54 protein-coding genes (2 of these 54 only partly in view) are annotated in these 55,408 nt (G+C 69.9%); 34 read left to right on the top strand and 20 right to left on the bottom strand.

Translation table 11 applies throughout. The features are described 5' to 3' along the window. Positions 1-217, top strand: partial view of a DUF4388 domain-containing protein gene (locus BLU09_RS23445; RefSeq protein ID WP_186817914.1) — the 3' portion only. The gene continues 1,121 nt to the left of window position 1, outside the view; 217 of the gene's 1,338 nt are visible here — the last part of the coding sequence; its start codon lies off the left edge, out of view; the stop codon is at positions 215-217. Further along, positions 214-1,248: a tRNA pseudouridine(13) synthase TruD gene (gene truD / locus BLU09_RS23440; protein ID WP_090491733.1), complete on the top strand. Its 1,035-nt coding sequence runs from the start codon at positions 214-216 to the stop codon at positions 1,246-1,248. The genes BLU09_RS23445 and truD overlap by 4 nt, the downstream gene beginning before the upstream one ends. A gap of 92 nt (positions 1,249-1,340) precedes the next feature. On the opposite strand, the gene BLU09_RS23435 is transcribed toward truD, so the two are convergent. Both BLU09_RS23435 and BLU09_RS23430 read right to left on the bottom strand, forming a co-directional pair. Next, positions 1,341-2,750, bottom strand: a complete 1,410-nt coding sequence (locus BLU09_RS23435) for an OmpA family protein (protein ID WP_167371142.1) — start codon at positions 2,748-2,750, stop codon at positions 1,341-1,343. A 17-nt stretch (positions 2,751-2,767) separates the two neighbouring features. Next, complete coding sequence (locus tag BLU09_RS23430) at positions 2,768-3,085, bottom strand: DUF4398 domain-containing protein (RefSeq protein WP_011555164.1); 318 nt, start codon at positions 3,083-3,085, stop codon at positions 2,768-2,770. Positions 3,086-3,162: 77 nt separating this feature from the next. Here BLU09_RS23430 and BLU09_RS23425 point away from each other — a divergent pair, with 77 nt between their 5' ends. Together BLU09_RS23425 and BLU09_RS23420 are read left to right on the top strand one after the other, a co-directional pair. Then, the gene (locus BLU09_RS23425) at positions 3,163-4,218 is read left to right on the top strand and encodes a HEAT repeat domain-containing protein (RefSeq protein ID WP_090491730.1); all 1,056 of its coding nucleotides are present in this window, start codon (positions 3,163-3,165) and stop codon (positions 4,216-4,218) included. Further along, complete coding sequence (locus BLU09_RS23420; protein WP_090491729.1) at positions 4,215-5,180, top strand: N-acetylmuramoyl-L-alanine amidase-like domain-containing protein; 966 nt, start codon at positions 4,215-4,217, stop codon at positions 5,178-5,180. Before BLU09_RS23425 ends, BLU09_RS23420 begins: the two co-directional genes overlap by 4 nt. A 6-nt stretch (positions 5,181-5,186) precedes the next feature. Here the strand turns inward: BLU09_RS23420 and BLU09_RS23415 are convergent, their stop codons facing one another. Then, entirely contained in the window at positions 5,187-5,669 is a 483-nt protein-coding gene (locus tag BLU09_RS23415) for a putative signal transducing protein (RefSeq protein ID WP_090491728.1), read from the bottom strand. An 83-nt stretch (positions 5,670-5,752) separates the two neighbouring features. Beyond that, positions 5,753-6,115: a response regulator gene (locus BLU09_RS23410; RefSeq protein ID WP_026114334.1), complete on the bottom strand. Its 363-nt coding sequence runs from the start codon at positions 6,113-6,115 to the stop codon at positions 5,753-5,755. A 169-nt stretch (positions 6,116-6,284) separates the two neighbouring features. Here BLU09_RS23410 and hpf point away from each other — a divergent pair, with 169 nt between their 5' ends. The 4 genes from hpf to BLU09_RS23390 all read left to right on the top strand — a co-directional run bounded on the left by hpf (position 6,285) and on the right by BLU09_RS23390 (position 10,232). Beyond that, positions 6,285-6,644: a ribosome hibernation-promoting factor, HPF/YfiA family gene (gene hpf, locus BLU09_RS23405; RefSeq protein ID WP_090491726.1), complete on the top strand. Its 360-nt coding sequence runs from the start codon at positions 6,285-6,287 to the stop codon at positions 6,642-6,644. Between the two features lie 144 nt (positions 6,645-6,788). Then, positions 6,789-8,885, top strand: a complete 2,097-nt coding sequence (locus BLU09_RS23400) for an MXAN_5187 family protein (RefSeq protein WP_090491725.1) — start codon at positions 6,789-6,791, stop codon at positions 8,883-8,885. Positions 8,886-9,022: 137 nt separating this feature from the next. After that, the gene (locus tag BLU09_RS23395) at positions 9,023-9,355 is read left to right on the top strand and encodes an SMR family transporter (protein WP_011555157.1); all 333 of its coding nucleotides are present in this window, start codon (positions 9,023-9,025) and stop codon (positions 9,353-9,355) included. A gap of 52 nt (positions 9,356-9,407) precedes the next feature. After that, positions 9,408-10,232, top strand: a complete 825-nt coding sequence (locus BLU09_RS23390) for a class I SAM-dependent methyltransferase (RefSeq protein ID WP_090491724.1) — start codon at positions 9,408-9,410, stop codon at positions 10,230-10,232. Between the two features lies 1 nt (position 10,233). Here the strand turns inward: BLU09_RS23390 and BLU09_RS23385 are convergent, their stop codons facing one another. From BLU09_RS23385 to BLU09_RS23360, 5 genes are all read right to left on the bottom strand, one after another. Then, positions 10,234-11,883, bottom strand: coding sequence for an ATP-binding protein (locus tag BLU09_RS23385; protein ID WP_090491723.1), 1,650 nt, complete (start codon positions 11,881-11,883; stop codon positions 10,234-10,236). A gap of 10 nt (positions 11,884-11,893) precedes the next feature. Continuing rightward, entirely contained in the window at positions 11,894-13,264 is a 1,371-nt protein-coding gene (locus BLU09_RS23380) for an ABC transporter substrate-binding protein (protein ID WP_090491721.1), read from the bottom strand. Beyond that, positions 13,261-14,619, bottom strand: a complete 1,359-nt coding sequence (locus BLU09_RS23375) for an FG-GAP repeat domain-containing protein (protein ID WP_090491720.1) — start codon at positions 14,617-14,619, stop codon at positions 13,261-13,263. Before BLU09_RS23375 ends, BLU09_RS23380 begins: the two co-directional genes overlap by 4 nt. Beyond that, the gene (locus BLU09_RS23370) at positions 14,616-17,243 is read right to left on the bottom strand and encodes a penicillin-binding protein 1A (RefSeq protein ID WP_244171963.1); all 2,628 of its coding nucleotides are present in this window, start codon (positions 17,241-17,243) and stop codon (positions 14,616-14,618) included. Before BLU09_RS23370 ends, BLU09_RS23375 begins: the two co-directional genes overlap by 4 nt. Before the next feature lie 96 nt (positions 17,244-17,339). Beyond that, on the bottom strand, positions 17,340-18,440 hold the full coding sequence (locus BLU09_RS23360) for a tetratricopeptide repeat protein (RefSeq protein ID WP_090491718.1): 1,101 nt from the start codon (positions 18,438-18,440) through the stop codon (positions 17,340-17,342). Positions 18,441-18,637: 197 nt separating this feature from the next. Between BLU09_RS23360 and xth the strand changes: the two genes are divergently transcribed. From xth to BLU09_RS23325, 7 genes are all read left to right on the top strand, one after another. Beyond that, positions 18,638-19,408 carry an exodeoxyribonuclease III gene (xth, locus tag BLU09_RS23355; protein ID WP_090491717.1) on the top strand — a complete coding sequence of 257 codons (771 nt, stop codon included), beginning with the start codon at positions 18,638-18,640 and terminating at the stop codon, positions 19,406-19,408. A gap of 99 nt (positions 19,409-19,507) precedes the next feature. Further along, positions 19,508-19,708, top strand: coding sequence for a hypothetical protein (locus BLU09_RS23350; protein WP_011555148.1), 201 nt, complete (start codon positions 19,508-19,510; stop codon positions 19,706-19,708). An 81-nt stretch (positions 19,709-19,789) separates the two neighbouring features. Then, positions 19,790-22,207 (top strand): serine/threonine-protein kinase, encoded by a 2,418-nt coding sequence (locus BLU09_RS23345; protein ID WP_090491716.1) that lies wholly within the window; start codon positions 19,790-19,792, stop codon positions 22,205-22,207. Positions 22,208-22,970: 763 nt separating this feature from the next. Beyond that, a complete protein-coding gene (locus BLU09_RS23340) occupies positions 22,971-24,719 on the top strand; it encodes a hypothetical protein (RefSeq protein WP_244171962.1) in 1,749 nt (582 codons plus the stop codon). Positions 24,720-24,800: 81 nt separating this feature from the next. Further along, positions 24,801-26,498 carry an MBL fold metallo-hydrolase gene (locus BLU09_RS23335; RefSeq protein WP_090491714.1) on the top strand — a complete coding sequence of 566 codons (1,698 nt, stop codon included), beginning with the start codon at positions 24,801-24,803 and terminating at the stop codon, positions 26,496-26,498. Beyond that, the gene (locus BLU09_RS23330) at positions 26,498-27,919 is read left to right on the top strand and encodes an aKG-HExxH-type peptide beta-hydroxylase (RefSeq protein ID WP_090491713.1); all 1,422 of its coding nucleotides are present in this window, start codon (positions 26,498-26,500) and stop codon (positions 27,917-27,919) included. The genes BLU09_RS23335 and BLU09_RS23330 overlap by 1 nt, the downstream gene beginning before the upstream one ends. Further along, positions 27,916-29,421, top strand: coding sequence for a radical SAM protein (locus tag BLU09_RS23325; protein WP_090491712.1), 1,506 nt, complete (start codon positions 27,916-27,918; stop codon positions 29,419-29,421). The genes BLU09_RS23330 and BLU09_RS23325 overlap by 4 nt, the downstream gene beginning before the upstream one ends. 31 nt (positions 29,422-29,452) lie before the next feature. Here BLU09_RS23325 and BLU09_RS23320 read toward each other — a convergent pair whose 3' ends face one another. From BLU09_RS23320 to BLU09_RS23305, 4 genes are all read right to left on the bottom strand, one after another. Further along, the gene (locus BLU09_RS23320) at positions 29,453-30,253 is read right to left on the bottom strand and encodes a glycosyltransferase family 9 protein (protein WP_244171961.1); all 801 of its coding nucleotides are present in this window, start codon (positions 30,251-30,253) and stop codon (positions 29,453-29,455) included. 251 nt (positions 30,254-30,504) lie between these two features. Beyond that, entirely contained in the window at positions 30,505-30,702 is a 198-nt protein-coding gene (locus tag BLU09_RS23315; RefSeq protein ID WP_244171960.1) for a hypothetical protein, read from the bottom strand. A gap of 200 nt (positions 30,703-30,902) precedes the next feature. Further along, positions 30,903-31,103 (bottom strand): hypothetical protein, encoded by a 201-nt coding sequence (locus BLU09_RS23310; RefSeq protein WP_216609124.1) that lies wholly within the window; start codon positions 31,101-31,103, stop codon positions 30,903-30,905. Between the two features lie 375 nt (positions 31,104-31,478). Further along, positions 31,479-31,670, bottom strand: a complete 192-nt coding sequence (locus tag BLU09_RS23305) for a hypothetical protein (RefSeq protein ID WP_216612286.1) — start codon at positions 31,668-31,670, stop codon at positions 31,479-31,481. Between the two features lie 275 nt (positions 31,671-31,945). Between BLU09_RS23305 and BLU09_RS23300 the strand changes: the two genes are divergently transcribed. Then, entirely contained in the window at positions 31,946-34,369 is a 2,424-nt protein-coding gene (locus tag BLU09_RS23300) for an ABC transporter permease (RefSeq protein ID WP_090491708.1), read from the top strand. A gap of 4 nt (positions 34,370-34,373) precedes the next feature. Here the strand turns inward: BLU09_RS23300 and BLU09_RS23295 are convergent, their stop codons facing one another. Both BLU09_RS23295 and BLU09_RS23290 read right to left on the bottom strand, forming a co-directional pair. Continuing rightward, complete coding sequence (locus tag BLU09_RS23295; RefSeq protein ID WP_090491707.1) at positions 34,374-36,131, bottom strand: ABC transporter ATP-binding protein; 1,758 nt, start codon at positions 36,129-36,131, stop codon at positions 34,374-34,376. Positions 36,132-36,238: 107 nt separating this feature from the next. Next, positions 36,239-37,459, bottom strand: coding sequence for a M20/M25/M40 family metallo-hydrolase (locus BLU09_RS23290; protein WP_090491706.1), 1,221 nt, complete (start codon positions 37,457-37,459; stop codon positions 36,239-36,241). 280 nt (positions 37,460-37,739) lie between these two features. Between BLU09_RS23290 and BLU09_RS23285 the strand changes: the two genes are divergently transcribed. Continuing rightward, entirely contained in the window at positions 37,740-39,362 is a 1,623-nt protein-coding gene (locus BLU09_RS23285) for a GMC family oxidoreductase (RefSeq protein WP_090491705.1), read from the top strand. Positions 39,363-39,364: 2 nt separating this feature from the next. Here BLU09_RS23285 and BLU09_RS23280 read toward each other — a convergent pair whose 3' ends face one another. Continuing rightward, complete coding sequence (locus BLU09_RS23280; protein WP_090491704.1) at positions 39,365-39,880, bottom strand: OmpA family protein; 516 nt, start codon at positions 39,878-39,880, stop codon at positions 39,365-39,367. A 246-nt stretch (positions 39,881-40,126) separates the two neighbouring features. Between BLU09_RS23280 and dgt the strand changes: the two genes are divergently transcribed. Then, positions 40,127-41,545, top strand: a complete 1,419-nt coding sequence (gene dgt / locus BLU09_RS23275) for a dGTP triphosphohydrolase (RefSeq protein ID WP_090491703.1) — start codon at positions 40,127-40,129, stop codon at positions 41,543-41,545. Positions 41,546-41,560: 15 nt separating this feature from the next. On the opposite strand, the gene BLU09_RS39480 is transcribed toward dgt, so the two are convergent. Both BLU09_RS39480 and BLU09_RS23265 read right to left on the bottom strand, forming a co-directional pair. Beyond that, complete coding sequence (locus BLU09_RS39480; protein ID WP_244171958.1) at positions 41,561-42,301, bottom strand: hypothetical protein; 741 nt, start codon at positions 42,299-42,301, stop codon at positions 41,561-41,563. 52 nt (positions 42,302-42,353) lie between these two features. After that, entirely contained in the window at positions 42,354-42,536 is a 183-nt protein-coding gene (locus BLU09_RS23265) for a hypothetical protein (RefSeq protein WP_090491820.1), read from the bottom strand. Positions 42,537-42,632: 96 nt separating this feature from the next. On the opposite strand from BLU09_RS23265, the gene BLU09_RS23260 reads away from it, so the two are divergent. Continuing rightward, a complete protein-coding gene (locus BLU09_RS23260; RefSeq protein WP_090491701.1) occupies positions 42,633-43,307 on the top strand; it encodes an SOS response-associated peptidase in 675 nt (224 codons plus the stop codon). Between the two features lie 10 nt (positions 43,308-43,317). Here BLU09_RS23260 and BLU09_RS23255 read toward each other — a convergent pair whose 3' ends face one another. Both BLU09_RS23255 and BLU09_RS23250 read right to left on the bottom strand, forming a co-directional pair. After that, positions 43,318-43,707, bottom strand: a complete 390-nt coding sequence (locus BLU09_RS23255) for a DoxX family protein (RefSeq protein ID WP_011555131.1) — start codon at positions 43,705-43,707, stop codon at positions 43,318-43,320. 58 nt (positions 43,708-43,765) lie between these two features. After that, on the bottom strand, positions 43,766-45,280 hold the full coding sequence (locus BLU09_RS23250; protein ID WP_090491700.1) for an Hsp70 family protein: 1,515 nt from the start codon (positions 45,278-45,280) through the stop codon (positions 43,766-43,768). Positions 45,281-45,540: 260 nt separating this feature from the next. Here BLU09_RS23250 and BLU09_RS23245 point away from each other — a divergent pair, with 260 nt between their 5' ends. From BLU09_RS23245 to BLU09_RS39055, 15 genes are all read left to right on the top strand, one after another. Continuing rightward, a complete protein-coding gene (locus BLU09_RS23245; RefSeq protein WP_244171957.1) occupies positions 45,541-46,281 on the top strand; it encodes an AzlC family ABC transporter permease in 741 nt (246 codons plus the stop codon). Then, positions 46,278-46,586, top strand: coding sequence for an AzlD domain-containing protein (locus BLU09_RS23240; protein ID WP_090491698.1), 309 nt, complete (start codon positions 46,278-46,280; stop codon positions 46,584-46,586). The genes BLU09_RS23245 and BLU09_RS23240 overlap by 4 nt, the downstream gene beginning before the upstream one ends. Positions 46,587-46,739: 153 nt before the next feature. Beyond that, positions 46,740-47,528, top strand: coding sequence for a pesticin C-terminus-like muramidase (locus BLU09_RS23235; protein ID WP_244171956.1), 789 nt, complete (start codon positions 46,740-46,742; stop codon positions 47,526-47,528). Between the two features lie 544 nt (positions 47,529-48,072). Next, positions 48,073-48,345, top strand: coding sequence for a hypothetical protein (locus BLU09_RS38330; RefSeq protein WP_143043183.1), 273 nt, complete (start codon positions 48,073-48,075; stop codon positions 48,343-48,345). Next, positions 48,342-49,031: a PP2C family protein-serine/threonine phosphatase gene (locus BLU09_RS23230; RefSeq protein ID WP_090491696.1), complete on the top strand. Its 690-nt coding sequence runs from the start codon at positions 48,342-48,344 to the stop codon at positions 49,029-49,031. Before BLU09_RS38330 ends, BLU09_RS23230 begins: the two co-directional genes overlap by 4 nt. Further along, entirely contained in the window at positions 49,028-49,300 is a 273-nt protein-coding gene (locus BLU09_RS23225) for a hypothetical protein (RefSeq protein ID WP_090491695.1), read from the top strand. Before BLU09_RS23230 ends, BLU09_RS23225 begins: the two co-directional genes overlap by 4 nt. After that, positions 49,297-49,548: a hypothetical protein gene (locus BLU09_RS23220; RefSeq protein ID WP_090491694.1), complete on the top strand. Its 252-nt coding sequence runs from the start codon at positions 49,297-49,299 to the stop codon at positions 49,546-49,548. The genes BLU09_RS23225 and BLU09_RS23220 overlap by 4 nt, the downstream gene beginning before the upstream one ends. Beyond that, on the top strand, positions 49,545-51,164 hold the full coding sequence (gene dbpB / locus BLU09_RS23215; RefSeq protein ID WP_244171955.1) for a DGQHR domain-containing protein DpdB: 1,620 nt from the start codon (positions 49,545-49,547) through the stop codon (positions 51,162-51,164). Before BLU09_RS23220 ends, dbpB begins: the two co-directional genes overlap by 4 nt. Further along, positions 51,161-51,511 (top strand): LexA family protein, encoded by a 351-nt coding sequence (locus tag BLU09_RS23210; RefSeq protein WP_090491693.1) that lies wholly within the window; start codon positions 51,161-51,163, stop codon positions 51,509-51,511. Before dbpB ends, BLU09_RS23210 begins: the two co-directional genes overlap by 4 nt. Beyond that, positions 51,508-51,774: a hypothetical protein gene (locus tag BLU09_RS23205; protein WP_090491692.1), complete on the top strand. Its 267-nt coding sequence runs from the start codon at positions 51,508-51,510 to the stop codon at positions 51,772-51,774. Before BLU09_RS23210 ends, BLU09_RS23205 begins: the two co-directional genes overlap by 4 nt. Further along, the gene (locus tag BLU09_RS23200) at positions 51,771-52,205 is read left to right on the top strand and encodes an ASCH domain-containing protein (RefSeq protein WP_090491691.1); all 435 of its coding nucleotides are present in this window, start codon (positions 51,771-51,773) and stop codon (positions 52,203-52,205) included. The genes BLU09_RS23205 and BLU09_RS23200 overlap by 4 nt, the downstream gene beginning before the upstream one ends. Beyond that, positions 52,202-52,711: a DUF1643 domain-containing protein gene (locus tag BLU09_RS23195; protein ID WP_090491818.1), complete on the top strand. Its 510-nt coding sequence runs from the start codon at positions 52,202-52,204 to the stop codon at positions 52,709-52,711. The genes BLU09_RS23200 and BLU09_RS23195 overlap by 4 nt, the downstream gene beginning before the upstream one ends. Continuing rightward, the gene (locus BLU09_RS38875; protein WP_167371141.1) at positions 52,708-52,881 is read left to right on the top strand and encodes a hypothetical protein; all 174 of its coding nucleotides are present in this window, start codon (positions 52,708-52,710) and stop codon (positions 52,879-52,881) included. Before BLU09_RS23195 ends, BLU09_RS38875 begins: the two co-directional genes overlap by 4 nt. Next, positions 52,878-54,839, top strand: coding sequence for a DNA cytosine methyltransferase (locus BLU09_RS23190; protein WP_090491690.1), 1,962 nt, complete (start codon positions 52,878-52,880; stop codon positions 54,837-54,839). The genes BLU09_RS38875 and BLU09_RS23190 overlap by 4 nt, the downstream gene beginning before the upstream one ends. Further along, positions 54,836-55,408, top strand: the start of a protein-coding gene (locus BLU09_RS39055; protein WP_090491689.1) for a DNA adenine methylase. The gene runs 645 nt beyond the window's last position; 573 of the gene's 1,218 nt are visible here — the first part of the coding sequence; it begins with the start codon at positions 54,836-54,838; its stop codon lies off the right edge, out of view. Before BLU09_RS23190 ends, BLU09_RS39055 begins: the two co-directional genes overlap by 4 nt.

The raw sequence follows: 55,408 nt of genomic DNA, 5'->3' as shown, positions 1-55,408 counted from the left end.
CGCTCCGGACGGCAGCCTCCCGGAGAACAAGCTCATCGAGAGCTTCGAGCGCCACCGCGCGCAGCTGGGCAGTGAGCCCCTGGCGACCTTCCGGCAGGCGCTCAGCGACATGATGTTCTTCCTGCTCTTCCAGGCCGGTGAGTTGCTGGAGTCACGCGCGGACGAGGACCTGGCCCGCCGCGTGAAGGAACTGCTGTCCACGCTCGAGGTATCGTGACGGATTCTGGTTGGCCGCGCCTGACGGCGGAGGTGCCCGGCTGTGGGGGCGCCTTCAAGCTGGTTCCCGAGGACTTCGAGGTCGAGGAGGTTCCCGCCTACCTGCCTTCCGGCGAGGGCGAGCACCTCTACCTCTGGGTGGAGAAGCGGGGCCGCGACACGCGTGAGCTGGTGCGCGCGCTGGCCGCGTCGCTGGGCGTGTCCGAGGACGACATCGGCGTGGCGGGGATGAAGGACCGGCACGCCATCACCCGGCAGCTGGTGTCCGTGCCCGCGCGCGCCGAGCCGAAGGTGCCGGAGTTCGCCCTGGACGGCGTCCAGGTGCTGTGGACGAAGCGCCACGGCAACAAGCTCCGCACCGGACACCTGCGGGGCAACCGCTTCCGCCTGCGCCTGCGCGACGTGAAGGATTCGGGCGCGGCGCGGGAGACGTTCTCCCGGCTGGTGGCGCAGGGCGTGCCCAACTACTTCGGCGAGCAGCGCTTCGGCCGGGCAGGGGACAACGCCGACCTGGGCCGGTTGCTGGTGCTGGGCCAGCGGCTGCCGAAGCGGCCGGACCGTTTCCAGCGCAAGTTGTACCTGTCCGCCTTCCAGTCGCGCCTCTTCAACCAGGCGCTGGCTGCGCGGCTGCACGCGGGGACGCTGGCCACCGCGCTCGCCGGCGACGTGCTGCGCAAGGAGGAGACGGGCGGCCTCTTCGCGTGCGAGTCACCCGAGGTGGACGGCCCCCGCGTGGCCGCCTTCGAGGTGAGCCCGGCAGGCCCGCTCTTCGGGCCGAAGATGACGGCCTCCGCCGGAGCCGTGGCTGAGCTCGAGGCGCGGTTGCTGGCGGAAGCGGGCGTCACACCGGAGGACTTCAAGCGCGGCGGTGGTGAGACGGAAGGCAGCCGCCGCCCCTACCGCGTCCGCCTGGGCTCGCCCGAGCTGACCGCGGAGAAGACGGCGGACGGCGAGGACCTCTGGCTCACCTTCGAGCTGCCTCGGGGCGCGTATGCCACCGAGGTCCTCCACGAGCTGCTCAAGGACGGCTGAGCCCCGAAACGACGACGCCTCCGCGGGCGCGAGGCCCCGGAGGCGTCTGGTGCGTCGTGCCCCGGCCAGGTGCGGCCGGGGCAGGGCGGTTGCTACTCCGCCACCTTGAACTCGGTCCGGCGGTTCATCGCGCGGCCCGTCTTGGTGCTGTTGGGGGCAATGGGCTGCGTCTCGCCAAAGCCCACGGCCTGGATGCGGCCCGGGTCGATGCCGCGGCGGAGGAGCTGCGCCATGACGGCGTCCGCGCGGCGCTGGGACAGCCGCAGGTTGGAGGCGTCGTTGCCCATCGAGTCGGTGTGGCCCTCGATGCGGATGCGCTTGATCCACGGCGCGTCGCGCAGGGCCTGCGCCACGTCGTCGAGCACCGCGGTGCTCTGCTTGCCGTAGATCTTGTGCGAGCCGGAGCTGAAGAGGATCTGCTTCTTGATTTCAATCCGGTCGCGCTTGATGACGACCATCTTGTACTGCTTGGCGCAGCCGCGCTCCTCCTGGACGCCCGGCTCCTCGGGGCATGCATCCAGCCGGTCCACGATGCCGTCACCGTCGGTGTCCTTGTCCGGGCAGCCGCCGTTCTCCGTCGGGCCGGCCTCGTTCGGGCACTTGTCCTGGACGTCCGGCGTACCGTCGCCGTCATTGTCCAGGTCGGGGCAGCCGTCCTCGTCCTGGAAGCCGTCCTTGTCCTCGGGCTCGTCCGGGCACTTGTCGTCCACGTCGAGGACGCCGTCACCGTCCTTGTCGACGATGGGGCAGCCCAGGTTCTGCATGGGGCCGGCCTCGTTGGGGCACTTGTCGGCCGTGTCGACGATGCCGTCGCTGTCGTTGTCCAGCTCGGGGCAGCCGTCCTCGTCCTGGAAGCCGTCCTTGTCCTCGGCCTGGTCGGGGCACTTGTCCTCGGAGTCGATGATGCCGTCGCCGTCGCGGTCCTTGGGCGCCTCGGCCGGGCAGCCCTGGTTCTCCGGCACGCCGGGGGTGAGCGGGCACTTGTCGTTGCCGTCCAGCACGCCGTCGTTGTCGTTGTCCGGGTCGGGGCAGCCGTCCTCGTCCTGGAACCCGTCCATGTCCTCGGCCTGGTCGGGGCAGGGGTCGTCCTTGTCCAGGATGCCGTCGCCGTCGCTGTCCGTCTCCTCGATACGGACCACCACTTGCGGCTGTTGCGGCTGCTGGGGCTGTTGCGCCTGCGAAGCCTCCGGCCGGTCGCGGACCAGCACCTGGCGCGGGCCACAGTTCTTGGAGAGCTCCAGCGCGCGGTTCACCGCGGCGTCGGCGGTGCGCGCGTGGGTGTCGGCGCGGCCGCTGTTGCCCTGACTCAGTTCGCCACGGGCGAAGTCGAGGTGGGCCTCGGCGGTGGCCAGCTCCACGGGCGCGCAGCGCAGGGCGCCGCTACGGCGGGCTCGCTCCACGTTGGCCGCGAGCACCTCCGTGTCCGCGCGAATCTTGCTGCCGCTGACACAGGAGAGAGAGAGGAGGAGGGGAAGCAGCGTGACCAGGGAAGGACGCGTCATCGGGAAGCGCTCGGTCATCACGGGTTCGGAGTCCGGCCGCCGGGCTCGGTGCTTCCGGCCACGGCCATGGCCTTCTCGCGGGCCTCGTTGGCGTAGCGGGAGGCCTTCACGGCGAAGTCGACGCCGGCTTGATAGTCGGAGTACCCCACCTCCTCGCGGGCCTTGCCGATGTACAGGTTGGCGGCGGTCCACTCGTAGGGCGCGAGCTTCTCCGCCCCGGCGGTGCGCGCGGCCTGAATCTGCACTTCAGCGTCGAGGATGTTCGCGGTGGACTTCACGGGGCCGCACGCGGTGAGCGTCCCCGACACCGCCACCAACGCCATCAGCTTCTTCATAGGGTGGCGCCTTGAGAGAGAGGTGAAACCTGGCGGTCGTATCAATCGCTCCCTGGAGGGTCAAGAATCGGGCAGACGTGCCGGCCGGGGAACCGGGCATGTGGTGGGACTTTGACGGCCGGCGCCGCCCTTGCCATCGTCGGGGGCCCGTGCCTCCGTCCGTCCGACTCGTCCTCCTGCTCTCGCTGCTCCTCCCCTGGACCGCCCTGTCCGGACCCGCGTCCGCCGCCAAACGGAGCTCCCGGCGCGCGGACACGGACGCGGTCATCCAGACCGTGGTGCAGGGGGGCGCCGTCCCCGCGGCCGTCTCCCGCCTGCGTTTCCTGCGCGAGGAAGCCTACGCGGCCCGGGAAATCGCCTCCACGCTGCGCACCGTCCACGAGGAGCGGCTGCGCCGCAACCTCACCGCGGTGCTTGCGGGGCTGGGAACGCGCGCCGCCGAGCCCACCCTTGCGGGCCTGGCGTCGGATGAGGACAGCGCGGTGCGGATGTATGCCGCGCAGGGCCTGGCGAAGCTCAACAGCCGGCATACCCAGGTGCTGGTGCCGCTGCTGGAGGACAAGAGCAGCGGGGTCCGCCGCGAGGCGGCGCGGGCCCTGGGCGCCTCGCGCAATCCGAAGATGGGCGCCCTGTTGGTGAAGACCGCCCGGAAGGAGCCGGAGGTGGAGGTGCGCGCGGCCCTGCTCGCCGCCGCGGGAGAGGCCGGGGACGCCAAGCAGGCGTCGGCCCTCAAGGAGTTCCTCGCCAGCGATTCGGAGAGCACCCGCTTCGCGGCGGCGCGCGGCCTGTGCCGGCTGGGCTCGCCGGAGGGCTTCGCCTTCGCGGGCAAGCTGCTCGGCTCGGACGACCGCTTCGTGCGCCGGCAGGGCCTGGAGCTCTACGAAGGCGTCAGCGCGAAGAAGGCTTCCCCCGCGCTCAAGCCGCTGCTGGAGGACAAGGACCGCGCGCTGGCCGCCAGCGCCGCCCGCATCCTCCACGAGGGCGGGGACGCGTCGATGTTGGAGTGGCTGGTGCTGGCGTCGTGGAACGCGAAGTCCGACGAGAAGCTCGCGTACGAGCGGGAGCTGGAGACGCTCCAGCTGCGTGACGACCGGCGCAAGGCCATCCTCCGCAAGGCGGGTGTCGCGCAATGAAGGTCGTCGCGGTCCTGGCCGCGGCCCTGCTGTCGCAGGCGCCCGCGGTCCCCACGCCCCCGGAGGACGTGGACACCCGGCCCGGTGCCGAAGTGCTCCTGGAGTCGCCCTCGGCGTCCAAGCAGCTCGCCACGGCCCGTCCGGTGAAGCCCAATGGCTGGGTGGGGCTCAGCGCGGAGGCGCGCGCCGCGCTCGTGTCGGAGGACGCGGACGCGCCGCTGGCCGGGCGGCTGCTGCGGATGAGCGAGCGCTTCATCAACACCCCCTATGTCCTGTCGCCGCTGGGCGAGGGCCAGGGCGTGGACCCCGACCCCACCTTCCGGCTGGACGCGGTGGACTGCCTCACCTTCGTGGAGCAGTCGATGGCGCTGAGCCTCGCGGGCAGCGAGGACGAGGTGGCGCCGCTGCTCGAGCGCATCCGCTACGCGAGCTCTCCCACCTATGAGGACCGCAACCACCTCATGGAAGCGCAGTGGCTGCCCAACAACATCCGCAAGGGCTTCCTGACGGACGTGACGCGGCGCTACGCGGGGGATGACGCCGTCACGGTGACGAAGTCGCTGACGAAGGTCACCTGGCAGTCGCGCTCGTCGCAGGCGCTGGGCCTGCCCAAGGCGCAGCAGGTGGTGGGCACGTACCCGCTGAACATGCTGCCCCTGGAGCGGGTGATGGCGCACGCGCGCGACATCCCCTCGGGCACCATCCTGGTGGTGATGCGCGAGGACCTGCCGCTGAAGGCCACCCGCATCACCCACCTGGGCTTCGTGGTGCAGCGCAAGAAGCGCACGTACCTGCGCCACGCCTCACGCGGCGGCTACAATCGCGTGGTGGACGAGGACCTGGAGACGTTCCTGGCCCGCAACGGCCGCTACTCGAAGTGGAAGGTGACGGGCGTCAGCCTCTTCGAGCCACGCCGCCCCGATACGGCGAGCGGCGGCTCGGTGGCGCGCCCGGTGCCCTGAGCGCGTTCAGTAGGCCGGTGGCGGCACGGCGGGGGATTCGGTCTCCCGCTCCTCGGCCTCCGCGGCAGGGGATTCGGTCTCCCGCTCCTCGGCCTCCGCGGCGGCGGCGGCCTCGTCGTTGGTGGCCAGCTCCCGCAGGCGCTCCTGCTCAATCAGCGTCGTGGCCCGGACCTGCTGGTCGGCGGGGACGTGGATTTCCCACCAGGGCAGCACGTTGCCGGTGGTCAGCTTGTCCACGACACCCGAGCGGCCCGCGCGCACCAGGACGGGGATGTTCGCGTCCTGGAGGAGCTGCGTGTAGACCTCGGCGGTGAAGGGGTCCTCCGCGGAGCCGGCCCGGACGAAGACACGGGTATCCAGCTCATGCGGGAGCGGCAGCCCCCTGCTGCGCATCTCCTCCGCGCTCACGAGGAGCGGGTTGCCTGGACAGTCAGCACACGCGTTGACGCTGTCCTGATACTCGGAGCCGCACCTGGCACAGTATTTCATCGCCGTCCCTCCAGCCCGTGGGTGTCTGGAGGAAAATAGTAGGTCCGGGGGCCGTAGACGGCACCCGGGGCTCGTCACTTCGTTCAGTGTCGTGCTTCGTCGCCCAGCCTGCACACCGCGGCGCTGAGGCGCTCCACGTCGATGGGCTTGCGCAGCACCACGTCACAGTGTTCAGAGCCCTGCACCTGTGTGTAACCGGACACGAGGATGACGCGGGCCCGGGGTTCGCGCTCCTTGACCTTCTGCGCGAGCTCGGTGCCGCACATGCCTGGGAGGGATTCGTCCGTCACCACCACGTCCGGGTGCTCGGCCTCGAACATCTCGAGGCCGGCCAGGCCATCCGTGGCCGTCTTCACGTCGAACTCCGACTCCAGCAGCTCCGCCAGCAGCTCCCGGCTGTCCCCGTCGTCCTCGACCAGCAAGACCTTGATTCGTTCAGCGCCCATGCCCTTGAGAAACCCGCGCGGCGGTGGGGATTCGTCCATCCCGGATGCGAGCGCTTCGCTGCCCACCCGGCCGGAGAGCAGGGGAGCGTCAGGCGGGCTCCATTAATGGGCAGGGGGTGGCTCACCACCGGGCGTCAGGCTGCCCATCTTTGGGCTCGGAGGAAATGCCATGAAGGTGTTGCTGCGTGGAGTGCACCTGAACCTGTCGGATGCTCTCAAGTCGTATGTCGACGAACACCTGGTGCGCCATATCGAACGGTTCGCGGATGACGAGGCAGCGGAAATCGACATCTCGCTGGTGGACACCAACGGGCCCAAGGGCGGCATGGACAAGGAATGCCGGGTCACGGTGCGACTGCCCGGGCTCTCCTCGGTGCATGTGACGGAGACGGCGGACTCGTTGTTCCCCGCCATCGACGCATCGCGTGACCGGTTGGAGACGAGCCTCAAGCGCATGCTGGGGAAACGGCGCGACGTTCATACCAACGGCCTGCCCGAGGACGTGGCGGCCGACGTTCCCACCTACTAATCGCGGTTGGCAGCGGCAAGAGCCCGGCCCCTCAGGTCGTACACCTGGCGGCCGGGCTCGTCGTGTCCAGTGCCCGAATCTTGCTGGGGCCGAACGGTGAACGCTATAAGCGGAACCCTTCAACCTCGGGCTAAAAGGACGGCGATGGTCCGCCTCAAGTTCCTCGTCTTCGCATTCCTGGTCATCGGACTGGGCGTTGCTCATCTGCCGATGCTGTCGGGACCGCTGCGCGAGCGCGCCGTCGCCGGTGCATCGGCCCAGGCTTCCGCGGGCGCCGCCGAGGTGGCGCGCCGTGTGGATTCTCGTCGTGCCGAAGTGCAGTCGCTGGCGCTGAAGCTCGCGGCCATGCCGGAGGTGGTGTCCGCCGCCGCGCCGCCGCTTCCGGAGCAGCCCGCGCCGCGCAACCCGCGTGAGCGTGAGCGTGAGCGCGCCGAGGTGGATGCCACCGCCGCCCGCGCATTCACCGCCGAGCGCTTCGCCGCGGTGCGCAGCGCCGTCGAAGCCTTGATTCCCCAGGAACTCAAGGGCGCGGTGGTGGCCGTGGTCGCCCAGGACACGCAGTTCCATGCGGTGGCCGGGGCCGAGCCGTCCTCGGACGCGGCGAAGCTGGACGTGGTGAGCCTCGTCAAGTCCGGGGCCAGCGTGGTGGATGCCTTCGGTGCGCCGCATGCCTTCGCCGTGGTGCCGCTGTCGTGGAACGCCGGAGCGCCGGCGGTGACGCTGGTGCTGGGCGCGCCGCTGCTGGACGAGGCCGGGCTGGAGGCCGCCGTCCAGGCGTCGGACGCGGCCGCGCTGGCGCTGGTGAAGGGCGACGCGCTGGCGGGCGTCGCCGGTCCGCAGAAGCTGCTGGCGGAAGGCTCGCTGACGAAGGTCGCCGCGGATGCCTCAGGCGTGGTGCTGAGCACGGGCAAGTTCCTGGAGCTGGGCCCGGTGGCGCTGCCTGTCTTCACCCAGAATGACCCCCTGGGTGGGAACGCGCCGTTGATGGTGGGCTCGCGCCGCGCGCTGGCCGGCACGCCGCTGGAGGTGCTCGCCATCGCCAGCACGCAGCCGGTGCTGGGGACGCTGGCCGCGTATCAGCAGAACGCGCTGTTCGCCCTGGCGGGCCTGCTGGGCCTGAGCCTCCTGTGGACGCTGATGATGGGCTCTGGCCGCAAGGCGGCTGACGCGGAGGCGTCCAGTGGCAGCTTCGACACGCTGAGCCTGTCGGCCGCCATGGCCTCGGCGCCCGCAACGGCCGCCGTCACGCCGCCGCCGGCCCCTGTGCCCGCCGCGGACCCGTTCGCTTTCGCGCCGCCGCCCGCCGCTCCGGCCCCCGCCGCGGACCCGTTCGCCTTCGCGCCGCCGCCCGCCGCTCCGGCACCCGCTGCGGACCCGTTCGCCTTTGCGCCGCCGCCCGCGGCTCCCGCCCCTGCCGCCGACCCGTTCGCTTTTGCTCCTCCGGCCCCCGCGCCCGCCGCCGACCCGTTCGCGCTGCAGGCGCCGCCGCCGGCGGGAGACCCGTTCGCGATGTCGCGCCCGGCGCAGGCGCCGGTGGGCGACCCATTCGCGTTCGCCCCGCCGGCTCCGCCTCCAGTCCCCGCGGCGGACCCGTTTGCTTTTGCCCCTCCGGCGCCCGCGCCCGCGGCGGACCCCTTCGGCTCGGCCGAGGCGTTCCCGTTCCCCGCGCCGCCGCAGCAGCCCGCGCACGCGGGGGCGATGCCGTTCGAGTCCTCACCCGAGTCCTTCGGTGGGCCCGAGCCGCTGTCGCCCGCGTCGCCTCGCCGGGGCGCGTTCGCCTTCGAGGACCAGCCCACGGCGGCGTACTCGCTGCAACAGGCGGCGGACCCCTTTGCCCTGGCGGCCTCCCAGGCCGCACCGGACAGCCCGGAGACGACGCGCGTGGCGGCGATTCCGCGCGAGCTGCTCCAGGCCAGCGCGCGGCCTCCGACGTCGGACGCCATCCCCATGCCGCCGCCGCGCTCCGCCCCTCAGCCCGCCGCGATTCCGCTGCCGGGCCTGGGCAACTCCGCGGTGGCGCTCACCGACGAGCAGCACTTCCAGGAGGTCTTCCGCGAGTTCCTCACCACCCGTGAGCGGTGTGGCGAGGCGGCCGACGGCCTGACGTACGACAAGTTCGTGCAGAAGCTCCGCAAGAACAAGGAGCAGCTCGTCCAGAAGTACGCGTGCAAGACGGTGCGCTTCCAGGTCTACGTGAAGGAAGGCAAGGCGGCCCTCAAGGCCACGCCCGTCAAGGACTGAGCCCGAGCGCGGCCCTGGCCGCTGCTGAAGCGCAGAAGGCCCGTGGTCTCCTCGAGAGGCCGCGGGCCTTCTCGTTTCGGACGTTCGCGCGGGCCGCCTTCGGAGCCCGTGGTTATAGAGGCCCGCGGAGGCGGTTCATGCACAACGCGGTCTACCTGGGGATTGCCATCGTGGCCGAGGTGGTGGCGACCTCGGCGCTCAAGAGCTCCAACGGCTTCACGCGGCTGGGGCCGTCCATCCTCGTGGTGCTGGGCTATGGCGTGGCCTTCTTCTGCCTGTCCTTCGCGCTGAGGACCATCCCCACGGGCATCGCCTACGCCATCTGGTCCGGGGCGGGCATCGTCCTCGTCTCCGGTGTGGCGTGGCTCCTTCACGGCCAGCGGTTGGACGTCCCCGCGCTCGTGGGCATCGGGCTCATCCTGGCGGGCGTCATCGTCATCAACACCTTCTCCAGGTCGGCGGCGCACTGAGGCGCCTGGCGGAGCTCGCGCGGGAGATGTCGTTGATATCAGGAGGGGGACGATGCAGACGCGGTACGTGCCGAACCTCACGGGGATTCCGGAGACGATGCTCTGGACGCTGCACTCCCGGGCAGGGGAGGCGAAGCGGCCGGACGGCGTCCTGAAGGACGCGGAGGCGCTGCGCATCTACGGCGCCATCGACTACGACTTCGAGAAGTCCTTTGGCCGCGCGGAGCCGTCCCTCGCGATTCGCGCGGTGGCGATGGACCGGACCATTCGCGCGTGGCTGGCCACGCACCCTGACGGCTTCGTGGTGTCGCTGGGAGAAGGACTGGAGACGCAGGCGCATCGGCTGGACAACGGGCAGCTGCGCTGGCTGAGCGTGGACCTTCCGGAAGCCGTGGCCATCCGGGAGCGCTTCCTCACGCCGAACGAGCGGCTGATGCACTGCCCGGTGAGCGCCCTGGACCGCGCATGGATGGACCGCGTGGACGCCAGCAAGGGCGTGTTCATCGTCGCGCAGGGCCTCTTCATGTACTTCGAGGAAGACGACGTCCGTCGGCTCATCGTGGACATCGCCGAGCGCTTCCCGGGCGCCGAGCTCCTCTTCGACACGATTCCCCGCTGGTTCTCGCGGCGCACGCTCAAGGGGCTGCGCCGCACCCTCGCGTACCAGCTGCCACCCATGCCCTGGGGCATCAACCGCGACGCGCTGGAGGCGACGCTGCGGCGGTGGGCGCCGCGAATCCGCCAGGTGGAATTGAAGCCCTACACCTTCCCGCGGGGCTTCTTCCGGTACGGCTACAACGGTCTCAACAGGCTGCCCTGGGTGAAGGAGCGGTTGCCCGCGCTGGTCCACGTCCGCTTCGCGGAGCGCCGCGTCTGAGTCAGGCCGCGCGCGGCAGCACGAGGCTGAAGCGCGCGCCGTGGCCGGGCTCCCCGCCAAGCTCCAGCTTGCCGCCGTGCTCCTGGAGGATGCGCGAGGCGATGGCCAATCCCAGGCCGGTGCCGCCGTCCTTGGTGGTGAAGTAGGGCTCGAAGATCCGGGCGCGGTGCTCCAGGGGAATGCCGGGGCCGCTGTCCTCTACCTCGACGATGGCGTCGGCTTCGGTGGAGCGCACGCGCACGCGCAGGGTGCCACCCGTGGATGCCATGGCCTCCTCGGCGTTCTTCACCAGGTTCACCAGCACCTGGGTGAGCTGGTCGCGGTCCGCCCGCGCCACCACGCCCGTCTGGAGCGTGGGCAGAATCTGGATGCCGGCCGGAGGCGTGGCGTACAGCGCCAGCACGCTCTGCGCCAGCTCGCCCAGGTCCACGGGCGCCAGCTGCGGCTTGGGCATCCGCGCGAAGTGGCTGAACTCGTCGACGATGCGGCGCAGCCGGTCCACTTCCTCCAGCACCACGCCCGCGCTCTCCTTGAACATGTCGGGGAAGCGCGGGTGCTTCGCTTCTTGCGCGGCCTGGAGCGTCTCCAGCGACATGCGGATGGGCGTCAGCGGGTTCTTGATTTCGTGGGCCAGTCGCCGCGCCACTTCCTGCCACGCGGCGATGCGCTCGCTGGCCATCAGCCGCTCGGTGGTGGCCTTCAGCTCGGACGTCATGCGGTTGAACGTCCGCACCAGCTCGCCCACCTCGCCGCTGGCCTCCACCGTCACCTGGGACTCCAGCGCGCCTTCGGCCACGCGCCGGGCGCCCTCGGTGAGGGCCTCCACCGGCCGCGTCATCCACCGGGACACCAGCAGGCCCAGCAGCACCGCGAAAGTGCCGCCCAGCGCCGCCAGCAGGAGGAAGGCGCGCATGACGCCCTGTTCCGCTTCACGCGCGGCGGCGCGGCTGAAGACGAGCCGCACCGTGGCCGCTTCTCCCAGCGGCAGCACCTTCGTCACCGTCGGTGGTTCGGCCGTGCCCGCGCTGGCCAGGGGCGTGTCACCCGCCAGCAGCGTCACCTGCGTCTGGGTGAGGCGGGCCAGGTGCTGCGCCAGGCTCTCATCGAGCAGCACGCCGCCCACGGCCCACAGCCGCAGGTCCCCGAAGTCCACCGGGCGCGCGGTGACGAGCGCCGGAAGCTGACGGAGTCCGGAGGCCGTGCGCACCTCCACGCGCACTGGCACGGGCCGGGGTGACTTCTGCTGGGTGACGGCGAAGAGGGCCGGGTCCGGGTCTCCCCGGCGCGCGGGCAGGTGGCCGGAGGAGAGCACCCTTCCTTCGCGGTCGAAGAGGGCCAGCACGCTCAGGCCGCGACTCTTCATCAGGGCCTCGGCGGTGCCGGCCTGGATGGCGCGGGTGGGGCGGTCGCGGGCCTCGCGGGCCAGGTCCTCCATGCTGGTGCTGTCCACCAGCTCCTCCACCGCGCGGCGGGCCGTGGCGCTGGAGCGCTCCAGGGACTCCTGCGCGGAGGCGGTGGCGGCCTCCATGCGCGCGTCCAGCTCGCGCGACAACGTGTCGCGCAAGCGGGTGAGGGTGGGGGGCACGACGACCGCGAGCGGAACCAGGGCCAGCAGGGCGAAGGCGAGCGCCAGCCGCGTCCTCAAGCGCATGCCGTTCTCCTCAAGGACGTCCTCCCATCGCCGTCCCCTCCGGTGGAAGCACGTGCAGTCCGTCCAGCGAGGGGAGGCCTTGTGCATCCATCATCACCCCGCCCACGTCCGGAGCGAAGCGCATTCCCAGCCCCTGCACGTACAGGGGGACCAGGGGCACGGACGCGGCCAGGGCCAGGGCTCGCTCGCGCGCCCGCGCGTCCCGCGCAGCGGAGGATGCAAGCGCGCCGATGGCGGGCAACTCCACGCCCAGCAAGTCCTTGCGCCCACCGGCATCCAGCACCACCGCCAGCGCAGGCCCGGGGATGGGGGGCAGCAGCAGCGCGTGCAGCATCAGCTCGAAGTCGCCCTGGGCCCAGCGGGCGCGCAGGGCCGCGCGCGGGAGCGCCTCCAGCGCCACGGTGTAGCCTCGCTCGTGCAGCTTCACCTGGATGCGCTCCGCCACCGCGCGCTGGTCCTCCACCGATGCGTCGTAGCGCAGCGTCACCGTCCGCGCGGGGCTCGCCGGCAGCGCGGACGGCCGGGGGCGCGCGGGCGCGTCCAGCATCACCGGCGGGAGCAGGTGCGGCATGGGCTGCGCGGGCGCCTGGACGAAGAGTCGGGTCAGGTCCTCGCGGTCGATGGCGCTCTCCACGGCCTGCCGGAAGTCCGGGGGCAGCCGCCGAGGGGAGAACGCCAGGAAGGTGGCGTAGAGCGGCGCGCCGGCCGTGGTGTCCGTCTCCGACGCGACGCCCAGCTCCACCTGGACCTGCCGGGACGACCACAGCCGGGAGAGGCCGCGCTGGTCCGTGGCGGTGAGCAGCAACCGGTCCAGGTACGGGCGCCCCTGGGGCCAGGCCGTCTGCGCTTCCAGGGCCCCGCGTCCCGCGGCGGTGAAGGGGCCCAGCGCGTTGGGGGCGGCGGGCGGCGCCAGCGCCGGATGGCACAACGCGCGCTCGAGGTCCGGCCAGGGGTAGGCGAGCGTCAGCTCCAGCGTGGCGCCCTGGGGCGTCACCTGCCGCGCTTCACCGCGCAGCGGATGGAAGAGGGCCCGGTACGGGGATGCGCCGTCGTTGCTCGCCAGCCGCATCCATGCACGCGCGAGCGCGGTGGCGGACGCGGGGTTGGGCAGGGTGATGCGCAGGGACTGGGGCGTGGGGCGTGACAGCTCCCGCGCGAGCGCGGGCTCGAAGCCGCCGTCCCGTGTGGCACGGCACACCGGCGGGGAAAGCAGCCCCAGCAGTGTTGCTTCCAGGGGCGTGTCGGCCAGCGCGGGCTCGGCCACTTCCGGCGGGCCGCCATGGGCGACGCGCAGCTCACCCCCGTAACGAGGACGGCCGGCCGCCTGCGCGGACGCGGACGCGAGCAACGCGAGGCAGGCAAGGGTGGAGCGGAGTCTCATGGCGCCCCCTGGCGCAGGAGGAACAGCTCGCTGGTGCCGTCCGGCTTCCAGAGGCCCACGATGACCTCGCGGCGCTTGTCGCCGTCCAGGCGGGCCGTCACCACGTACAGCGCGCGGCCCGTGGGCAGGGCGCCCTGCCACAGCGGTTCGTGCGTGCCGGGGTCGTCCCCGGAGGTTCCGTGCACGCGCAGCACATCGGGGGCGGGGGTGAGCTGAGTCGAGGTGGTGATGAGCTCCGGCACGCCGTCCCCATCCAGGTCTCCCAGCGCGCTGCCAGCGCCCAGGTTCGTCCAGCGCGCCGGTGCCGCGCCCGCGTGCGCGTAGAAGGCCGCGGTGCCATCTGGGTGGACGAACAGCATCCGCTGGGCATCCATGCTCGCGGTGGTGAAGGGCGCGGGCACCGTCAGCGTGCGGCCCTCCGCCAGCTTCAGGGTGGGCGCGAAGGCTGTCTGTCCCGGGACGAAGGTGCCTCGCTCGGTGGCGCCCAGCGGCGCCGTGTCCAGCGTCCCCACGGCGCGCAGGGTGGCGCGGGTCTTGTCCAGCGCCAGGAGCTCGCCGTGCGCATGGCGGGTGCTCCACGCGGCCAGCCGAGGGGGCCCCGGCAGGAACGCCAACGCGCCAAAGGGCTCCCGGGTGGTGGCGCTTCCAGCAGGCAGGGAGTCCAGCTCCTTGCGTGCGACGAGCCGCCCCTCCGCGTCGAAGACGGAGACGTCATGCTCCGTCAGGGCCGCCACTTCATCCCGGCCATCCCCGTCCAGGTCCCCGGCGGCGAGCGCCGCCAGGGGATGCTCCAGTCGCGCCAGCGCCGCGCCCAGCAGCCGGATGCCTTGAGGGCCCGTTTCCGGGGGCGACGTGGGCGAAGCGCCTGCACCCTCCAACGCGAGCGCCAACACGGTCGGGTCCGCGGGCACCGTCTCCACCAGCGTGGCGGCGGGCTTGGGCGGCCGCGTGGGCGTGCGGCCGGACCAGAAGTTCACCCAGGTGCCAATCACATCACCTCGGGCGCGCAGCGCGCCGCCTTCGACGTCCAGCGAGAGCCGCACCAGCGTCCGGGCACCTTGCGCGCGCGCCAGCGCCTCGGCGGCATCGGCCGTGGGCGCCTCCAGCACCACGGGCGGCAGGCCCGCGGAGGAGAGCTGCGAGGCGAGCATCGTGCTCACCGCGCGGCGGAGCTCGGCCGAGCCGCCCGTGACATTCACCGCCACCGGCGACTCCACGCCACGCTGCGCGCGCACGGCCCCCGTCACCTGCCGGGCGAGCCGGGGAATGGCGGCGGTGGTGTCGGACGCCGGCGCCGCCGGCGCCACGAGCGTGGCCAGCGCGGGGGCGAGCAGCAGGGCCCGGGCGGGGCTCACAGTCCCCGCCTGTTGCCTTCGTCGAGGAAGAACTGGTCGGTGGTCACCTGTCCCGGCGGCGGCGCCTCCGCGGTGGGCTGCGTGCCTTCGAGGAAGGGCTCCAGCCGGCCCGGGACGGAGTTGCCCGCCAGCAGTCCGCTGATGGGGTCGATGCGCACTTGCACGACGCCGGGGGGAACCTCGAACTCCCGCGTGGGCAGTCCTTCGTGGGCCACGCGCATGAACTGGAGCCAGATGGGCAGCGCGGCGCGGCCACCCGTCTCACTGCCGCCCAGCGGCGCGTTGTTGTCGAAGCCCACCCACGCGCTGGCCACCCAGTCCGCCGTGTAGCCGGAGAACCACGTGTCGCGGGACTGCTGCGTGGTGCCCGTCTTGCCAGCGGCGGGGCGCTCCAGCGCGAGCACGGCCCGGCCTGAACCGTCCTCCACCACGCTGCGCATCAGCGACGTGGTGAGGTAGGCCACCGCGGGCGGCAGCGTCTCCTCGAAGGCCGGCTGATGCTCCTCCAGCACCTTGCCGCGCGCGTCGCGCACGCGCAGCAGCATCAGGGGCTCCGCATAGCGGCCACTGGCCTGGAGCGTGGCGTAGGCGTTGGCGGCCTCCAGCATCGTGACTTCGCCGGTGCCCAGGGCCAGCGTGAGGTTCTCCGGCAGCGGGGAGTGGATGCCAGCCCGGCGCGCGAAGTCGATGGTGGTGGCCGGAGTGAGCGCTTCGATGAGGCGCACGGACACCGTGTTCTTCGACTTGGTGAGCGCCTCGCGCAGCGTCATCGGCCCGTGGAACTGGCGGTCGTAGTTCTGCGGCTTCCACGTCTTGCCCGTGTACGGGTCGCGGACGGCTTCGGGGGCGTCATTGACCTTGGACAGCGGCGTGTAGCGGCCACTGCCCATGGCGGCGGCGTAGAGGAACGGCTTGAAGGACGAGCCAGGCTGCCGCTTCGCCTGCGTGGCGCGGTTGAAGGACGAGCGCTCCGCGTCGTAGCCGCCCACCAGCGCCACCACGTGCCGGTTCTCCGGACGGATGACCACCAGCCCGCCCTGCACCTCGGGCACCTGGTCCAGCGTCGCTTCCACGAAGGCTGGCGCGGGTGGTGCCTTGAGCACGCGCACGAAGACGAGCTGCCCCTCCGTGAAGACGTCGGAAATCTTCTTCGGTGCGCTCTTGCCCTTCTGCCGCGCCCAGGAGACGGTCGTGAAGGCCACTTCGGCGGTGCGGCCCACCAGGTCCACGCGCGCCACGTTGCGCTTGTCATCCACCTGCATGACGTAGCCCGTGAGGCGCAGGCCTTCCTCCATGGGCTTGAGGCGCACGGACTGCGCCAGGAGTTGGTCCGCGGAGAGGGGCGCCTCGTCTTCGGGCGACAGGTCCGGCCGCTGCTCCTCGGTGCCTTCCTCTTCCAGCGGGTCCAGGGGCGCACCCGCGGTCTCGGGCGTCTTCGGCTCTTCCTTCTCCACCTTCGCCAGCGAGGACAGGTCCGCGACGTAGCCCTGGTCCTTCTGCCGGCGGCCCGCCTCCTCGATGCGCGTGGCGATGAGGGCCCGGTAGCGCTCCCACTGGCCCTTCTCCAGCGCGCCACGGGGACCGCGGTAGCCCTGGCGCCGGTCCACCGCCTCCAGGCCGTCACGCACCGCCTGCTCCGCCGCGAGCTGGAGCTTGGGCACCATGGCGATGTCCACGCGCAGCCCGCCCTCCATCACCGCCTGCTCGCCGTAGCGCGCGATGAGCGTGCGGCGAATCTCCTCCGTGTAATACGGCCCCACCACCTTGCCCCGCCGGGGAGCCAGGACGATGGGCTTCTCCTTCTCCGCCTCCGCGACGTCCGCGGACACGAAGCCGTTGCGCGCCATCTGGTCCAGCACGTAGCGCTGACGCGACTTCGCCCGCGTGATGTTCGTCACCGGGTTGATGCGGTGCGGGAGCTGCACCGTGCCCGCGAGCACGGCGGCCTCGCCCACGTTCAAGTCCTTGGCGTGCTTGCCGAAGTAGAAGAGCGCCGCCTCCTCCATGCCGTAGCGGCGCTGCCCGTAGTAGGACTGGTTGATGTAGAGCGAGAGAATCTGGTCCTTGGTGAGCGCTTCCTCCACGCGTGGCGTGAGAATCCACTCGCGCGCCTTGCGGGAGAAGCTGCGCTCTGGGGACAGCAGCAGGTTCTTCACCACCTGCTGGGTGATGGTGGACGCGCCGGACTTGCGGCTGTTGGGGATGAGGTTCTTGATGGCCGCGCGGGTGATGCCGAAGAAGTCCAGGCCCTCGTGCTTGTAGAAGTCCGCGTCCTCGGCGGCCAGGAAGGCATTGCGGACGTGGGGCGGCAGGTCCTCCACGCGAATCAACGTGCGCCGCTCGTGCGCGAACTCGGCGCAGAGCGTGCCGTCGCCACACGTCACCTTCGTCACCTGCGGCGGCTGGTAGTTGCGCAGCGCGTCCACGGAGGGCAGGTCCTGGCTGTAGTACGCGTAGCCGCCCGCCACGGTGATGGCGCCGAGCACCAGGCACACGAGGCCGGTGATGAGCAGCCGCTTCGTCCAGCGCCACAGCCGGGCACCGAACCCCGGTCGCGAAGGCGGCGCGGGGGGAGTGGGTGTGGAGGAATCAGGCGAAGAGGGCATCTGGGGAGCCGTGGTCATTGCGCTGGAAAGAAAGTCCGCAGGTTAGACCGGGGGACACCGAACGGGAACCGCTCTGGAGGCCCGCCCGGCGCAGGGCCTCCAGGCAGGAAGGCGCTACCGGGAAGCAGGCGCCTCTCCCTGGGTGGGGCGCGGCTGCTCACGCACCGTCCGGGCGCCGGCCATGTCCGCGTGGGCCGTGCGGCGCATCCGGTCCGCGTTGACGCGGGCCTGGACGTAGCGCGGTGACAGGTGCATGGCGGCGGCATAGGCCGCCCGGGCCTCCTCCACCTGTCCGAGCCGCTCGTAGGCCACGCCCAGGTTGTTGTGCACATAGGCCACGTGCGGGAGCAGCTCCGCCGCCCGGACGAGCACATCCGCGGCCTTCTGGGCTTCTCCGGCACGCAGGTAGGTGAGGCCCAGGTTGTTGAGAGCGTAGCCGTGCTCGGGGTGGAGGTGGACGGCCTGCTCGAAGCGCAGCATCGCTTTCGCCAGCGCCCCCTGCGCCAGGTGCGCGCGCCCGAGCACCTGATAGGCCTCCACGTACTCGGGATTGCGCAGCACGGCTTCTTCGCCCACGGACACCGCTTCGGCATGGCGGCCCAGGGACACCAGCAGCCTCGCCTGACGCACCAGGGGGCGGGCATCCAGGGGAAGCAGGCGGCCGAGCTGGGCATGGGCACGCACGGCCAGCTCCGTCCGGCCCGTGAGCCCGGCGAGCTCCGCCGCCAGCGCCAAGGCGGCCACGTCGTCGGGGGCGTCATGAATCGCACGGCGGCACTCGGTGAGCGCGCCAGCGAGGTCGTCCCAGTCGCGCAACAGGTGGGCCCGGCTCAAGTGGTCCACGCGCCGTCCATGTCTGTGTGGCAACGCGAGCTCGGCTTCTGGCGCGATGTTCGAACCTTCCGACGCGGCGCCGGACGCGGCGCCGAGGCGCGCGATGCTGATGTCTCCACGCGGCGCGCGCGGCTCGAAAGCCGGCGGAAACGCGGCGGCGTCTCCCCGAGGACTGGCTGCATCCGGCGCCGCGGCGTCCGCGTTGGACGTGGACTGCTCCTCCGCGGCCAGCCACGCGCGCAGCGCCCGGGGCAGCGGCGCATCCGCCCACGCCAGGGCCAGGCCGAGCACCACGAGGCTTGCCAGCACCAGCGCGCGCCGCACGGAGGCCGGCGGGCGGAAGCGGGTGTGGGACGTGGGCTTCGTGTGGTTGCGGCGCATGGCGGCGACCTCGACTGCTGGCGGAGTTCCCGGGACGGGGACTCCGGGGCGCCGGGTGCCGGCCTCCCACCCGGCGTCATTGCGACTGGCGTGCCACGCATGCTCCCAGAGGGACGGAGGGGGCTGTGTGGCCCTGTGGCCACAGGGCCGGGGAAAAGCATGGCGGGGGGCGCGGGCGGCATGCGACGGTCCGCGCGATGAAGATCGCCACCTGGAACGTGAACTCGGTGCGGGCCCGTCAGGAACGGCTGCTCGCCTGGTTGAAGAAGGCCCAGCCGGATGTCCTCTGCCTGCAGGAGCTCAAGTGCGTGGACGACGACTTCCCCATGGAGGCCGTGCGGGAGCTGGGCTACCACGCCGCCGTCCACGGGCAGAAGACGTACAACGGCGTCGCCATCCTCGCGAAGGAGGAGCCGAAGGACGTCGTGAAGGGCCTGTCCGACGGCGTGGATGATTCGCATGCGCGCCTCATCGCGGCGACCGTGGGCGGCATCCGCGTGGTGAGCGCGTACGCGCCCAATGGCCAGTCGGTGGACTCGCCGCAGTACCAGTACAAGCTGGAGTGGTACGGCCGCCTGCGGCGCTACCTGGACACACGGCACAAGCCGGACGAGCCCCTGGTGCTGGGCGGGGACTGGAACGTGGCGCCCGAGGACATCGACACCTATGACCCGAAGTTGTGGGAAGGCCAGACGCTCTTCACGCTGAAGGAGCGGGATGCGCTCCAGCGCCTGGGCGCCTTCGGGCTTTCGGATGCCTTCCGCAGGCTGCACCCTGACGTTCAGAAGTTCACCTGGTGGGATTACCGCATGCTCGGCTTCCCGAAGAACCTGGGCCTGCGCATCGACCACCTCTACGTGACGGCGCCCGTGGCCGAGCGACTGACGGTCGTGGACGTGGACCGCGAGGAGCGCAAGGGCAAGCAGCCCTCGGACCACGCTCCCGTGTGGCTCGAGCTGCGCGACTGAAGCGGTATTCGCGAGCGGCCATGTCATCACTGGCATGGCCGCTCTCCACGAGCACCAGGCACGTGGTGGGTTTCGTGCGATGCTCCAGGACCGAAGGCCATGACGACGCCCCCGCCCGAATCGCTGCCGTTTCCCGACAGCCTTTGCCACCGCTGCGCCGCGCCACCTCGCTACGTCCAATCGAGGACCACGACCTTCATCCTCTGCCCGCTGCTGCCTCAGAAGTACCCGCCGCAGCCGGTCCGCGCGTGCGCGCTCTTCAAGCCGAAGCCGCCGGAGACGCCCCCGGTGTCCCGCTGACGCCGGACTCGATATTCCAGGAATCCTGGGCCCATCCTGAATGCCGGGCGCCCCGACTTCCGGCAGGGTAGATTCCGCGCTGTGTCCGAGGAGAAAAACCGGAGTGCGCCACCCGAGGGGACCGATGCGACGTTGCTATCGCCGCACCCGCGTCCCGCCATCACCGACGTGACGGAGGGCGCGCTGTTCGCCGGGCGCTATGTCCTCGAGGAGTTGGCCGGGCGCGGTGGAATGGGCGCGGTGTACCGGGCGCGGGACACGCTGGTGGGCGACGTGGTGGCGTTGAAGCTGCTGGAGCTGGGCGCCTCGCCCGCGCCGGAGTGGCTGGAGCGCTTCCGCCGCGAGGTCCGTCTGGCCCGGCGCATCACCCATCGGCACGTGGCGCGGACCTTCGATCTGGGCGAGCACTCGGGCCGCCTCTACCTGACCATGGAGTACGTGGCGGGAGAGAGCCTTCAAACGTTGATGGAACGCGAGCACACGGTGCCTCCCGCGCGGGCGGCGCGGCTGGTCCTGGCGCTTTGTGAGGGCCTGGCGGCGGCGCATGCCGCGGGCGTCGTGCACCGGGACTTGAAGCCGGCCAACGTCCTGGTGGAGGTCCGTGGCCGCGTGGTGCTCACCGACTTCGGCATTGCCCGGGCATTGGCGGGCGAGGGGGCTTCGCGCACGCAGGGACTGGTGGGCACGCCCATGTACATGGCGCCCGAGCAGTTGGAGAGTGGCGAGGTGGATGCCCGCGCCGACCTCTACGCCACGGGCCTGGTGCTCTACCAGTTGCTCACCGGAGCGTCTCCGTTCGCCGGTGATTCGCCCATGGCCGTGGCCATGGCCCGTCTGCGGCAGCCGCCGCCCGATCCACGCCTGCTGGCGGCGGTGCCGGATGCGCTGGCGGAGTTGGTGCTCGCGTGCTTGTCGCGTGAGCCCTCCGGCCGGCCGCGGGACGCGGCCTGTGTGGCGGACGCGCTGAGGCAGTGGCTTGGTTCTGTCGGTGAGGCCATCGAGCCCGAACATGCCCATGGCGCATCCACACCACAGCCCAGCGGTTTCAGCCACGCTTCGATGTCCTCGGGCGGGCTGGTATCTCGCACGCCATTGCGCCCTGATGAGCAGTCGCTGGCGGTGCTGCCGCTGCGCTTCCTGGGTGCTTCGGACCAGGCGTTTCTGGGCGACGGTGTGACGGAGGCGCTCATCGACGTGCTGTCGAAGACGCGGGGGCTCCGGGTGCAGAGCAGCGGGGCCACGGAGCGTTTCCGGCAGGAGCGGGACCCTCGCGTCGCGGCGCGCGAGCTGGGAGTGGAGTTGCTGGTGGATGGGACGCTCCAGGCCGCGGGCAAGACGGTGCGCGTGACGCTCCGGGTGGTGGAGGGCGCGTCGGGCACGCAGCTGTGGAGCGGCCGTTTCGACGATGCGGATGACGACCCATTCCAGCTCCAGGACCGGCTGGGGCAGCGTCTGGCGGAAGCCCTCCGCGGCGAGCTGACCATCCTGGCCTACCGCTCCACCGTGCCAGCGGAGGCCCTGGCCCTCTACCGGCAGGCGCTCTCCCGGATGCTCGCGCACTCGATGACGCGGGAATTGAAGGACGAGGTCATCACGCCGCTCGAACAGCTTCACGACTCGGTGCCTGGCTTCCCGCACGCGGCGGCGCAGCATGCGGTGGCGACGCTTCGGGCGGGCTTCATCAGCACCCTGGCGGACGAGGTCGACTGGGATGCCCTGGCGCGGACCAGCCTGGAACGGGCCCGACAGGTGGCGCCGGAGCTCGTGGAGACGAAGCTGGCCCAGGCCATCCTGGCCACCCGCGAAGGCCGGTGGCGGGACGCGGTGGTGGCCTTGCGCACGGCGCTCGATACGGCTCCCACGTTCGCGCCCGCGCTCCAACTCCTCGGCAACCTCCAATGTGAGGCGGGGCGCGCGGATGAAGGCCTGCCGCGCTTGAAGCTGGCCTACGCACTGGAGCCGGCCATGGCCATCTGCCTGGTCGAGGTGGCGCGTTGCAGCGCGCTGCGTGGCGACGATGCGACCTACCAGTGGTGCATGGCGCGTCTGAACAGTCAGCCCCTGCTGGGCATGGCGGTCCTCATCCTCCGCATGCGGGTCGCGGCCTGGAGGGGCGACATGGACGACGTCCGCCAGTGCCGGGACGCGTTGAACGAAGACCCGAGCCACATGGCCTCCTACGTGGCCACCTACTGCTCGGCGGCGCTGGGCGAGGTATCGGTGGAGGCCGCGATGGCCACCCTGGACGGCATGCTCACCCGGCAGCAGGTGAACTCGCGCTTCGCGTCGATGGTGTGTCAGCTCGCGGCGGAGTTGATGTGCATCCGGGGCGCGCCCGCCGAGGCGCTGCGTTATCTCCAGCAGGCGGCGAACCTGGCGCTCATCGATCTGGAGTGGATGGACCGCTGCCCGGCGCTGACGCCCCTGCGCGCGCAGCCCGGCTTCGCGGAGGCGCGGCGCAAGGTGCGCTCCCGCGTGGAAGCCATCTGGTCCGCATGACGCGCTCCTCGGCGCCTGTCCGCGCATCCCCCGTGACGGCGGGGCGCTGGACGTAGCGCGCGGGGGACACCCGCTTCGCCAGCCGAGGCATGCGGCCGTGCTTGCACTCCACCAGGAACCCGTGGAGCGACTCCTCTGACAATTCGTGCAACAGCAGCCGGAAACCCCCGCGCGCAACACCCGCATCGGCTTCACGCTGGAGGACACGTCGTCCCGCCAGGGGCCCGGTGCGTGTCTCGCGCTGGGCTTCGGGCCTTCGCTGACGGGTGGAGGATGTGCCGCCGCGAGAGTATCAGTTCGCCAATTTTACAAGGAGTGGGGGTCTAAATTGATTTCAGCAATTTACATGGAGAGGTGATTGACCCTGAGCTTCGCGCTCGGGCACGCTTTGAGTCCATTCGCCAGCGTTGCTCGGAGGAAGCCCGTGTCTGTTCAGAGTCCAGGAGAGCCAATCCGGCCCACGGCAGAAATGCTGGATGGCGCGATTGGCGCGGCGGTTGCCGCACTGGAGCAGCTTCCCGTCGCGGAGATGCTGGCTTCCACGGGAGCGGGCGTTCACTCGGTGGATTCGCCGGCGGCGGCAACGCTGGTTCTCCTCGCGCTGGCTGAGAGTGAGGGGGCTGCGAATGCGCATGGGGCGTCCTGCGTGCGGCGGCTGCTCTCCAGTCGCGCGTCGACCGGCTGCTGGCGTTTCTCCCCGGATTCGGCACGGTCGGAAGCGGGGGAGTCGGCCCGCGCGCTGGTGGCGTTGAGGCAATGGAACATGCCGCTGGACCCACCCTCGGCGCTCGCTGTGCTCCTGTCGCGCGACGCAACGAGGGCGCCTGGCCAGACATCGTCCGAGTCAGGGGCGGCGGCCATCGAGGGCGTTCCTCCTGAAGCGGACGTCGCCACGACCGCGGACCTCCTGCTCCTGGCGGCGCACGAAGGGCGGTCGCTACCGGGTCGCGCCGCGCTTGTTTCCGAGAAGGTTCGAACCCAGGGGCTTCTGGGCTGCGCACGCGGCGAGCCCGCGGTTTCGCCTTTCCTGCTGGGCTACCTGCTGACGCGCTGGGTTCGTCACGTGGGTGACCACTGGCAGCTCGCGGTCCCCCTTCGGGCAGAACTCATTTCGCTCTGGGAGAAGGGGGAGGTGCGCGGCGCGGTGAATGTCGCCCTCGCGATGAGCGCCTTGATGAACCTGGGGCGCCCCACGGACGTCAACCTCTTCGAGCGGACGTTGGATTCCATGGCGTCCCTGCTGCTGCGCGAGCAGAGCGAGGAGGGGCTCTGGCCCGTGGCGCCGCTGTACGAGGCCGAGGACGTCGTCTACGGCTCGCTCGAGGCATCGGCGGCGCTGTGTGTCGAAGCGCTCGTTCGGTACGTCCGAATCGCGCGCATCGCGGCGGACCGGACCGACAACTTCCTCCCAGGGGCGCTCCCGCCTCGGTCGGGCACCTGGAAGGAGACGTTGGCGGCCTTCGACGATGATTACCCGCCCGCGCTGTTTTCTCCCGAGTCGCGAGCCCGCCTGCTCGCGCTGGGCGAATGGCTGCCCGCGGCGCTAGAGGGCGATGGGGGCTTCGAGGTCCGGTTGCTGGAGGGGACGCCTCGGGTGGACTTCATCCTGGGGATCAAACACGACGGTCAGGAGCTGCTTGCTGGCAGGCATCCCCACTCAGAACTCCCAGCGCCCTTGTTCGCCGCTCCCGAGTGGCGGCGCATTCGCGACTTCGCGCGAGCGTGGGCTGAGCCGGGCGGGCTGCTCGACCGGGAAGTCGACGCGTTCTGGCTGGAGTTCGACCTGGATGCGCCAGTCGCCTCGCCTCCGCTGCCCATCGTGTTCCTCTGCACACGGGACCAGCCTGTCGCCGTCAACGAAGCGCTCCACCGGCAGAAGTCGGATACCTACCGCGCGACGCTCCACGCGGGGCTTCCGCTCTTGCGTGGGGATGAGGCGCCGCTCACGCCCGAGCTTCAGCGGGGAATGGATGTCTGCATCGAGGCGCTGCCTCCCGGTGCACACCTCTATGCGGCCTGCGTGATGATGTCGCGGCGCAGCAAGAACCTGCGCTTCACGCTCAAGAACGTGCCTCCCGAGCGTGTGGTGGCGTACCTGGAAGCGGTGGCGTGGCCAGGAGACTTCCAGCAGCTGCGGGACACCCTCGCGTGGGTCCTCCCGCTCGGCGTCAATCGCTTCATGCTCAACCTGGACCTGGCGCCGCAGCTGTTGCCGACGCTGGGGCTCGAGTGCTCGTTCCAGGGACGTGCGCAGCCCGCCGAGGAGCCCCGGTGGCAACGCCTGCTCGACGAGCTCGTGACGCGGGGGCTCTGCGCACCCTCACGGCGTGACGCGCTGCTGGCGTGGCCGGGGCGCACGCAGGTCAACCTGCCCGCTGGCTCGGCCACGCGAGAGAGTGTCTTCGATAAGCGGCTCGCGCACGTCAAGCTGGGCTTGACGGGGGCTCCGGTGATTGAGGCCAAGGCCTATCTGGCCACACATCGCACGTCCGAGCTGCTCCGGCCGCGCTGAGTCGTCATCCCCGGGGCCTGCATTGACGCTCGGGGATATGAATTGATACGTTGAATTCTGAATATTCATAATGGGCAGGCTGTGCAGACTTTCATCGAGCACCTGGGCCACACTTCATTTGTCATTCAGCGCGGTCCTCTGAGGGTTCTCATCGACCCGGTGCTGGTGCTGCGGGAGCTGGAGTTTCGGCAGCCTGCGTGTCCCGCGTGGTTCTTCGATGACCTGTCGTCGGTGGACGCGGTCTTCTTCTCCCACGCGCACGACGACCATCTCCATCCACCCAGCCTGTTGGGGCTTCGCGAAGACGTCGCCCTCTACTTCCTCGACAGGCCGAAGCCGGGCGCGGCGCCCGAGTCGAGCGCTCGCGCGACTCTCACGGCGCTGGGCTTTCGCAATCTCCACCCCTTCCAGGAGGGGGACGTCGTCGAGCTGGCCCAGGACCTGCGCATCCACATCCTGCCCGCGCAGTGTTCGGGGGAGGGCGAGGAGCAGTGTGCCCTGCTGGTGGAGACGCCGGATGTGCTGGCGCTGGACGCGGTGGACGTGACGGATTCACCCCGGACGCGCGAAGCGCTGGAGGCCTTCCGGGGCCGGGTTGATGTCGCCTTCGTCCCCACGGGGGCCTCGGTCCAGTGGCAGGGCTTCTGGAATCAGATGGACTCCGTGGGAGCGCTCGCGTTCTGCGACTGGTTGAAGCCAGCGCGTATCGCGACCTGTGGGGGCACGCTGTCCATGGCGGGGCGGCCGCGGGAAGACCGCCTGGAGCGCTACCCGGTCGACCGGGCGCATTGGATGGCCGCCGCGGTGACGCGCGCGCATGACTCGGCGCTCCTGCCCTGGAAGCCCCCGTATCGGCTCGTCTATGGCGAGCACGTCCTGGAGCGCTGCGCGCTGCTGCAGCCCGGCCGTCGTTTCGAACCGGCGCGGGGGCAGCGGCGTCCTCAGGCCCTGTTGACGACCTTCTTCACGGGATATCACCCGAGCAAACCCATTCAGCGTTGGGGATGGGGAGACAACAACGACCTCGTGCGTTGGCTGGAGCCGTTCGAGGCCATCCGGGAAGTGCTGCGCGCATCCACCCACGACCTGCGCTACCTGCTGGAGCGGTGCCAGCTGTCCGTCAACAAGACCCCCGCGGCGGTCCTGGTGCCCCGGACGCTCCGCTGCCTCGTGGAGGGCAAGGCCTTCGAGCTCGCGGCGAGGGTGGTCTCGCTCCTCCCGTCGAAGGTCTCGGAGCCCGCGGACATGGATGCTGGCTACTTCGCCGCTGTCGAGGCCGCGCTCCTGTCTGAGCCGGCGCTCGAGGCGCCGCTGCGGGAGGACCTGGCGGCCTGCCTGTGGATGGACCGGGGCCTGTTCCACATTCAGTGCATGTCACGCCGGATGAAGGAGCTGGCCCGCCGTGACGAGCGCACCGAGGCGCTTCGCGCGACCCACGTGTCGGTCCTGCGTGACAGCCTCCTCCAGCGCCGCCCGGTGTTGGGGCCCTACCACCTGCGCGTCACGCGAGACCTGGCGCGGCTGCTGGACGCGCGCCCGTTGTCGCCGGAGACGTCCGAGGTCCTGTGTTACGCGAGCCCGGCAGGCATCCGCCATCAGCCGCTGTCGACGCTCGAGGCACTCCTGCTGGACCAATGTGACGGGCGCACGGTCGCCGAGATGGTCGGCGACGTGAGCGCGGCCCTCTCCCTGCCTCACGATGACGTCCGGTCGGCCATCTTCACGTTCCTGTCCCATCTGTCGCACGAGTCGCCGTTGGTGCTCGACTGGAGTCACTGATGCAATTCCAAGAGGCCTTCACGTTCCCGACGCCGTTGTCCCCCGAGACGGAAGCCTCGGCGCGGGAGCTGTTGCGTGCGCAGCAGATGGGGCAGCTCGACCTGCTCATGGGCTGGGTCCAGCAGCCGGAGCGGCTCGGGAAGTTGGGGGGATGTGCCGCGGAGCTCCAGTCCCTCCTCTCCGAGGCGTTCGAGCTCGTCGAGCGCGCGCCGGCGCTGGCGCGTGAGTTCCTGGAGCACTGGAGCACGACGGTGCTGCTCGGCCGCTTGTTGGGGCCCGCCGCCGTCGGGCCTGGCTTGATTCAATGCCTAATGGGCAACCTCGCGTCCCTGCTCATCGTCCAGCGGCTGCGGGGAGAGGTCACCCACGGCGAAGCCTTCTTCGTGACGCCGCGGACCCTCTACTGCCTGCCTCGGGGGGAGCGGCTCGACGTGCGCGGCCCCGGTGAAGGGCGCGTCGTTTGGCACTTCTCTGGCGCGGAGTGCCTGCTCTCCGACGAGGGGCACGCCGGCCCCGGGCTGCGCATCCCGCTGCCGCTCACGGGCGAAGCACCCGTGAGCATCCAGCCGTTGCCCTGGTCCGAGACCTGGAACGTTCCGGTGCTGGACGACAGTGAGATGCTCGGCATCACCGGCCGGCGAGAGCAAGCGGGCATCCCGGACGATGGGAGCACGGGCACCTGGCGGCCCATGCCCCTGCTGCGAAGCACGGAGGAGGCCTTCCACATCCTGAGGGAGCTGTGGCCCGAAGTGCTCGACTGGGCCCGCGTGTTGCTCCCCGCGCTCGTCGACATGGGAGGCCCGGAGAACCGGAGCGTGCGTTGCTCGTCCTCGTATGGGGCTGGCACGCCCGTCTTCCTCACGCGCGTGGCCCACGGCCTGGAGCATGCGGAGGACCTGGTCCACGAGCTGCAACACGAGCGCATGTATCTGCTGCTCGACTCGCGCGCATTCGGGCGGTGGGACGACTCACGTCCCGAGTTCGTCTCCGCCTACCGCACCGACCCTCGCCCCCTCCGAGGCGTGCATCTGGGCCTGCACTCCTTCCTGGCGGTGAACCGGCTCCGGCTGCGGGCGCTGGACAGGCCCGAGTTCAAGCAGCGGGAGTGGCGCTTCCAACTGCTCAAGTCACACCGCTGCAACCTGCTCTCCTTCCGGACCCTCCTGGACTTCGAGCGTCCCACGCCCGAAGGGCGCGTGCTCCTCGCGCAGATGGCCCAGGCCCTGAGTGAGCAGCACCCGCTCATCGAACGTGTCGCGGATGCGGACATGGACCAGGCCTTCGACGCCTGGATGAAGCAGCACTTCTCGCGGGTGGCCGGCAGCGGCCCCGTGGTGAATGACGCCGAGACATACATGGACTGGCGCGAGGCGGCAGTGCTCGCGGCCCGCTATACCCAGCACGCCGGAGGTGCCGCATGAGGGTCCCAGGGTTGCGTTATCGCGACGAGTGGCTGCCCAACTTCTTCCCCGCGAAGCAGGTGGGCCCCGACCACTTCGTGCGGCTGTCCCGGACGGGCGCCATGCAGCTGTTGTCCGGCGCGGAGAATGCCCAGCTCGACGAAATCTCCATGGATGAGGCCCTGTTCGCGCGGCTCGAGCAGACCAGCCACCTCATCACCGCGCAGAACTCCTCGCGCGTGCTGGAGGACCTCAAGCGCTGGCACGACCGGACCTACGCGGGGCCGGGGCTCCACATCGTCGTGCTGTCCAAGCGGTGCAACCTCAACTGCACCTACTGCCACATGAACCCGGAGAACATCTCCGCGGATTCCAAGCGCTTCGACATGCAGCCCGACGTCGCGGATGCCATCATCCGCTTCGCGCTCGGCTCTCCGGCCCCCTTCCTGGGCTTCGAGTTCCAGGGCGGCGAGCCCTTCTTGAACTTCGAGGGCATGAAGTACTTCGTCGAGGAGGCCCGCAGGCAGAACGAAGCCGTGGGCAAGCGGCTCCGCTTCTCCGTGGTGAGCAACCTCATGGTCGCCACCGACGAGCACATCGCGTACTGCAAGGAGAACCGCATCAACGTGTCGTATTCGTTGAACGGTCCCGAGGACATTCACGACTCATTCCGAGTCACGCGGAGCGGGGCGGGCAGCTTCCGCAAGGTCATGGAGCGGCTGAGCCACTTCCGCGACCGATTCCCCGGGGTGCTCAGCGCGTCGCCCCTGTGCGTGGTGGGGGCCTCCAACGCCAAGGAGCTGAAGCGCACCATCGACTTCTATCATGCGGAGGGCTTCAAGGACCTCGCCATCCTCAAGCTCAAGGCCCTGGGCAACGCCCGCAAGGAGAAGCTGCCCTTCGACATCCAGGACTTCCTCCACTACTACCTGGACGCGCTCGATTACATCTACGAGAAGAACCGCCAGGAGAACGAAAACTACTCCGAGCGCGTGGTCCGGGTCGTCCTGGCCAAGATTCTCCAGTCGACGGATACGGGCTTCGTGGACTGGCGCAACCCGGTCGGGGACTTCGGTTCGGCCATCACCTACGACCATGACGGCGAAATCCTGCCGTCGGACGAAGCCCGTTCGATGCGCTCCGAGTTCGGCTTGGGCAACGTGAAGGGGACGACCTATGACGCGCTCATCCGCAACAAGGCCACGTTCCGGTCCATGAACCTGTCGCTGCGGGATCGTGACTCGCAGTGCCGCGAGTGCGCCTTCAATCCCTACTGCGGCGTGCTGCCGGTGCTCGACTACGCCCGGACCGGGGACGCGACGCCGCGCCCCCATGCGTCCGAGGAATGCCTGCAGACGTTGGCGGTCGTGGAGTGGGTCCTGCGCAAGCTCGTGGAGGACCCCATCCCCCTGCTGCGGATGATGCCTGGAATGGACGCCGCCCTGGTGGAGATGGCCAACGGTCTGCCGACAGAGTCTTCCTCGCAGGCCATGCCGCCGATGCTGAGCGTGCAGAGCGGCTGAGGCCAGCCGGGGCTGGCGCCCTCGCCGCCGCTCAGGCGGGGCGCAGCCGGCCGGCGGCGAGGTCCGTGAGCGCGCCGAGGACTTCTTCCTCGGTGATGTCGTCCATGCTCCCGTTCCCGGTGGGCTCGCGGAAGGCCGGCGTGAAACGGAAGCCCCATTGCTGGGGAGAGGTCGTTCCGAACAGGCCCACCGAAGGGAGCCGGAAGAAGTCCGCCGCGTGCAGCATGCAGGAGTCGATGCCGAGGAAGCCATCACAGGCACCGAGCAGCGCCATGGCGACATCGAGTGGGGCGCCTGCGACGGACAGCACGCGGCCTTCATGGACCATGGGCGCCAGCTCCGTGGCGTTGTAGTCCACGTTGAGCACGAGCCATTCGGGATGGGCCGCCAGGAAGGCATCCAGCACGGCGCGGTAGCGGGCGACGGGCCACTGTTTCCGGGAGCCGGTCTCCGTATGGAGCGCGAGCACCTTGGCCCCGTCGGGGACGCTGTCACGAAAGCGCCTGGCGGCCTCGGTGGCCTCGGGCGTCAGCACGGGGGGCTGGGCGAAATCCTCCAGCCGCAGGGTGGGATCCACCTGCTGGGCCACCGAGAAGAGCCGGTCCGCGGAGTGCTGGGATTCTTCACCCCGGACCCACTGCTTGTAACGGCGATACAGGCCGACCGTCTCGGTGGCCGCCGGAAACCCCTCGAGCAGCTCGGAGACACCCGTCGCGTGCCAGGTGTTGAAACAGACAAACAAGTCGCAGTCCCCCACCGCCTGCCGGAGCATCTCTGCGTCGATGCTTCGCTCCGTGCCTTGCGTGGTCGCGCGGACCTCGTGAATCTTCATGAGCCCGAGCTCTTGATAGAAGAACAGGCTTGAATCACCTGGCGCACCCACCAGTCTGATTTGACCCGGGTACAGCTGACTCAGGGCGCGTAGGGCGGGAAGGGCGAGGAGCCGGTCCCCAATCCCATTCAGGTGAAATACGACGGGGGCCTGGGCAGAACGAAGTTTCTGCTGCATGGAGGGGGCAATCCTTGCGTCAAGACATCCTGCCCCCGGCGTGCCGGGTGGGGTCACCGGGGCGCAGGGACCTGCTAGAACCAGCCGTCAGACGTGTGGTTGGAGTGTTCCCACGGATAATCGACGGGGGCGACCGCGCGCGCGGAGAGCTGGGCGATATCACCGCGACCCAGGATGATGCTCAGCTGGCTGCGGAGCGCGTCCACCTTCGCGGGGTCCAGCTGCTTGTACGTCACCACCTCGGGCTTCAGAACGACGTTGTTCTCAACCATGAGGGACTCCTAGGGAGGTGAGTCAAAACATACGCGCGGCACGAGTTTGTCGCTGGAGGCGCCGGTCTCCAATCCCATCCAGGTGGAACACCACCGGGGCTTGGAGCGAGTGATGCTCCTGCGGCGGGAAGGGGCAATCCTTGCGTCACGACAACCTGCTCCCCGGTGCCCAGGGATGGGCGCCGGGGAGCAGAGACCTGCTAGAACCAGCCGTCAGACGTGTGGCTGGTGTGATCCTGCGGCTCCTTGACGACGACGGCGCCCGCGCGAGCGGACATCGTGGGGAACTCGCCACGACCCAGAATCATGCTCAGCTGGCCGCGGAGCGCGTCCACCTTCGCGGGATCCAGCTGCTTGAACGTCACCACCTCGGGCTTCAGAACGATGTTGCTCTCAACCATGAGGAACTCCAGGAGAGGTGAATCAAACCACACGCGCGGCACGAACGTGTCGCCGAACGTGCCGAGCCTGACACCCGTGGATGCCCGCAGCTCGGATCACAAAGAGTACGGTGTCTCTCGAACGAATGTCCAGGCGTAGACGTGTTTTCGTTGAAACAGCTGCTACACGGGAGATTCGGCGCGTTTGACCCGGGTACGGCTGACTCAGGGTTCGCGGGTCGGGAAGGGCGAGGAGCCGGTCTCCAATCCCATCCAGGTGGAACACCACCGGGGCATGGAGCGAGTGATGCTCCTGCGGCGGGAAGGGGGCAATCCTTGCGTCACGACAACCTGCACCCCGGCGCCCAGGGATGAGCGCCGGGGAGCAGAGACCTGCTAGAACCAGCCGTCAGACGTGTGGCTGGTGTGATCCTGCGGCTCCTTGACGACCGCACGCGCGGACATCATGGGGAACTCGCCACGGCCCAGGATCATGCTCAGCTGGCCGCGGAGCGCGTCCACCTTCGCGGGATCCAGCTGCTTGAACGTCACCACCTCGGGCTTCAGAACGATGTTGCTCTCAACCATGAGGAACTCCTGGGGAGGTGAATCAAACCACACGCGCGGCACGAACTTGTCGCCGAACGTGCCGAGCCTGACGCCAGTTGATGCCTTCAGCTCGGATCTCCAAGAGTACGGTGAACCTCGAGCGGATGTCCAGGCTCAGACATGTTTTTAATGAAATGTCTGCCAGCTTTGAAATTTCGCGGACTTGGGTGTTCTCGGACGCTGGGCCTGGGCTTTCGTGGTGATGCGCGTCGCCGCGGTGCACGCCGCATGGCATGCTCTTGCGTGAGAGGGACATGGATACAATTCGTCAGGACATCCGGTTTGGCGCCAGGTTGTTGCTCAAGAGTCCGACGTTCACCCTGGTCGCGATGATGACGCTGGCGCTGGGGATTGGCGCGAGCACGGCGATATTCAGCGTGGTCAACTCCATCTGGCTGCAACCCATGCGTTTCCCGCATGAGGAGCGTCTGGTGATGGTGTGGGACTCGCTTCCCAAGGCGGGTGTCGAGCGGAGCGAGACATCCCTGGCGACGCTGGAGGACTGGACCGCGCAGGCGGGGGTCTTCGAGCACGTGGCGGGGATTGTTCCGCGGAGCTTGAACATGGGCGGCGCGCTGCAGCCGGAGCGGCTCCAGGCGTTTCGGGTGGGCGCCGCGCTGTTCCCCGCGCTGGAGGCGAGGCCCTCGCTGGGCAGGGCGTTCTCCGCGGAAGAAGACCGCGTGGGTGGCGAGGCGGTGGTGGTGCTGTCGGACGCGTTGTGGCGGCGCCGGTTCGGTGGCGCGCCCTCCGTGCTGGGTGAGTCCGTCACGCTGGATGGTGAGCCCTACACGGTCGTGGGCGTGATGCCGAAGAGCTTCGACTTCCCGCCTGGCGCCGAAGCCTGGGTGCCGCTCGCGCCGACGCAGGCGGAGCTGGATGCGCGCGGGGACCGGAAGGTGCGGGTGGTGGGCCGCCTCAAGCCCGGCTTCTCCGTGTCGATGGCGGAGGACGCCCTGCGGGTCCTCGCGGGGCAACTGGCGGAGCGGTACCCCGACACGGATTCGGAGCGCACCGTGCGGCTGACGTCCGTGCGCGAGGCCTACCTGGGGCCCCTGAGGCCGCTGCTCATCACCCTGGCGGGCGCGGTGGGCTTCGTGTTGCTCATCGGGTGCGCGAACGTCGCGAGCCTGCTGCTGGCGCGCGCGGCGGCCCGGCGGCGGGAGCTGGCGATTCGTGGGGCGCTGGGCGCGAGCCCGACGCGCCTGATGGTCCAGGCCCTGACCGAGAGCGTCTTGCTGTCGCTCCTGGGCGGGGGATTGGGAATCCTGGGCGCGCTGTGGGGCACGCACATGATTGCCACCATGCTGCCGCCCGGGTTGGCGGAGCGCCTGCCAGGGTGGCAATCCATCCAGGTGGATGGAGGGGCGCTGCTGTTCTGTGTCGGGCTGTCCGCCATCACCGGGGTGCTGTTTGGGCTGGCGCCCGCGTTCCAGATGTCGCGGCAGAACCCGCTGGAGGCGATGCGGGAGGGGGCGGGCGCCACGGCGGGGCGAAAGAGCATCCGCTCGGCCCTGGTGACGGCGGAGGTGGCCCTGGCCTTGATGCTGGTCGTCGGCGCGAGCCTGATGCTTCGAAGCCTCTACCAGCTCCAGGGGACCTCACCCGGCTTCGCCGCCGAACGCGTGTTCTACTTCGACGTCACGCTGCCGGAGACCAAGTATCCGACGGACGCCGAGCGGGTTCGCTTCTTCCATGCGCTGCAGGAGCGGTTGTCCTCCGTGCCGGGAGCCCAGGCCGTCTCGGCGGCCAGCCTGCCGCCCATCAGCCGTCGCAGCCAGAGCTCGAACATCTATCTGGAGGGGCAGCCGAAGCCGCAGCCCGGGCAGCTGCCCGAGGCCAGTCAGCGCGTCATCTCCCCGGGCTATTTCCGGACCATGGGCATCCCCTTGCACGAGGGGCGCGATTTCAACGCGTTGGACGTGGAGGATTCGCCCCGGGTCGCGATGATCAACTCGGCCCTGGCGCGGCGCTTCTGGCCCGGGGAGTCGCCGCTGGGCAAGCGCTTCTTCACGGGGGGCACCGAGCCGTGGGAGGTCATCGGCGTGGTGGGTGACGTCCGGACGCTGTGGCGCGGGCAGGTGCGTTCATCCGTGCCGGAGTTCTACCTGCCACTGGCGCAGGCCCCGCGTGACGCGATGGTGATGATGGTGACCGTGGGAGGGACGGGAGCGGCGGCGTCGTCGCTGGCGCTGGCCTTGCGTGAGGGAATGGCGTCGTTGGACCCCGAGCAACCACCGCCGTCGCCGCGGCCTTTGGAGGAGCTCATCGCGGAGTCGTTCGGCTCCAGGCACCTGCTGGCCGCGCTGCTGGGGTTCTTCGCGTGCGTGGCGCTGCTGCTGGCCGCCGGGGGCGTCTACGGCATCATGGCCTATTCCGTCACCCAGCGGCGGACCGAGATTGGCGTGCGCATGGCGCTGGGTGCGCGGGAGGGGAGCATCTTCTGGTTGATATTGAGCCAGGCGCTGCGGCTCGCCGGGCTGGGCGTCATCATCGGCTCCGTGCTGGCGCTGGTCCTGGCGCGGGGCCTGTCGAAGTTGCTCTTCGAGGTCAGCCCCGCGGACCCGCTCGTCTTCCTCGGGACGGCATGCGTGCTGCTCTTCGTGGCGCTGGTGGCGGGCTACGTGCCCGCCTGGCGCGCCGCGCGCGTCCCGCCCAGCATGGCCATGCGCGAGGAGTGAGGGCTCAGGCGGCGATGAACTGCCGTTCCACGAGGCGCTTGTAGAGGCCGTCCTGGGTGATGAGCGCCTCGTGGTTTCCGTGCTGGACGACGCGGCCCTGGTCCAGCACGAAGATGCGGTCGACGCCCGCCACGGTGGACAGGCGGTGGGCGATGATGAGGGTGGTGCGCCCCACCATGAGCCGGTCCAGCGCCTCCTTGACCAGGTGCTCGCTTTCGGAGTCCAGCGCGCTGGTGGCTTCGTCCAGGATGAGCAGGCGCGGATCCTTGAGGACCGCGCGGGCAATGGCGACGCGCTGCTTCTGTCCGCCCGAGAGCTGGATGCCCCGCTCGCCGACGCGCGTGCGGTAGCCTTCTGGAAATCGGCTCACGAAGTCGTGGGCATTGGCGACGCGGGCCGCGGCTTCCACTTCCGCATCGGTGGCGTCGGTGCGTCCGTAGCGGATGTTGTCGGCGATGCTGCCCGAGAAGAGCGTGGGCTCCTGCGACACGATGCCGATGTTCTGACGGAGCCAGCGGACGTCGAGCGTTCGCAGGTCCGTCCCATCGACGAGGATGGCCCCCTGGTCCGGATCGTAGAAGCGCATCAACAGCGAGGCGACGGTCGACTTGCCCGCGCCCGAGTGTCCCACCAGCGCCACGACTTCACCGGGGGCGACGTCCAGGTCCAGGCCTTGGAGGACGGGCACGTCGCGGCGCGTGGGGTAGCTGAAGCTGACGTCGCGGAAGCGCAGGTGGCCTTCCATGTTCGCGGGCCGCTCGCCGCCGCTGACGGAGATGGCGGGCGTACGGTCGATGAGCTCGAAGACGCGCTCGGTGGCGCCTCCGGCCTTCATGAACTCCGCCCACAGCTCGCTCAGGGCGCCGACGGCCATGACGACCATCAGCGTGTACATCAGGAAGGAGGTCAGTCCACCCACCGTGATGTCGCCCGAAACGACCATGTGCGTGCCGTACCAGAAGACGAGCAGGGTCGAAGCCAGGCCGGTGAAGCCCGTTCCTCCCATGAAGAAGCCCGAGGAGACGATTCGCGTGCGCGCCAGCGACAGGGCCTTGCCGATGGCACGGCCATAGCTCCGGCGCTCCGCGTCTTCGGCGACGAAGGCCTGGACCGTCTGGATGCCATAGAGGGACTCGGCGGCGACTTCATTGGCTTCGGCCACCGCGGCCTGGGCGTCTCGCGCGAGCTGCCGGGCCTTGCGGCCGTAGAACAGCGCCCCCAGCGTCACGGGAGGGACGACCGCCAGCATGACGAGCGTCAACCGGGGCGAGGTGTAGAGCAGCAGCGCCAGCCCGCCAATCAACGTGGTCGCGTTGCGGAGCATGATGGCGATGTGCGTACTGACGGCGCCCTGGATGAGGGCGGTGTCCGTGGACAGCCGGCTGGTGAGGCCGCCCGTGCGGTGCTGGTCGAAGAACGCGATCTCCTGCTCCAGCAAGCTGCGATACAGCCGCTCCCGCAGGTCGCTGACGATGCGCTCACCCGCGATGTTGAAGAAGGCGAAGCGCAGCCCGATGGCCACCGACTGGATGAAACACACCCCCAGCATCCACAGGGTGGTGTCGTTCACCATGTCGAGCGTGGCGGTGGTCAAGGCTTCGTCGAGGATGACCCGGATGGCCTGTGGGAAGAGCAGTCCTCCCGCGCTTCCGATGAAGAGGAAGCACGTGCCGAGCAAGAGCAGCCTCCACTCGGGACGAGCCAGTGCCAGGACGCGACGAAGGGATGCGTGGCTCAGCGGCGGATTCTGAATCAAGCCCATTGCACGCAGGCTAGTCCAGATGCCGGCAAAGTTGTAATCCCGACAAAACTGGTGATGCAGGCGGGCCCCGGCGCATGTCTCACGCCGGGGCCCCTGGGCTTCAGGGCCTACTGCGCGGTGCCCTTGGCCAGCTCGGCGACATAGGCGGCGGCAATCTTGGAGAACTTGAGCGCGTGCGCGGCGCTGCTGTCGGAGTTCGCCAGGGTGTCCCTGGGGGTGTGGATGTTGGGATTCTTCTGGGCAACGGTCCCCTCGAAGGGGATGGAGGCCGCGTAACCCTGGTTGTGCCAGGAGGCGTGGTCCGAGCAACCATAGCCGCAGGTCGTGTCGATGAACTGCACGCCGACGTACGTCGTTATCAGGTTGCGGATGAACTGGTTCTGGGCGGCGTTCGTGTTGTCGATGACGATGCCCACATCCCTTGTGGCGTTGGGGTGCTTGTAGTTCGTCATGTCGAGCTGCATCACCCCCACGACGTTGATGTTGTTGTTCTTGTGGAAGAGGGCGATTTCCCGCGAGCCGCGCAGGCCCGTCTCCTCCGCGGCGTAGGCCATGAACTTCACCGTCCGCAGGGGGCGGTAGTTGCGAGCCATGGCGGCGCGGATGACTTCGGTGAACGTCGCGATGCCGGACGCATCGTCATCGGCGCCGGGCGCGGCGCTGGTGGAGCTGATGGAGTCCAGGTGGCCGCCCACCACGACGACCTCGCCAGACAGCTCGGTGCCCGGGATGGTGAGGATGACCGAGGGCTGCCGCCAGCCCGCGTGCGGGTAGTACGCCACGGTGACGTCCGTGCGCCCCGCGCCGGTGACGTAGCCCTGCCACTTCGCCAGGAGCATGGCCGCGGCGTCCACGCCCCCTTGCGAGCTCTGGCTGCGCGTGGGGAAGGCGGACAGGTCGGCGATGGTGGTGCGGATGTTCGCGGCAGAGAGCTCACCCACCAGGGTGTTCACGGTCGCGGCGTTGGTGAGGGTGTAGCTGACGGCCTTCTGGGTCGCATTGGGGGCTACGGGCGCCAGGGACGCCAGTGCTTCCTCCTTCGTCTCGTAGGTGATGAAGCCCGCGCACCGGTCGAACTTCTCGTGCATCATCAGCGCCAGCCTCGACAGCTGAGACTCCTTCAGCTGGAACACGCCCGCGTGCTCCTGCTGCTTGAGGGCGGTGGGCACGTTCCAGCCTTCGGCCGCGAAGGTCTCCTGCATGGGCGTGATGGCATCCGTGCCAATCGCAATCCAGACAGTCTTGTCAGCTGGCTTGGCCTTGAGCGGCTCGGCAAGGGCCAGCGGGGCATTCAGCAGCAACAGCGAGACCGGCATCCAGGTCTTCATCCGCATTGCTCCTCCAGGGAGACGGCGTTGCGTCGCAGCACGGGGGACGTGCTGCGGAGAGGAGCCTCTGCTTTTCGAGAAATAAAGGCTTTCTGAGTCCTGGTCGGATTGTGAAGAAGAGGACATGCCCAGAGTGAAGTCGCGCTGAGCGGGCAGGCGCTTCGTTCCCCGCACCGCCTGAATCTCCGCGCCGGGCTGCTGCATCTCTTTGTCGTAGAGTGGCGCCGCTGGCATGCGCTGGTGCGTGACCTGTGTGGCGTGGTGCCCGTCGGGAGGCAGGATGGCCTTGGACTGCGACTGGCTCATCATCGGCTCGGGGTTTGGAGGCAGCGTCAGCGCGCTCCGGCTGACCGAGAAGGGCTACCGCGTCCTGGTGCTGGAGAAGGGGCGGCGCTTGCGCGCCCCGGACTTCCCGAAGACGAACTGGGAGCTGAAGCGCTGGCTCTGGATGCCCACGCTGGGGTGGCGGGGCCTGTTCGAGATGTCGTTCTTCCGCCACGTCACCGTTCTGTCAGGCGTGGGCGTGGGCGGCGGCTCGCTCGTGTACGCCAACACGCTCCCCATCCCCCGGGACGACTTCTTCCAGGCCTCCTCGTGGGGCCACCTCGCCGCGTGGAAGGAGGAGCTGGCGCCGCACTACACCACCGCGCGGCGGATGCTGGGCGCCACGCCGAATCCCCTGCGCACCGTGCCAGACCGGGTGCTCCAGGACGTGGGCACGGACCTGGGCCGCACCGACTTCCAGCCCACCACCGTGGCCGTGTACTTCGGCGAGCCGGGTGTCACCGTGAAGGACCCGTACTTCAACGGTGAGGGACCGGACCGGACGGGTTGCACTGCGTGTGGTGGGTGCATGCTGGGGTGTCGCTTCGACGCCAAGAACACGCTCGACAAGAACTACCTCCACCTGGCGGAGCGGCGCGGCCTCACGCTGCACGCGGACACCGAAGTCACCTGGGTGCGACCGCTGCCAGACGGGGGCTACGAGGTCGAAGCGCTCCAAGGGGCGCGGCGCTTCTTCCGGAAGAAGGTGCGGTTCACCGCGAAGCACGTCGTCTTCGCGGGGGGCGTGCTGGGCACCCTGGACCTGCTGCTCAAGTTGAAGGCGAGCCCGGACGGACTGCCGCGTCTGTCGGACCGGCTGGGAGACGGCGTGCGCACCAACTCCGAGGCGCTCGTGGGGGTGGTGAGCGGCCGCAAGGGGCAGGATTTGTCACGGGGCATCGCCATCGGTTCCATCCTGCACACCGATGCCCAGTCCCACCTGGAGCCGGTGCGCTACTCGGCGGGCTCGGGCTTCTTCCGGTTGCTGATGGCGCCGCAGGTGTCTGGGGCCACGATGCTCCAGCGCTTCGTGCGGCTGGTGGGCCTGCTGGTCCGGCATCCGCTGCGCTTCCTCAAGGCGTGGTTCGTCCCGGACTTCGCGCGGCGGACGATGATTCTGCTCTACATGCGCACCTTGGAAGGGCACCTGCGCATGACGCGCTCGCGGAGGCTGGGGCTGAGCACGGCGCTCCAGGAGGGCCCGGCGCCGAGCGCGAACATGCCGGAGGCGTTCGACCTGGCCCGGCGCGTGGCGGATAAGCTGGATGGCTATCCGATGACCATCGTCAGCGAGACCCTGCTGGGCATTCCGACGACGGCGCACATCCTGGGCGGCTGCTGCATGGGGGACTCGGCGGAGACGGGCGTCATCGACTCACGGCACCGCGTGTTCGGCCATGAGGGGTTGTATGTGGTGGACGGCTCCGCCATCTCCGCCAACCCGGGCGTCAATCCGTCGCTCACGATTACGGCGCTGGCCGAGCGCGCGATGACCTTCATTCCCGCGGCCCGGACGGCGCCGCGGGACGAGGTGGCCTCGCCCGCGGGGCCCGTGTCCTCGGGCGCCCGCGCGAGCTGAGGCTACAGGCGGACCTGGAGCTCGTAGCGGCGGTTCTTCGCCTTCTTGGCGGCGGTGTCGTCGGGCTTCACCAGCGGCTTCTCGGAGCCGTAGCCCACGGCGATGATTTCGCCCCGGGGGATGCCGCGCGCGATGAGCTCCTTGACGATGGTCTCCGCGCGCTGCTCGCTGAGCTTCTTGTTCTTGGCCGCGTCACCGGTGGAGTCGGTGTGGCCGGAGACCTCGAACTTGTAGGACTTCACGCCGGCGGCGACGAGCTGCTTCTTGGCGTCGACGAGCGCGTTGGTCAGCTTCTTGAGCTTGGCGTCGCAGCCGGCATCGAGCTGGGCTGTGCCTGTCTTGAAGCTGCACTGGTTCTGCCGGCCCTCGTCCATCAGCTTGGTGTTGACGCGCTTCTCCACGGCGGACTTGCCGGCATCGCCCGCGGCCTTGGTGAGGGCGCCGAACCCGCCCTGCGCGAAGGCCACGCCGGGAAGGGTGAGTAGCGACACGGTGATGCACAGGGCCTTGAGCTTCATACGTGAGGACGCCTCCGTTGGATGGGCGGTGTTCGCCGGGCGGAAGGCTGCCCGGGGGCCGCGCCTTCGTCCAGCGGCGCGATGTCTCATGGGAGGGGGGACGGGGGCCCGTCCGCCCGGCTGGTAAAACTTGCCTCGGTGCGTGAGGGGGGCAGCATGTCACTCCGGGTCCCTTCGCACAGCGAGGCAGGCGTGAGCAGCAGCAGTCGAACGGAGCGTTGGCGGCGGCTTCTTTCAGGTTACCGGGTGGGCTCGGAGAAGAAGCCGCTGGAGGAGCCGGCGCCCGTCCTGAGTGACATGGACGCGCTGCTCCAGGACGAGCGGACCGACTACGACCGGGACTATGACCGCATCGTCTTCTCCGCGGAGTTTCGTTGCCTGCACGACAAGACGCAGGTGTTTCCGCTGTCCACGAGCGACTACACGCGCACGCGGCTGACGCACAGCATCGAGGCTTCGTGTGTCGGGCGCTCGCTGGGGAATCTGGCGGGGCGGGGGCTGCGGGCGCGCGACGTCATGGTGAATCCCTCGCACCTGGGCACCATCGTCGCGGCGGCGTGCCTGGCGCATGACATTGGCAATCCGCCCTTCGGCCACTCCGGCGAGGCGGCCATCCAGCATTGGGTGTCACAGCGGCTGGCGCGGCCCGGTGCCGAGGTGGACGGGCGGAAGAGCCCCTTCGAGACGGTGGGGCAGTGGCAGGACCTGGAGGCCTTCGAGGGCAACGCGCAGGGCTTCCGAATCCTCAACCGGCTTCAGTCGCGCGAGCGGCGGGGCGGCCTGCGCTACACCGCGGCGACGTTGGGGGCGATGAGCAAGTACCCGCGCGCGTCGGTGCTGCCGGGCGGGCGTGAGCGGGACAAGGGGCGCGTGTCCGAGAAGAAGTTTGGTTACTTCCAGGACGACGAGGCCCTTGCGCTGGAGGCGTACCGCGCGGTGGGCCTGGTGGAGCGGGAGGCTGGCGTGTTCTCCCGGCACCCGTTGGCGTTCCTGGTCGAGGCGGCGGATGACATCTGCTACGCGGTCATCGACCTGGAGGACTCGGCGAAGCTGGGGCTGATTCCCATCAAGGATGCGTGTGAGTTGCTGGACGCGGTGCTGCCTCGTCCGGTGAAAGGGCCTGTGCGCCCGCCGCCGTCGCATCCGGAGACGCGGCTGGCGCAGGCGCGAGCGCGGGCGATTGGCGAGCTCATCCAGGCGTGCGTGAAGGTGTTCCTGGAGAACGTGGAGGCGATGGAAGACGGGACGTGGGAGACGCCGTTGGCCTCCGCGCGGGATGACGTGGCGAAGCCGTTGAAGGCCATCCGCAACCTCACGCGGCGCTACGGCTATGAGAGCGAGCGCGTGCTCCAGATTGAGAGCGCGGGTTTCAAGACGCTGGGCGGATTGCTGGACATGTTCGCGATGGCGGTCGTCACCGACACGCCGAACCGCGAGGAGAAGAAGCTGCGGCAATTGCTGCCACTGGACCTCTTCCAGCGTCCGGAGCACGTCCGGGACATGGCGGAAGAGCCCACGTCCCGAGACGAAGCCATCACCGAGGCGGTGGCCCGTCTGTCGAAGTACCAGCGGCTGCTGTGCGTGACGGACTACATCTCCGGCATGACGGATGGCTTCGCCGTGGAGCTGTTCCAGCGGCTGTCAGGCATCAAGCTGCCGACGTGAGACGCGTGGCGTGCCTCAGTCCCCGGCGACGGCAATCTGCCAGTCGCCTTCGGGGGTGATGCCCACGCGCAGGCCGAGGTAGCTGCCCTGGTCCTTCATCCCCGCGATCTCGTCGTCCGGGTAGACGCCCTTGAGCGCGCCCCAATCCTTGTCGGATGTCGCGCCGGTGACGTGGACGGCCGGCCAGAAGTAGAGATTGTCCTGCTTCGCGTAGGGCAGGTTCAGGACCTTGACGATGCGCGCCAGCTCCGGGTTGCCCAGCTTCTCCGCTGCACGCCAGTACTCTCCCGCGTCGGTGCCGTCGCCGAAGGTGAACCGCACGGCTTTGCCGTTCTCGTCCGCCAGGGTGTTGAGCGCCGTGTAATCACAGGCCACCGCCGCGGCGATGATGCGCTGACGCATCGACTCCACGGGCGCTGGCAGCGCCGGGGCAGCCGGTGCTGCGCGCGGAGACAAGCTCGCCGCTGAGCAGGTGCCCTTCTCCGCGGCCGGCGCTCCCGTGTACTCGCCGACGCCCGAATCGGCGTTGGCCGCTTCGGCCGTTGCCGAGCCCGGCGCCGCGGCATCCGGGCTGCCCGCGCCCTGGTACTCCGTGCTCGGAGCGGGGGAGGGTGTCTGTCCCTTGCCCGGTGCGGCAGGGGCGACAGGCGCGGCGGCGACACCCGAGTCGACTCCGGCGGTGGGGCTCGAGGTTCGCTCAGTGCAGGCGACGAGCGAGGCGGCGACACAGAGAGAAAGCAGCGAAGTCCGGTTCATGGCCCACCCGTTGTAGTCCAGCAGACAGGCGGCGGGCTCCGGATTCCGTTGCTCAGCCGCCGCCTTTTGGTGACTCGATGACGACGGCGAAGGGGTCGAAGGGCTTGTCATCCTTCTTCTTCGCGCTCGGCATGCCGAACTCGCCGGTGGGGTGCTCAGGCCGGACCGACGTGTACGGGTCGATCTTCACCGGAACGCCAAACACCTTCGGGTTCTTCTTGGGGCCGTCGCTCATGCCGCCCATGCTACCGCAGCATCCACCCGCCTGTTCGGCCGCACTGGCCAGGCGTCTTCTTGGGCATTCGGCCAGCCAGGGCGATACTTCCTGCCCATGTGTGGCCGTGTCACCGTTCGAACCTCTCCTGAGCAGATTGTCACCGGTCTGGGCCTCGCAGGCATCCGTACCGCCGTGGAGCGCCCGCGCTTCAATCTCTGTCCCACGCAGTTGATGCCCGTGGTGACCAACGATGGCGCACGGATGCTGGATGCCTTCCGCTGGGGGCTCGTCCCGTCGTGGGCGAAGGACCCTGCCATTGGCAACAAGCTCATCAACGCACGGGGCGAAACCGTGGCGGAGAAGCCCAGCTTCCGTTCCGCGCTCAAGCGGCGCCGTTGCCTCGTCGTGGTGGATGGCTGGTACGAGTGGAAGCAGTCCACGAAGCCGAAGACGCCGTATTACTTCCACCGCAAGGACGGGCAGCTCCTGACGCTCGCGGGGCTGTGGGAAGAGTGGACCGCGCCCGACACGGGCGAGGTGCTCAACACCTGCACCATCATCACCATCGGGCCCAACGCGCTGATGGCGCCCATCCATGACCGGATGCCCGTCATCCTCGAGCCGGAGGCCCAGGAGGTGTGGCTGCGTCCGGAGCCGCAGGAGTCCTCGGTGCTGCTCCCGCTGCTGGTGCCCTGCGCCGAGGAGTCGCTGGACGCCTACGAGGTGTCGCGCGTGGTGAACTCCCCCGCCAACGACACCCCGGAGTGTGTGGAACGCGTGGCCGCCTGATCCGCGTGGTTCAGGCGCGGCGGCGGACCTTCGCGTCGAGGCTCCACGGCCCCGCGCCGATGAGCGCGATTCCGGCCATGACGGCGAGGTAGAGCAGCGCCATTTCCATGCGGCCGAAGGGGTCCGCGCGGTGCCGGTAGAGGGCCACTGCCATGGTGAAGCCCGCCATCGCCGCCGCCGGACGCGTGAAGAGGCCCACAGCCACGAGCAGCCCGCCCAGGAACTCCGCCAACGTGGCGCACCAGGCGAAGAACGTCGGAAACGGGAATCCGAGCTGCGCCACGCCCGCCGCGAACTTGCTCATGTCGCCGGTGAGCTTGGGCAGGCCGTGCCCCAGCGCCAACGAGAGACCGAACACCACGCGGATCAACGTCAAACCCACCGCGGACTTACCCACCATGCTGTGTACCTCCCAGGTTGCCCGCGCATCCTCGCACGGCGACGTGCGTCACGCAGCGTTACGCGGAGCGTTTGGGCGCGCGCATGTCGCTGATGGTCAGCGGATGCCGGGCGCCCTGCGGGGAGACGAGCGCGGCGCTGAGGACGAAGTCCTGACCCATGCGGAGCTCCAGCGTGGTGGGGCCCTTGTAGGTGGTGCGCCAGTCCAACTCGACGCGGACGGTGCCTAGCAGCTCGCGGTCCACGGTGGTGGTGTCCAGCGCCTCGAAGAGGGCGATGGAGAGCGGCCCGGGAATCATCGGCAGCTCCAGCGTCACGGACTTCGTCGCGGGCACGGGGGTGTTGGCGGGGATGACCTCGTGCTGCGCGCCGCCGGGGACCATGATGCTGATGGGCATGGGCACCACGTCCGCCAGGCCGGTGATGCCGCGCGCCAGGTTCCGGCCGAGGATGGCCGCGCCCACCGCGACGCCGAGCTCCGGGTTGACCTCCTTGTCGGAGGACATGCGCTTGAAGTGGGAGAAGCGCTGGCGGATGGCGGGCATGCGCGTCTGGCCGCCGACGAGGACCAGCTCGTCAATCTGGTCTGCCTTCAGCTTCGCGCGCTCCAGCACGTCGTCGCAGGCGGAGGCGGTGCGCTCGATGAGCTGGAAGGCCATCTCCTCCAGGCGCTTGCGGGTGAGCGTGAAGTCGAAGTCGATGAAGCCGCCGTCCTTCTGGGCGATGCACGGCACGCGGAGCACCGTGGCGTCGCGCTGGCTCAGCGCCATCTTCGCGGACTCAGCGGCGAAGACGAGCCGCTGCATCACCACCTTGTTCCCGCGCAGGTCGATGCCGTGCTTCTGGTGGAAGTCGTCCACCAGCATCTCCACGATGCGCTCGTCGAAGTTGGCGCCGCCCAGGAAGGCATCACCGCCGGTGGCCAGCACCTTCACCACCTTGTTCTGCACCGCGAGCAGGGTGGCGTCGAAGGTGCCGCCGCCCAGGTCGAACACCATCACCGTCTGCTCGGGGTTGCGCAGGTTGGCGTAGTAGAGCGCGGCGGCGGTGGGCTCGTTGACGATGGCGCGCACCTGGAGGCCGGCCTGCTCCGCGGCATGGCGCACCGCCGCGCGCTGGCGGCTGCTGGCGTGCGCGGGCACGGTGAGCACGCACTCGCGGAAGGGCGTGCCGGCGGCGTGGTTCGCCAACGTGAGAATCTGCTTGATGATGAGGTGCGCCACGTCCGTCAGCGACGTCTGCTTCCCGTACATCGTCACGGCCGTGTAGCCGTCCTCGGCCTCGACGAGCTCGAAGGCGTACTTGTCCTTGTGCTGGGTGACGTACTCGGACTGGAAACGGCGGCCCAGGAAGCGCTTGGCGCCGAAGACGGTGTGGCGCGGGTCATCAATGATTTGCCGGCGCGCGGCGTGGCCAACGAGGGCCTTGTCCGCCGCGTGGAACCAGACGACGGAAGGCAGCGTGACGCTCTTGTCCGTCACCGGAACGACGCGAAGCTTGCCGGCCTTGTCGAAGAAGGCCGCGGCCGTGTTGGTGGTCCCGAAGTCGATGCCAAGGATGGAGCCCGTACTCATCACCGCTGACTCTCCCACGTCCCGTGGGCACGTTCAGCCCCTGAAAATGCCGTCGAGTACAGCGTGGGTGGGTCACTTGAATCCCGGTTGCGCTTCGCTTCACTCCGCGGCGGCGGTGGGAGGCGACGGGCAGTAGAAATGTACCGTTGGGTGGGCGCAGCGCGTACGCGGGGGCTTGCCGGCTCGAAGGCTGGGGCCTCGAGGTCCGTGCCGGTGTTCGTCGTTGACCGGCCCGTGCCTTCGTTTCATGGATGCGCGCCATGGCCATGGGGCATGTGGATCGAAGTCTGGTTCGGGATGTCGCGGCGATTGCCGCCGCCTCTGGCGTCATCGGGGCTTCGTTCGGTGCCATCGCGGTGGCGTCGGGATTGTCGGTGTGGGTCGCGTTGGCCATGTCCGTGCTCGTCTTCGCGGGCGGTTCGCAGTTCATGGCCGTGGGGGTGGTGGCGGGCGGTGGCAGTCCCGTGGCCGCGGTCATCGCGGGGCTGCTGCTCAACGCGAGGCACCTGCCGTTCGGCTTGGTGATTTCGGACGTGCTGGGAAAGCACTGGCTCGTGCGGCTGATCGGCACGCACTTGATGGTGGACGAGTCCGTGGCGTTCGCGCTCGCGCAGCCCACGCCGGAGCGCCGGAAGGCGGCGTACTGGCTGTGCGGTGGGGCGCTGTTCATGGCCTGGAACGTGGGCGTCCTCGTCGGCGCCCTGGCGGGAACGGCGCTGGGCAGCCCGGAGGCGATGGGGCTCGATGCCGCGTTTCCCGCCGGGTTGCTGGCGCTGCTGCTGCCGTCGCTGACCGCCCCCGCCAGGCCTCCGAACGCCGAGCCCGGTATCACGGAGGGTGAGGTCGAGGCAGCACGCGCCCACGAAGCCCGCACGGCGGCTGCCCGGGCGCGCTGGGTGGCGGGGGGCGCGGCGCTCATCGCGCTCGCCACCACGCCGATTCTTCCCACGGGGGTTCCCGTGCTGCTCTCGCTGCTGGCGCTCGGGCTGGTGCTGCGATGACGCTGCTCCCCATCCTGGTTCTGGCGGCGGGCACCTATGCCTTCCGGCTCGCGGGCCCGCTGCTGAGTCAGCGCATGCAGGTGTCCGCGCGGGTCCAGGGCCTGCTGTCCCTCTCCGCGATTGCGCTGCTCACCGCGCTGGTGGCCACGGCCACGCTGACGTCGAACGGCGGCTTCTCGGGCTGGGCACGTCCGGCGGGGGTGCTCGCTGGCGCCGTGCTGGCGTGGCGGAAGCTGCCCTTCATCGTCGTGGTGGTGGGGGCGGCAGGTGTTGCAGCTTTGTTGCGAATGTCAGGAGTGAGTTGAATTTTGGCTAAATCGCGCACTGCGGCTTGATGAAGGGTGATGTGGGTGGCAGGCTTCACACTGTTAGTCGAATTTTCCCGGACTCAGTGAGGACCTGCCATGACTGGAATCGATCGCTCTTCGTCTTCAAGAAGCTCCCAGCGGGAATCGCGGGTGTCGGGAGGGGACTCCGCCCGCGGCCTCCGGAATGAGACGAACCGGCGCGAGGACGCGCGGCAGCCCGAGCAGAACAAGGCCAAGGGCTATTCGGTGAAGGACGGCTGGGACTCGCGGCCCGCCCACGCGGCGAAGCAGTCGCAACCGGCGGTCGAGGCCCAGGCCGTGGCTCCGGAGGGCGGAGTTGCCGCCGCGACGGAGCCGGACGTCGACTGGGACTTCATCGCCGAGCAGGAGGGCCGGGCGGTACAGGATGGCTATGTCCCGGACGCCACGGGGAGCAAGAGCGGTGTCACGGTGGGCACGGGCGTGGACCTGGGCGCCCGGGACATGAACGATTTGGACCGGCTGGGGCTGTCGGACGCGCTGAAGACGAAGCTGGAGCCCTACCTGGGCAAGAAGGGCCAGGACGCCGCGGACTTCCTGGCGGAGAACCCGCTGAACCTGACGGCGGAAGAGGTCAAGGAGCTGGACCGGGCCGTGAAGGGCGAGGCGCTGGACAACGTCGTCAACGAGTACAACACCGAGGTCGAGCGCCTGAACGCCGCGGACGGTGGCAGCCGGCCGAAGTTCGCGGAGCTGCCGCGGGAGATGCAGACGGTGATTGCCTCCGTGGGCTTCCAGTACGGCTCGCTGAAGACGGCCACGCCCAACTTCTTCGCGCAGGTGACGGAGCAGCGGTGGGACGACGCGAAGGCCAACCTGGAGGACTTCGGTGACCGCTATCCGTCGCGCCGTGGCCGCGAGGCGGATCTGCTGGGCGAGGGCATCGCGACCCTGAGCTGAGCCCGCTGCGTCGAACACGGCCCGGAGCGCGGCGGAGACGCCGAGGCTCCGGGCCTGCGCCCGCAGTGTGGGAGCCGCCCGGCTGGAGCGGCACACGTTCGCTTTCGCGCGTCTGGAATTGCGTGGCGGTAATGACTGTCAGGCAGTCAGGATTCGCTCTGTCCGCGGCGCAAGCCCAAGGCCTTCATTTTTTTAGAGAAATCCGACGAGTTGCGGGAGTTGGCGCCTGTTGATTCTGGTGGAAGTACGCGCACTTCCGATGCTGCTCCAGTTGCACGAGTGACGTTGAGTGGTCGCGCGATGAGCGCAGTTGAGCACGTGGCAGACACGCAGCTCGCTGATGCCTATCGCGCCAAGGTGCCGCCCATCCCTGGCTGTCGCGAGTGTGCGGACCTCGCGTGCTACCCCCACGCGTTGGCACATGCGCTTGCCGTTCTTCGGGCGCTCGGCTCCTAGCCGTCTGCCAACTTCTTCGGTGGTCAGTCACTAGGGCGCGCATGTCGCGGATGGCGTTCGCGCCGCCATTCACAGCCAGGGAATTCCTATGTCTCGTCCTGACAACAACGCCACTCGTCCGTCGACCGTCGTCCCCCCATCGCCGCCCGTCCGTCGCCTCCCAGCCCGCTTCGCCCTCGAATTCGAGCAGGTGGGCGACGGCTGGCGCGCGAGCATCCCGGGCTACGCCGCTGTGTGCACCGGCCCCTTCGGGTACCAGGAGGCGCACGCCGCTGTCCTGGCCGAGGTAGCCCGTCGTCACACCGCCGGACAGCCGTCCACCACGCCGGACGCCCGCAAGGGCAAGGGCGGTGGGCGATGAGCGCCGCCGTTGCCACCCAGGGCCAGCCCCTGGCCTACGACGTCGGGGCCTGCACGGAGCGCGGCCTGCGGTCCTACCAGGAGGACGCGGTCGGCCACGACGTGGGCGCCATGTCCGTGTTCGCCGTGGCGGACGGGCTGGGCGGGCACCCCAACGGGGACCTGGCCAGCCGCGCCGCGGTGGACTCGGTGCTCTTCGCGGCCCAGTCCGCGGGCCCGCTGACGGACGCGCTCGCGCGCAGCACCGTGGCCAAGGCGGAGGTGTCCGTCCTGGCCTCCGGAGGCAGCACCACCCTGGCCATGCTGATGCTGGCGGGCTCGTCCGCAGTGGTGGCGCACGTTGGCGACAGCCGCGTGTACCGGATGCGCTGCGGAGTTCTTGAGCAGCTCACCCAGGACCACCGCGAGTACCGGCACGTCCTCAACCGGTGCCTGGGGGCCACGAGTCCGGACTGCTCCTCGGAGCCGGACGTGCGTGTCCTGGAAACGGAGCCAGGCGACGTCTGGGTGCTGGCTACCGACGGCGTCTCGGACACCCTGGGCCACCCTGAGATTCGCGCCATCCTTCGCGAGCTACCCACGCGTGACGCGCGGTGGGCCGCCGAGGAGCTGGTGCGCCTCGCGCTGGCCAAGGAGAGCCGGGACAACTGCACGGCCCTGGTGGTGCGGGTGGGAGGTGGAGCGTGAGCGTCCTCCACCTCATCGTCCTGGCCCCGCCCGTGTGCGCGGAGCCCCAGAAGGCGACGGCGCCAGCCATCGTCTCGCGCACCGAGGTGCGCAGCGGGAGCGGCTACCGCGTGACTGCTCGCGACGCGAGCGGCGACCCTGTTGTGTCCGTCTGGGACTCCTCCGTGTCCGAGGCGCGGCACGTGGTGGAGCGCTCGGCCGCGAAGCTGGCGTCCATCAACTGCAAGCACCCGGACGGGGTGCCCTTCCTGCGAGGGCGCGCGTCATGAACTGCACCCGGCGCCCGCAGCTCTTCTTCAAAAGCACTCCCGGTGGTCCTCTGGGCTGGCGCACCACCATCCGCGCCGAAGGCCTTCCGGAAGTGAAGGAGGACGGCCGCAACTCCGACGAGGCGAAAACGCTCGCGTACGCCAGCCTGCAGCGGCTGGTTGACGCGTCCGAGGCCCAGGGCAAGCCGCTCGACATCGAGGACTTCGACATCTACGTCGTCGACGACGACGCGGAGGGCGCTCAATGAGCACGGCCCTTCGCATCGCGCTCGTGGGGTGTGGCAAGGCGAAGCGTGCGCATGCCGCGCCCGCCCGCGACCTCTACACCGGGACCCTGTTCCGCGCTCACCTCGCGGAGGCGGAGGCGTCATGCCAGCACGTCTTCGTCGTGTCGGCGCTCCACGGGCTGGTGGCGCATGCCGCCCAGGTAGAGCCCTACGACGTCACTCTGGCCAGCATGGCCCGCTCCGAGCGTGATGCCTGGGGCAGGCGAGTGGTGGAGGCGCTGGCTCGCATCTACCCGGCCGACTCCGTGGAGTTGCACGTCTACGCCGGGGCCGCCTACGTGGCGCCGCTCCGTGCTGCCCTGGAAGAGTCACCCCGCGAGGGCTGGACGCTGGTGGAGCCTCTCAAGGGCGCTACCCAGGGCGCACGGCTGCGCGTGCTGTCTGAGGCTCGCCGCGCCCGCGAGGCAACTCGGGCTGCGCCGCCGGCCAAGGTTCTGCGCGTCGCGGCGCTTCGCGTGGAGCAGTCCCCTGGGCGGCACCTCTACCTGTTCTCGGTAGACGGCAAGAGGGTGCCCGAGTTCGCGACGGTGTCCCGCGTTCGCCGGGCCGACGGACAACTCACCGGCTACCAACGGCCCGAGGTGCTGAGCCACATCGCGGCTATCCGCGAGTACCTGGAGAGCGCGTCGCCGCTGGTGCCCAACGCCGTGGTGCTGGCCTTCGACTCGCGCGTCCGCTTCGAGGAACTCGCGCCAGGAGCGGAGCATGGGCACCTCGTCATCCCCTTGGAGGGGGAGGAGCGCGCACCCGGCTTCATCGTGGATGGCCAGCAGCGCCTGGCCGCCGTGCGCGACGCGTTGGTGGCGGCCTTCCGCCTCGCGTGCGTCGCGTTCATCACCGACAGCTCCGGCGAGCAGGCCGAGCAGTTCATTCTCGTCAACCGGACGCGGCCACTCCCCGCCGGGCTCATCCACGAGTTGCTGCCCACGACGCACGGCGCACTTCCCGCCGCGCTGGAGACGAAGCGGCTCCCCGCCGCGCTGGTGGAGCGCCTCAACCAGGATGCGGCCAGTCCGCTGCGAGGACTCGTCGTCACCGTCACCAACCCCCTGCGCACCGGCCGCACGCCTGCGGCGTGGCGTGGCCGGACGGCCCTCCTCAAGGACACCAGCCTCCTCAAGTCCCTGGAGTACAGCCTCTCCGACGGGGCGCTCTACAGCCGCGAGCCGCAGGACGTGGACGCAATGGTGCGGCTGGTGAGTGCGTGGTGGTCCGCCGTGCGCGCCACCTGGCCGGAGGCGTGGGGCAAGCACCCCAGCGAGTCGCGACTCTTCCATGGCGCGGGCGTGACGGCCCTGGGCCTGCTCATGGATGGCGCGGTGGATGAGCTGCGCCGCTGCGGCGAGGAACTCACCGAAGAGTTGTTCCGCCGCGAGCTCGCCCTGGTGGCGGCGGATTGTGCGTGGGCGAAGGGGGCCTGGGACTTCCCGGCGCCCACCGGTCGGCGCGAGTGGAAGGGCATTCAGAACACCCCCAACGACGTGCGGCTGCTCACCCAGCACCTGACGACGCTCTACCGCGAGCGTTGCCGGAGCCGTGAGGACCGCCGTCACACCCGAAAGGCAGGTGCCGCATGACTCCATGTCCAGACCCTCGTCCGCGTCGCCGCCGCCCGGAACTTGAGCGCGGCAATGTCTCCATCGAGCCGCTGACTCCACGGCAGAAGGAAGTGGCGGCCCTCATCCTCGTCATGACGAAGGAGCGCGGCTTCCCGCCCACGGTGCGCGAGCTGGCCGCCCGTCTGGGCGTCGCCTCCACCAACGGCGTCAATGACTTGCTGACGGCGCTGGAGCGCAAGCGCCGCCTCACCCGCGAGTCGAAGGCGGCGCGCTCTCTGCTGCTCACCGCGTCTGGCACCGAGGCCGCGGAGAAGTACCTGCGCGACACCGCCACCACCGATGTCGAGGAAGGAGCCACGCCGTGAGCGAGTCCACCCAGGAGTTCGTGCCGTACAGCCGCGAGCAGCTGCTGGAGAAGTCCAACGAACTGGCCGGCGTCCTCGAGAAGATTGATGAGGTCCGCGAGGAAAAGGCCGCGGCCATGAAGGACTTCAAGAAGACGGAGGGCGACCTCTCCGCCAAGGCCCGCAGGCTGTCCAAGGTGATCCGCCAGAAGGGCGAGTACCGGGACAGGCAGGCCACCATCTTCGAGGTGAGCGCCGCGCGGAAGCCCCGGGAGGACGCGTGAGCACCGAGCGCATCCGCGGCCTGACGCTCATCCGCCCCTGGGCCTGGGCCATCGCCTGCGCGGGCAAGGACGTGGAGAACCGAACCTGGGAGCCCCCGCGCGCGATGGTGGGCGGCTGGCTCGCCATCCACGCCGGCAAGAAGTGGGACCAGGACGCGGCGGACTCCATCGCTGACACCTTCGGTGTCCAGGTGCCCGGCGAGAGTGAGCAGCCCTCCGGCGTCATCATCGCCGTGGCCCGTCTCGCGGGGGTGGTGCGCGACAGCGAGTCACCCTGGTTCGGCGGGCCAGTGGGCTGGACGCTGGACCAAGTCGTCCAGCTCCCGACGCCCGTGGCTTGCCGCGGCGCCCAGGGGCTGTGGACGCTGCCGGAGCCCATCCTGGAGCGCGTGCACGCCGGGTGGGCTGCTGCTCGGGGGGCCCGTCCATGAGCTGCCGCTACCTGGATGCTGGCGCCGACATCAGCGCGTGCGGCCTGTATCGCTACCGCCTCTGGCGCACCTGGGCGGAGGGCTCGGACGTGCGCCGCGTGCTCTTCGTCATGCTCAATCCGAGCACCGCGAATGGCACCCAGGATGACCCGACGCTGCGCCGCTGCGTGGGCTTCGCCCAGTCCTGGGGCTTCGGCGCGCTCACCGTCTGCAACCTGTTCGCCTTCCGCGCCACGGACCCTGGAGAGCTGCTGGTGCGCGGCGTGGACCGCGTCGGCCCGGAGAACGATGCCGCCCTGGTCCGTGCCTCGTCGGATGCTCACCTGGTGGTCGCCGCGTGGGGCGCCTTCCGCGGCACCACCCACCGTGCCCCGGCCGTGCTCTCGGCACTGCGGCAGCGCCACGCTGTCCACGCGCTGGGGCTCACCAGGGGAGGGGACCCGAAGCACCCGCTCTACCTGCCCGGTCACCTCACGCCGGTGCCGTGGATGGAGTCCCTCTCTTGAGCCTGCGCGCCACCACCTTCGCCCTCGGCTTCCTCGCCGTGGGCTCCACCGCCGCCGGGCTCGTGCTGCCCTGGCTGAGCGAGCAGCAGATCCAGACCGCCTTCTGCGCGGCGGGCTGTGCCGTCGTCCTCACCGTCATCGCCGCCCACTGCATTGGGAGCCGTCCATGAGCTGCGCCACCCACCACGAGTTCACCGTCGGCTACCTCTTCTGTGGCTCTGGGCCCGGGTCGATGGGCCACGACATGGCCACCGTCGAAGTGGCGGGCCGCACCGCCTCCTGGCGCAACCTGGGCGGCGTCGACTTCGACGCGAAGTGCTGCGAGGACTTCACGTACCTGACGGGCGCGCCGTCCCTCTGCGCGGACATCGCGACTCTGACGCCGGAGGAACTGCGGGCCTTCTGGGGCTCCGACGCGCCGGACATGACGAAGTGGAGCCCACCGTGCAAGGGCGCCTCGAAGCTGCTGCCGGCGGAGATGGCCGCCAGCGCGAAGTACCAGGACATGAACCAGCTCATGTTCCACGCGGCGAAGCTGGTGCTCGCGGCGTACCCGGAGCGGGACAACCGTCCGCGGCTCATCGTCGTGGAGAACGTGCCCAGCTTCCGCACGCGCTGCCGGGACGTGCTGGGAAAGACGATTCGCCTCCTGCGCGCGGCAGGTTACGAGGTGAACGTCACCACGCACGACCTCGGCCAGGAGGGTGGGCTGGCGCAGTCGCGTGAGCGCTTCACCCTGTCTGCCCGGGACTCGCGCCGCTGCCCAGTGCAGGTGGCGCTGCCTCCCTACCAGGGACTTCGCGGCGTGGGCGAGGTCCTGGCCCCGCTGCCGTGGCCGGATGACCCGCGCGCAGGCCGTATGCACCGCCTGCCTCGTGTCTCGTGGCTGAACGCGGTGCGCCTGGCGCTCATCCCCCCGGGCGGCGACTGGCGGGACTTGCCCAAGCGCGGGCACGTGGTGGAGACGCTCCAGCAGCGCGGACTGTGGCCGACGGGCATGGACACGGCTGCCTTCCGCGCGATGGTGGAGGAACAGCTCGGCAATCCCGTCGAGGCCTCGCAGAAGCGGCGGGAGGTCCACCGCCGACACCCCGTCCAGGCATGGGCGGCGCCGTCGCCCACCGTGTCCGGGCCGGGCGGCGCGGGCCTGTGCGCCGTCGAGGACCCGCGCCCCCTGGAGGCACTGGGCTACGGGAAGGACGGTCGCTTCACGAACCAGTACCGCGTGGGCGACTGGGCGGACCCCGCCCACTGCGTCACCGGTGTGACGTCGATGACGGCTGGTGCGCCTTCCGCGGCTGACCCTCGCCCGCTGGAAGCCCTGGCGATGCGCAAGGACGCCCGACCAGGCGCCGCCGGGGTGCTGCACTGGACCCGGCCCTCGGCCACCGTCATCGCCACGTCCTGGGTGTCCGGGGGCAGTTCTCCGGTGTCTGTGGCCGACCCGCGCGCGCTTGAGTTGCTCGGCCTGGGGCAGACGGCGGACGGAGCTGGAAGCTACGCCGGCCGTCCGGGCCTGTTCGGTGTCGGGGACTGGCGGGCGCCGAGCCCGACGGTGACGGGCAAGGCCACGGTGAGCGGGGGCAACGCGCAGGCCTCGGTGGCCGACGAGCGTGTGGAGCGCCTGGGCCTGGGATGCCACGGGCGCAACGGCTTCTACGGCGTCATCGGCTGGGACACCACCGCCGGCACCATCACCGGGAGCATGCAACTCGACAACGGCTCGTGCTCGGTGGCGGACCCGCGTCTGCCCCACCCGCGCGTGGCCATCGACATCCGCTTGGCGCTCCAACTCCTGGCCGAGGGCTGGGAGCCACTGAAGGGGACGCTGGCGCCGGCCATCCTCTCTCCGCTGTCGGGCTGCTGGCACCGGCCCCTCACCACGCTGGAGTTGGCCGTCCTCCAGGGACTGCCGCACGTCCACCGGGGCGCGCCCCTGGTGCTGGCGGGCAACAGCGACAGCGTGTGGAGGGAGCACATCGGCAACGCCATCCCCGTGGGTGGTGCGCTGGCCTGGGGCAGGGTGCTGCTGGAGTCCCTGCTGCGCTCCGAACTCGGGGAGGGCTGGGCGTTGCGCGGGGACTACTGGTTCGACGCGCCCGTACCGAACGAGGGGTACGCGGCATGACCACACCCTGCGTTCCGCTCCGAGCTCCCTTCCCCTGGTTTGGCGGGAAGAGCCGCGCGGCCCACCTCGTGTGGGCCGCCTTCGGCGACGTGGCCAACTACGTGGAGCCTTTCGCCGGAAGCCTCGCCGTCCTGCTGGCCCGGCCCACCGCGCCGGGCGTGGAGACCGTCAACGACCTGGACTGCTACCTCGCCAACTTCTGGCGGGCGCTCGCGGCGGCACCGGACGAGGTAGCTCACCACGCGGACTGGCCCGTCAACGAGGCGGACCTGCACGCCCGGCACCGGTGGCTGGTGGCGCAGGTGGAGTTCCGCCAGCGCATGCGGCAGGACGCCGAGTACTTCGACGCGCGCGTCGCCGGGTGGTGGGTATGGGGGCTCTGCCAGTGGATTGGCAGCGGCTGGTGCGCCCAGCCCTCCTGGGAGGCACAGGACGCCGCCGGCTCCGAGAAGACGTGCGGCATCGCCACGTCCGAGTACTCGAAGCGGCCGATGCTCGACAAGCCGGGCCGGGGCGTCCACCAGCTTGCCGTGCGCGGAAAGGCCACGTCCGAGCACGAGCAGCGCCCA

This window comes from Myxococcus virescens (assembly GCF_900101905.1).
In the GTDB taxonomy this organism is placed as follows: domain Bacteria; phylum Myxococcota; class Myxococcia; order Myxococcales; family Myxococcaceae; genus Myxococcus; species Myxococcus virescens.
The sequence above is the reverse complement of the archived record's forward strand: the minus strand, read 5'-3'. Positions and strand labels throughout refer to the sequence as shown.

Coding starts and splice junctions, on each gene's coding strand:
- BLU09_RS23410 (WP_026114334.1), bottom strand. CDS start 6,115: ATGGGCGCTGAACGAATCAAGGTCTTGCTGGTCGAGGACGACGGGGAC.
- BLU09_RS23315 (WP_244171960.1), bottom strand. CDS start 30,702: ATGGTTGAGAACAACGTCGTTCTGAAGCCCGAGGTGGTGACGTACAAG.
- BLU09_RS23280 (WP_090491704.1), bottom strand. CDS start 39,880: ATGAAGCTCAAGGCCCTGTGCATCACCGTGTCGCTACTCACCCTTCCC.
- BLU09_RS23295 (WP_090491707.1), bottom strand. CDS start 36,131: ATGGGCTTGATTCAGAATCCGCCGCTGAGCCACGCATCCCTTCGTCGC.
- BLU09_RS23415 (WP_090491728.1), bottom strand. CDS start 5,669: ATGAAATACTGTGCCAGGTGCGGCTCCGAGTATCAGGACAGCGTCAAC.
- BLU09_RS23310 (WP_216609124.1), bottom strand. CDS start 31,103: ATGGTTGAGAGCAACATCGTTCTGAAGCCCGAGGTGGTGACGTTCAAG.
- BLU09_RS23195 (WP_090491818.1), top strand. CDS start 52,202: ATGAGCTGCCGCTACCTGGATGCTGGCGCCGACATCAGCGCGTGCGGC.
- BLU09_RS23430 (WP_011555164.1), bottom strand. CDS start 3,085: ATGAAGAAGCTGATGGCGTTGGTGGCGGTGTCGGGGACGCTCACCGCG.
- BLU09_RS23240 (WP_090491698.1), top strand. CDS start 46,278: ATGACGCTGCTCCCCATCCTGGTTCTGGCGGCGGGCACCTATGCCTTC.
- BLU09_RS23420 (WP_090491729.1), top strand. CDS start 4,215: ATGAAGGTCGTCGCGGTCCTGGCCGCGGCCCTGCTGTCGCAGGCGCCC.
- BLU09_RS23220 (WP_090491694.1), top strand. CDS start 49,297: ATGAACTGCACCCGGCGCCCGCAGCTCTTCTTCAAAAGCACTCCCGGT.
- BLU09_RS23360 (WP_090491718.1), bottom strand. CDS start 18,440: ATGCGCCGCAACCACACGAAGCCCACGTCCCACACCCGCTTCCGCCCG.
- BLU09_RS23245 (WP_244171957.1), top strand. CDS start 45,541: ATGGCCATGGGGCATGTGGATCGAAGTCTGGTTCGGGATGTCGCGGCG.
- BLU09_RS23435 (WP_167371142.1), bottom strand. CDS start 2,750: ATGACGCGTCCTTCCCTGGTCACGCTGCTTCCCCTCCTCCTCTCTCTC.
- BLU09_RS23325 (WP_090491712.1), top strand. CDS start 27,916: ATGAGGGTCCCAGGGTTGCGTTATCGCGACGAGTGGCTGCCCAACTTC.
- BLU09_RS23330 (WP_090491713.1), top strand. CDS start 26,498: ATGCAATTCCAAGAGGCCTTCACGTTCCCGACGCCGTTGTCCCCCGAG.
- BLU09_RS23390 (WP_090491724.1), top strand. CDS start 9,408: ATGCAGACGCGGTACGTGCCGAACCTCACGGGGATTCCGGAGACGATG.
- BLU09_RS23340 (WP_244171962.1), top strand. CDS start 22,971: ATGCCGCTGGACCCACCCTCGGCGCTCGCTGTGCTCCTGTCGCGCGAC.
- BLU09_RS23190 (WP_090491690.1), top strand. CDS start 52,878: ATGAGCTGCGCCACCCACCACGAGTTCACCGTCGGCTACCTCTTCTGT.
- BLU09_RS23320 (WP_244171961.1), bottom strand. CDS start 30,253: ATGAAGATTCACGAGGTCCGCGCGACCACGCAAGGCACGGAGCGAAGC.
- BLU09_RS23350 (WP_011555148.1), top strand. CDS start 19,508: ATGACGACGCCCCCGCCCGAATCGCTGCCGTTTCCCGACAGCCTTTGC.
- BLU09_RS39480 (WP_244171958.1), bottom strand. CDS start 42,301: ATGAACCGGACTTCGCTGCTTTCTCTCTGTGTCGCCGCCTCGCTCGTC.
- BLU09_RS23210 (WP_090491693.1), top strand. CDS start 51,161: ATGACTCCATGTCCAGACCCTCGTCCGCGTCGCCGCCGCCCGGAACTT.
- BLU09_RS23255 (WP_011555131.1), bottom strand. CDS start 43,707: ATGGTGGGTAAGTCCGCGGTGGGTTTGACGTTGATCCGCGTGGTGTTC.
- BLU09_RS23230 (WP_090491696.1), top strand. CDS start 48,342: ATGAGCGCCGCCGTTGCCACCCAGGGCCAGCCCCTGGCCTACGACGTC.
- BLU09_RS23380 (WP_090491721.1), bottom strand. CDS start 13,264: ATGAGACTCCGCTCCACCCTTGCCTGCCTCGCGTTGCTCGCGTCCGCG.
- BLU09_RS23260 (WP_090491701.1), top strand. CDS start 42,633: ATGTGTGGCCGTGTCACCGTTCGAACCTCTCCTGAGCAGATTGTCACC.
- BLU09_RS23400 (WP_090491725.1), top strand. CDS start 6,789: ATGGTCCGCCTCAAGTTCCTCGTCTTCGCATTCCTGGTCATCGGACTG.
- BLU09_RS38330 (WP_143043183.1), top strand. CDS start 48,073: ATGTCTCGTCCTGACAACAACGCCACTCGTCCGTCGACCGTCGTCCCC.
- hpf (WP_090491726.1), top strand. CDS start 6,285: ATGAAGGTGTTGCTGCGTGGAGTGCACCTGAACCTGTCGGATGCTCTC.
- BLU09_RS23265 (WP_090491820.1), bottom strand. CDS start 42,536: ATGAGCGACGGCCCCAAGAAGAACCCGAAGGTGTTTGGCGTTCCGGTG.
- BLU09_RS23305 (WP_216612286.1), bottom strand. CDS start 31,670: ATGGTTGAGAGCAACATCGTTCTGAAGCCCGAGGTGGTGACGTTCAAG.
- BLU09_RS23285 (WP_090491705.1), top strand. CDS start 37,740: ATGGCCTTGGACTGCGACTGGCTCATCATCGGCTCGGGGTTTGGAGGC.
- BLU09_RS23370 (WP_244171963.1), bottom strand. CDS start 17,243: ATGACCACGGCTCCCCAGATGCCCTCTTCGCCTGATTCCTCCACACCC.
- dbpB (WP_244171955.1), top strand. CDS start 49,545: ATGAGCACGGCCCTTCGCATCGCGCTCGTGGGGTGTGGCAAGGCGAAG.
- xth (WP_090491717.1), top strand. CDS start 18,638: ATGAAGATCGCCACCTGGAACGTGAACTCGGTGCGGGCCCGTCAGGAA.
- BLU09_RS23250 (WP_090491700.1), bottom strand. CDS start 45,280: ATGAGTACGGGCTCCATCCTTGGCATCGACTTCGGGACCACCAACACG.
- BLU09_RS23395 (WP_011555157.1), top strand. CDS start 9,023: ATGCACAACGCGGTCTACCTGGGGATTGCCATCGTGGCCGAGGTGGTG.
- BLU09_RS23290 (WP_090491706.1), bottom strand. CDS start 37,459: ATGAAGACCTGGATGCCGGTCTCGCTGTTGCTGCTGAATGCCCCGCTG.
- BLU09_RS23385 (WP_090491723.1), bottom strand. CDS start 11,883: ATGCGCTTGAGGACGCGGCTGGCGCTCGCCTTCGCCCTGCTGGCCCTG.
- BLU09_RS23300 (WP_090491708.1), top strand. CDS start 31,946: ATGGATACAATTCGTCAGGACATCCGGTTTGGCGCCAGGTTGTTGCTC.